Raw genomic sequence first — 55,360 nt, forward strand, 5'->3', positions numbered from 1 at the left:
CCGGAGGGCTGCTCTTCGACGGTATAGGTAACGTCGAGCTTGTCGGACTCGCCGGCCACCGGCTGGGTCTCCACCTCGACCTGGCGGAAGAAGCCCAGACGCTCCAGACGACGACGCGATTGGCTGATCGACTCGGTGGAGGCCGGCGCCCCCTCCATCTGGATCATCTCGCGGCGCAGCACCTCGTCCTCGGTGGTGGTGTTGCCGATGAAGTTGATGCGGCGTACGTAGGCGCGTCGACCCGGGTCGACGCTGAAGGTCAGATCGACGGTCTCGCCGTCGGCACGCGGCTGCGGCACACCCTCGACCCTGGCGAAGGCGAAGCCTTCGGCGCCAAGCCGCGAGCGCAGTGCCTCGGTGGACGCCGTGACGTCACTGCGCGAGAAGATGTCGCCACTCTCGACCTGCAGCAGGTTGCGTGCCTCGCGCTCGCTGACCTGCAGGTCGCCGACGAAACCGATGTCGCCCAGGCGGTACTGACCGCCCTCGTCGACGTTGACGGTGACGAAGATCTGCGACTTGTCAGGGCTGATCGAAACCTGGGTGGAGGTGATGTTGAAGTTGACGTAGCCACGATCGAGATAGAACGAGCGCAGCCGTTCCAGATCGCCGGCCAACGCTTCGCGGGAGTACTCGTCCTTGGAGAACCAGCCGAAGAAGCGCCCGGGCCGGTCGTTGAGTTCGAACACCTCGCGCAGCTCATCATCGTCGAACTGGCGGTTACCGACGATGTTGATCTGGCGGATCTTGGCCACCGCGCCTTCGTTGATGTCGATATCGACCTGGACCCGGCCCTCGTCGATCTCGCGCACGCTGGTCTCGATGCGGGCGCTGTAGCGCCCCTGGGCCTGGTAGACGCCTTCGAGCTCGCGCTGGATGTCCTCGAGCGTCGAGATCTGAAGCACCTGGCCTTCCGCCAGACCGCCTTCGCGCAGCCCGCGGCGCAGATCCTCTTCGGAGAGCTGCTTGTTGCCGCTGATGTTGAGGCGCGAGATGGTCGGTCGCTCGACGACCTGGATCACCAGCACATTGCCGTCGCGGGCAAGCTGAATGTCCTCGAACAGGCCGGTGGCGAACAGGCTGCGGGCCGCCTCGGCAAGCTCGCGATCATCCACCTGATCGCGCGCGCTGATGGGAAAGGCGTTGAAGACGGAAGCGGCGGAAACCCGCTGCAGTCCTTCCACGCGAATGTCGGAAACTTCAAAAGATTCGGCCAGCACCGTACTGGAACCGGCCAGCAGCAGTGCCGCCAGTCCGAGGGTCTTGATATTCATGCAGTCGCTTCGCTCGCGTTGATCCGCCTGCCTGTCCAGACAGGCACCATATACATATGTGCGGGTGACTGACAAGGCAGAGCGAAGCTCTGCCTCCCTGTGCCCCGGAGGGGGCGCTTGCTACCAGAGACGCATCAGATCGAAATACAGGGCCATCAGCATCAGCATGCCGACCAGCGCCAGACCGATCCTCAGCCCGAACGCCTGGGCCCGCTCCGACACCGGCCGACCGCGAACCGCCTCGACGAAATAGTAAAGCAGGTGGCCGCCATCAAGTACCGGAATCGGCAACAGATTGAGCACCGCCAGGCTGATCGAGAGGTAGGCCAGGAAACTGACGAAGCTCTCCAGTCCCGTGCGCGCCGTATCCCCCGCCATCTGGGCGATGGTGATGGGACCCGACAGATTGGTCGGCGAAATCAGCCCCACCAACATCTTGCGGATGGCATTCAGGGTCAGCAGCGTCATCTCGCCGGTACGGCTCAATGCCTGCCCCACCGCCGCCACGGGACCGTAGCGAATCTCGCGGCGAAACTCCTCGGGCCACTCCACCGGTTCGACGCCGGCACCGACATAACCGATGGCGACCCCCGTCTCGAGCTCTCGAGAGCCCGGCGTGAGCGTCAACGCAAGGTGTTCGTCGCCACGGGCCACCTCGAGTTCCAGGGGTTCGCCCGGGCTGGCCCGCACCACACTGACGAAGTCCATCCACTCTTCGATCGGGTTGCCGTTCACCGCCACTACCTCATCGCCGGCACGCAGCCCCGCCTCCGCAGCGGGCTCGCCGTCGACCACCTGGCCCAGCACGGCGGGAAAGCGCGGCTGCCACGGGGTGATACCGAGCGTGGGCAGCGGCCGGGGCGGATCCTGGCGCACCAGGTAGTCCTGCACGGGCAGGCGATACTCCCTGGGGTCGGTCGAGGCATCGTCGCGTGCCTGGATGGCCAGTTCGCCACTGAAGCCGATATCGGCGATCAGGCGCAAGTTGATCTCATCCCAGGAGCGCACCTCGTTGCCCTGCACTGCCACGATCTCCTGGCCTGGCTGCAGGCCGCCACGGGATGCCGGCGAATCGGGAGTCACCTCGCCCACCATCGGCGCCACCGTCGTGGTACCGGCCACGAACAGCGCCCAGTAGGCCACAATGGCGAGCAGGAAATTGGCCAGCGGGCCCGCCGCGACGATGGCGATGCGCTGCCATACCGACTTGCGGTTGAATGCCTCATGGAGCTGGTCGCCAGGCACCGGGGCCTCGCGCTCGTCGAGCATCTTGACGTAGCCGCCGAGCGGAATCGCCGCCAAGGCGAACTCGGTCCCATGACGATCGACGCGGGACCAGATCGGCTTGCCGAAGCCCACCGAGAAACGCAGCACCCTGACACCACAGCGGCGCGCCACCCAGTAATGGCCGAACTCGTGGAAGGTGATCAGCAGGCCCAGCACCACGATGACGGCCAGCACGTTCTGGATCAGGCCCAATACAGTCTCCTTGACCTTGAAAAATCACTCGGTTCGCTGGCGAATCGGTTCAGCGTCCTTCCAGCCTCTCGCTCGCCGCCTGGCGCGCCCGGGCGTCGGCAGCGAGGATGGTTTCCAGGTCGCCACCGGCTTCTACCGGCAATGCCTCCAGGACCTCTTCCACCAGATCGCCGATTCCGCGGAAACCCAACCGGCCCGCCAGGAAGGCATCGACGGCCACCTCGTTGGCGCCGTTGAGTACGGCCGGCGCGGTCCCTCCCGCCTGCATCGCCTCGCGGGCCAGCCGCAGGCAAGGGAAGGCAGCCTCGTCGGGTGCCTCGAAGTCGAGCCGGGCGATCCGGAACAGGTCCAGCGCCTCGACGCCGGCATCGATGCGCTCGGGCCAGGCCAGGCCATAGGCGATCGGCGTGCGCATGTCCGGGTTGCCTAACTGTGCCAGCACCGAGCCATCGCTGTAGGCGGCCATGGAGTGGATCACGCTCTGTGGGTGCACCACCACCTGCACCTGCTCGGGCCGGGCATCGAACAGCCAGCATGCCTCGATCAGCTCCAGCCCCTTGTTCATCAGTGTCGCGCTGTCCACCGAGATCTTGCGCCCCATCGACCAGTTGGGATGAGCGCAGGCCTGCACCGGCGTCACCGTAGCCAGGCGCTCCGGGGTCCAGCCACGGAACGGCCCCCCGGAGGCGGTCAACAGCAGCTGAGTCACGCCATGGCGGGACAGGCCGCCGCGATGCTCGGGTGGTAGACACTGGTAGATGGCATTATGTTCGGAATCGATCGGCAACAATGTGGCGCCATGGCGAGTGACGGCGTCCATGAACAGTGCGCCGGACATCACCAGCGCCTCCTTGTTGGCCAGCAGCACACGCTTGCCGGCGCGCACCGCGGCCAGCGTCGGCAGCAGCCCCGCAGCGCCGACGATGGCCGCCATCACCACGTCCACCTCGGTGGCGCCTGCCACCTCGATGAGCGCCTCTTCACCGGCACGCACCTCGGTGGCCAGCCCCGCCTGCGACAGCCGCTCGCGCAACCAGACGGCATCACGCTCGTCGCCAAGTACCACCACGGCGGGACGATGTTGCCGACATTGGCCCAGCAGCGTCTCGCGCGAGCGATGCGCGGTCAGCGCATGCACCCGGTAGCGCTCGGGGTGGCGCGCGATCACGTCGAGCGTACTGGTGCCGATGGAGCCGGTGGCTCCCAGCACCGTGACGCTCTGCTGCCGAAGCGGCCCGTTCATGTCACGACATCCCGTGTGAGAGCAGCGCGAACAGAGGTACCGCCGCCGTCAGGCTGTCGATGCGGTCGAGCACGCCACCGTGGCCGGGCAACAGGTTGCTGGAATCCTTGATGCCGCGAAAACGCTTGAGCATGCTTTCCAGCAGGTCGCCGAGCACCGAGACCAGGGTGACCACCGCGGTCACGATCACGAGTCCCGGCACCCCCACTCCCTGCCAGACGGCGAACGTCAGCGCCAGCATCAGCGTCACGGCCAGGCCCCCGACGACGCCCTCCCAGGACTTGCCGGGACTGACCGCGGGCGCCAGCTTGCGCCGACCCCAGGCGCGACCGCAGAAGTAGGCGCCGATATCGGCGCCCCACACCAGCAGCAGCACGTAGAGCAGCCAAACACCGCCGGTGTCGCGCAGCAAGTTGAAGCCGACCCAGGCCGGCAGCAGTACCCATAGCCCCATGGCCAGGCGCACGGCGGTCGAGCCCCATTGATCGCTCTTCGCCGGATAGCGAGTGACCCAGTAGAGATTGACGAGCCAGCCGGCCACTGCCAGCCACAGCGGCCAGATGGCCAGCGCCGCGCCCAATGTCCACAGCACGCCCATCAGCAACGCCAGGCCGGCCACCAGTGCCAGCCGCCGGTTCGTTTCGGTCACACCGGCGAGGTTGGACCACTCCCAGGCGGCCAGCAGCACGATGACACCGGTGAAGGCGGCGAAGGCGCCACCGTCAAGGCCGAACAGGCCGGCCAGCATCAGCGGCGCCAGCCACGCCGCAGTAATGATCCGCTGTCTAAGCACCTTTCGCCTCGATCTGTTCATCGGTCATGCCGAAGCGACGCTGCCGCCGGCAGAAATCGTCGATCGCCATGTCGAAGGCCTGACCGTCGAAGTCCGGCCACAGCAACGGGGTGAAATAGAGCTCGGCGTAGGCCATCTGCCACAGCAGGAAATTGGAGATGCGCTGCTCGCCGCTGGTGCGAATGCACAGGTCGATCGGCGCCTCGTCGCCCAGACACAGCCCTCTCTGGAAGGCGTGCTCGTCGATGGCATCGGGCTCGAGTTCGCGGTTTGCGACCCGCTCGGCCAGGTGTCGGGCGGCGTTGACGATGTCCCAGCGGCCGCCGTAGTTGGCGGCGACGACGAGATGCAGCCCGGCATTGTCGCGGGTGAGCTCTTCGGCCCGTACGATGTATTTCTGAATCGAGGGTGAAAAGGCGCTGCGGTCGCCGATCACCGAGAGTCGGATACCGTTGTCGTGGAGTTTTCTCACCTCGCGCTTGAGCGCGATGAGAAACAGCTCCATCAGCGCGCGGACTTCGGCCTCGGGGCGGCGCCAGTTTTCACTGGAGAAGGCGAACAGGGTGAGGGTGCGGATGCCCCGCTCGGCGGCACGGCGAATCACCGCGCGCACGGCCTCGACACCGGCACGATGACCGCGAATGCCGGAAAGCCCACGCGCACGTGCCCAGCGGTTGTTGCCATCCATGATGATCGCCACGTGTCGCGGCAGGTCGTCGCCGGGGGGCTTCGGTGGCATCTGCGATGCGGAAGTCTGCGCTGACGTCATGATGTCTCGCAATGGGGATGGAAAAACCGGGCGGCAACGCGCAGGCCGGCGCCCGGCGCTGCTCAGACCTGCATCAGGTCGTGTTCCTTCACTTCGAGCTGCTTGTCGATCTCGGCGATGTACTTGTCGGTCAGCTTCTGAATCGCTTCTTCGCCGCGGTGCTGCTCGTCCTCGGAGATCTCCTTCTCCTTGAGCAGCGCCTTGAGGTCGCTATTGGCATCGCGACGCACGTTGCGCACCGCTACACGAGCATGCTCGGCTTCGGCGCGAGCCTGCTTGATGTAACCCTTGCGAGTCTCCTCGGTGAGCATCGGCATCGGCACGCGAATCACGTTGCCGGCACTCGCGGGATTGAGACCCAGGTCGGAGGTCATGATCGCCTTCTCGATCTTGGGCACCAGGTTCTGCTCCCAGGGCACCACGGAGAGGGTACGAGCGTCTTCCACGTTGACCGAAGCGACCTGGTTGAGCGGCACCTGACTACCGTAGTAATCCACGGTAACCGAGTCGAGGATGCTGGAGTGAGCACGCCCGGTACGGATCTTGTTGAAGTTGGCATGAAGCGCCTCGAGGCTCTTCTTCATGCGACTTTCAGCATCTTTCTGGATGTCATTGATCACGATTTCAACCTCTGTCTATCAGCGTGCCTTCCTTGCCGCCCATCACCAGGTTCAGCAGGGCGCCCGGCTTGTTCATGTTGAAGACGCGGACCGGCATGTCATGGTCCCGCACCAGGCAGATAGCGGTCAAATCCATGATGCCGAGCTTCTGATCGAGCGCACTATCGTAGCTCAGATGATCGTACTTGACCGCATCGGCGTGCTTCACCGGGTCCTTGTCGTAGACCCCGTCCACCTTGGTGGCCTTGACCACCACGTCGGCGTCGATCTCGATGCCGCGCAGGCAGGCTGCGGAATCGGTGGTGAAGAAGGGGTTGCCGGTACCGGCGGAGAACAATACCACGTCTCCCGACGTCAGGTAGCGAATTGCGGTGCGGCGGTCGTAGTGCTCCACCACCCCGCTCATGGGGATGGCCGACATCACGCGCGAGCGGATATTGGAGCGTTCCAGGGCGTCGCGCATGGCCAGGGCATTCATCACCGTGGCCAGCATGCCCATATGGTCACCGGTGACCCGATCCATGCCTGCCGCGTTGAGCGCGGCACCACGGAACAGGTTGCCGCCGCCGACCACGATACCCACCTGGACGCCGATGCCGACCAGTTGCCCGATCTCCAGCGCCATGCGGTCGAGCACCTTGGGGTCGATGCCGAAGTCGTGCTCGCCCATCAGCGCCTCGCCGGAGAGCTTGAGCAGGATGCGCTTGTACTTCGACTTCTCGCTGCGGGTCTTGGCGGGATGATCGACGTGATCGGGCGTGGACATGGCAACTCTCCTGGGCGCAAGGGATGGAACGACTCTACTACAGCCGACGCGGCGGCCGGATACGAGAAGGCGTGCGCTCGCGCGCACGCCATCCTCGAGCTGGAACCTCTGACCTTAGCGACGGCCAGCCTGTTCCATGACTTCCTTGGCGAAGTCGACCTCTTCCTTCTCGATGCCCTCGCCCACTTCGAAGCGAGTGAAGCCGATCACCTCGCCACCCGCGGCCTTGGCGAACTCGGCGACGGTCTGGTTCGGGTCCTTGACGAAGGGCTGTTCGGTCAGGCTGTTCTCGGCCAGGTACTTCTTCAGGCGCCCCTCGACCATCTTCTCGGCGATCTGCTCGGGCTTGCCGGCCATGTCGGGCTGGGCCAGGATGATCGCCTTCTCCTTGTCGAGCTGCTCCTGCGGCATGTGCTCGGGGCGCGCCACGGCCGGGTTGATCGCGGCCACGTGCATGGCGATGTCCTTGGCCACCTCGGCGTTGCCACCCTTGAGCAAGGTGAGCACGCCGATACGTCCGCCGTGGACGTACTCGCCCACCAGCCCGCCTTCCGGCGCCTCGACGACGGCACAGCGACGCACGCCGATGTTCTCGCCGATCTTCTGTACCAGCTGCTCGCGGTCGCTCTCGAGGGCGCCTTCCATCACGGCGGCGACGTCTTCGCTCTTGGCGGCGAAGAAGGCGTCGGCGATCTTGTCGGCAAAGGCCTTGAAGTTGTCGTCACGAGCGACGAAGTCGGTCTCGGAATTGATCTCGACCACCACGCCGTAGCTGCCATCCTCGGCGACGCGGGTCACCACGGCGCCTTCGGCGGCGGTACGGCCGGCCTTCTTGGCGGCCTTGAGGCCAGAGCTCTTGCGCAGATTCTCGATGGCGACTTCGATGTCACCATCCGCTTCGGTGAGCGCCTTCTTGCACTCCATCATGCCGAGCCCGGTACGCTCGCGCAGTTCCTTGACCTGGGAAGCGCTGATCGCTGCCATGGTATTCACCTCTTGATAGTGGAACCCGGTTAGGTTCGACCTGGGAATAAGGGCGCCGGACCCTTGGGTCCGGTTCAATCCCGCTCCGCCACGGCGGAACGGTAGCGGGCGGCCGCCTTGGTTGGCCGCCCACCCGGGCCGGCAGCGCCGGCCCGGGCGACTCGCCGTTACTCGGCAGCGGCAGCCGCGTCGCCGCCTTCACTCTCGGTGACCTCGACGAACTCGTCGGGACGGCCTTCCTTCGCCCGCGCGCAGGCGTCGGCGATTGCCCTGACGTAGATCTGGATGGCACGGATGGAGTCATCGTTGCCGGGAATCACGTAGTCGACGCCGTCCGGGTCGGAGTTGGTATCCACCACGCCGATGACCGGGATACCGAGCTTGTTCGCCTCGTTGATCGCGATACGCTCGTGATCCACGTCGATGACGAACAGCGCATCGGGCAGGCCGCCCATCTCCTTGATGCCGCCGATGGAACGCTCGAGCTTGTCCTGCTCGCGGGTCGCCATCAGGACCTCTTTCTTGGTCAGCTTCTCGAAGGTGCCGTCCTCGCGCATGGTCTCGAGGTCGCGCAGACGCTTGATCGACTGACGGATGGTCTTGTAGTTGGTCAGCATGCCGCCGAGCCAGCGGTGGTTGACGAACGGCTGACCGACCCGGTTGGCCTCTTCCTTGATGATCTTGCTCGCGCTGCGCTTGGTGCCGACGAACAGGATCTTGTTGTTGGAAGCGGCCATCTTCTCGACCACGCCGATCACCTCGTTGAGGGCCGGCAGGGTGTGCTCGAGGTTGATGATATGGATCTTGTTACGAGCGCCGAAGATGAACTTGCCCATCTTCGGGTTCCAGTAACGGGTCTGGTGACCGAAGTGTGCGCCTGCCTTGAGCAGGTCGCGCATGTTGACGTGTGCCATGGATGACTCCTGAAAATCGGGTTAGGCCTCCACGTACCCCATGGATCCGACCGCCGGGATTGACCGCGGCAGCACCCGGGACCATGTGCCGGTACGTGTGTGTTTTCAAGGCTATTGAGTTAACGGCGCGAACCGTGACGTGTCGCAGCTCGACGCCAGCACCCTCACGCCTCGTCAGCCGACCGGGCCAAGGCCGGGGCGGCGACGATTGCAGGAAAGCGCGCGGCTTTATACCATAGTTCGCCAACGAGATGAAGTCGCCCGCCGTCCTTGGCCTACGTTGCCGGCGCTGCAACCCCTCTGAACCGAGATTCCATGAACATACCCATCAAGACGCCCGACGAGATCGAGAAGATGCGCGAGGCCGGCCGCCAGGCCGCCAGCGTGCTGGAGATGATTGCGCCCCATGTCACGGCCGGCGTGTCCACCGGCGAGCTGGACCGCCTGTGCCACGACTATATCGTCGATGAGCTGGGCTCGACGCCGGCACCGCTCAATTATCACGGCTTCCCCAAGTCGATCTGCACCTCGCTCAACCATGTGGTCTGCCACGGCATCCCCGACCCGGCGAAGAAGCTCAAGAAGGGCGACATCATGAACATCGATGTCACCGTGAAGACCGCCGACGGCTATCACGGCGACTCCAGCGCCATGTACATCGTCGGCGAGAACATCCAGGGCGAAAGGCTCTGCCGGGTGACTCAGGAGTGCCTGTACCGGAGCATTGCCCTGGTGCGCCCGGGCGTGCGCCTCTCCGAACTGGCCCGCGCCATTCAGAACCACGCCGAGGCCAACGGCTACTCGGTGGTGCGGGATTTCTGCGGCCACGGCATCGGCGCCACCTTCCACGAGGACCCGCAGGTGCTGCACTATGACGGCTACGCCCCTGAGGCCGACGCGACCCTGGCCGCCGGCATGTGTCTGACCATCGAGCCGATGATCAACGTCGGCGGGCACCAGACCAAGGTGCTGCGCGACGGCTGGACCGCCGTGACCCGGGACAAGAGCCTGTCCGCGCAATGGGAGCACACGCTGCTGGTCACCGAGACCGGCGTCGAGGTGCTCACGGCGCGCCACGAGGAAGACTTCTCCTTCCTCGACCACTGAGTCGAGCCAACATGCTCCTGCACCACTATCGCTTCGTGCCCGACGAGACGCTGTTCGACGCCGAGACCTTTCGGCGCGAACTCGCCGGTACCCGCTCGCCCATCGCCCCCTTCAAGGCGGCGCTGCGCGACATCCAGAGCCGGCTCGACGAGCGTTTCCATGCCGGCGCCGACATCCGCGACCTGGTGCACGGCCGTGCCTGGAGCCTCGATCAGTTGCTGGGCGTGGCCTGGTCGCTGCACGACTGGCCCGACGATGGCGTGGCGCTGCTCGCCGTGGGCGGCTATGGTCGCGGCGAGCTGCACCCGCACTCCGACGTCGATCTGATGCTGCTGCTGGAAAGTGACGACGACACGCCCTACCGCGAGGGCTTGACCGCCTTCATCACCCTGCTGTGGGACATCGGCCTGGAGATCGGCCACAGCGTGCGTTCGCTCTCCGATTGCGAACGCGAGGCCGAAGGCGACATCACCATCATCACCAATCTGATGGAGTCGCGCACCCTGGCCGGGCCCGAATCGCTGCGCGAAGCGATGAAGGCACGCATCGCCCCCGAGCGGATGTGGCCGTCGGACCGCTTCTTCGAGGCCAAGTGGCAGGAGCAGATCGCCCGCCACCACCGCTTCAACAACTCCGAGTATCATCTCGAACCCAATATCAAGAGCTCACCGGGCGGACTGCGCGACATCCAGATGATCGGCTGGGTGGCCAAGCGCCACTTCGGCAGCCAGCGCTACGAGGACCTGGTGGCCAACGGCTTCATGAACGATGCCGAACTGCGCATCCTGAGCCAGGGCCAGGCCTTCCTGTGGCAGGTGCGCTACGCCCTGCACATGCTCACCGGCCGCGCAGAGGATCGCCTGCTGTTCGACCACCAGCGCACCATTGCCGAGCTGTTCGGCTTCCGCGACACCCCCGAGAGGCTCGCGGTCGAGCAGTTCATGAAGCGCTACTACCGGCACGTCACGGCGTTGGCCGGGCTCAATGACATGCTGCTGCAGCACTTCGACGAAGCGATCCTGCGCGGCGGCGAACGGCTGGAAACGATTTCGCTCAACGAACGCTTCGAGATCGAGGGGGGCTACATCAAGGCACGCAACCGAGCGGTCTTCCGCGACCACCCTTACGCGCTGCTCGAGCTGTTCCTGCTGATGGCGGAGCATCCCGAGATCGAGGGCGTGCGTGCCGACACCATCCGCCTGATTCGCGACCATCGCCATCTGATCGACGACCTCTACCGCGACGACGCCCAGCATCAGCACCTGTTCATGTCGCTGCTGCGCTCCAGCGGTAACGTGGCGCGCCAGCTCAGGCGCATGAACCGCTACGGCGTGCTGGGCAAGTACCTGCCGGAGTTCGGCCAGGCGGTCGGCCTGATGCAGCACGACCTGTTCCATATCTACACCGTCGACGCGCACACCCTGCGCCTGCTCAAGTTCATCCACCAGTTCCGCAAGCCCGAGGCGCGCAACGAGTTTCCGGTGGCGGCGGCGCTGGTCCACCAGTTGCCCAAGCTGGAGCTGCTGTGGACCGCGGGGCTCTACCACGACATCGGCAAGGGCCGTGGCGGCGATCACTCGCTCCTCGGCGCCCGCGACGTGGAGCGCTTCGCCGAGCGCCACGGCCTGTCGAGCCGCGACACTCGGCTGGTCAGCTGGCTGGTGGAGAACCACCTGGTCATGTCGATGGTGGCCCAGAAGCGCGACATCACGGACCCCGACGTGATTCGCGAGTTCGCCGTCCTGGTCGGGGACGAGACCCGCCTGGACTACCTCTACGTGCTGACCGTGGCCGACATCAACGCCACCAACCCGACGCTGTGGAACGGCTGGCGTGCCTCGCTGCTGCGCCAGCTGCACGCCGAAACCAAGCGCGCCCTGCGCCGCGGCCTGGACAATCCGCTCGATCGCGAGGAGTGGGTGCGCGAGACGCGCGGCGAGGCACGCTCGCTGCTGGCCACGGTGGGCGCCGACATCGGCCGGGTCGACCGCCTGTGGGAATCGCTCGGCGAGGAGTATTTCCTGCAGTACGCGCCCAGCGAGATCGCCTGGCAGACCATGGGGATCCTGGCCCACGGCGAATCGCCACTGCCGCTGATCCTGATCAGCGCCCCCACCGACGACATGACCGACGGCGGCACCAAGGTGTTCATCCACACCCGCTCGGTGGACGACCTGTTCGCCGCCACCGCCGCCGCCATGGAGCAGCTCGGGCTTTCGATCCACGATGCCCGCATCGCCACCTCGAGCAACGACTGGACGCTGAACACCTTCATCGTGCTCGACGACCAGGGCCGCGCCATCCGCGATCCCGCCCGCATCGAGGAGATCCGCGCACACCTGGTGGAGGAGCTCGACGACCCCGATGACTATCCGCAGATCGTCACTCGCCACACCCCGCGCCAGCTGCGCCATTTCAAGGTACCGACCGAGGTACTCATCGAGCAGGACCCGGCCAACGAGCGCACCCTGCTGGAGCTGACCGCTCCCGACCGCCCCGGCCTGCTGGCCCGGGTCGGGCGCATCTTCATGGAGCAGGACATTTCGCTCTCGGCGGCCAAGATCGCCACCTTGGGGGAGCGCGTCGAGGACGTCTTCTTCATTACCGACAAGGCCGGCGCGCCGCTGACCGACCCCGAGCGCCAGCAGCGCCTGCGCGAGCGGCTGATCGAAATGCTCGACGTGGCAGGCTGACGCCTGCCACGTATGGGTTTGAGGCGAGCCGGGGGCTTCCCTATAATCGTCGGTCTGCCCGCAGCCACGACAAAGACGCCGCTCCATGGCGCTGGACACCGATGAACCCCGACCTCGACGCCTTGAAGCCCTACCCCTTCGAGAAACTCGCCGCGCTGAAGGCCGGCGTAGCGCCCCCCGAGGGGCTCGCGCACATCCCCCTGACCATCGGCGAGCCACAGCATGCGCCCTTCGCCGCGGCCCTGGAGACGCTGCAAGTCCACCAACAGGCGTTCGCTCGCTACCCGGCCACCGCCGGCATTCCCGAGCTGCGCCAGGCCATCGCCGGCTGGGCCACCCGCCGCTTCGGGCTCGAGGGCCTCGACGCCGAGCGCCAGGTGCTGCCGGTCAACGGCACCCGCGAGGCGATCTTCGCCTTCGTTCAGGCGGCGCTGGATCGCACCCGCCCGGCGCGGGTGGCGGTGCCCAATCCCTTCTATCAGATCTACGAGGGCGCCACCCTGCTCGCCGGAGGTCAGCCGCTCTACCTGGACTGCCGGGCCGAGAACGGCTTTCGACCCGACCTCGACGCCGTGCCGGCGGATACCTGGCGCGAGGTGCAGATCGTCTTCCTCTGCTCGCCGGGCAACCCCACCGGAGCGGTGACGCCGCAGGCCGAGTTCGAGAAGCTCATCGCGCTGGCCGACGAGCATGACTTCATCATCGCCTCCGATGAGTGCTACTCCGAGCTCTACCTCGACGAGGCCGCTCCACCGCCGGGGCTGCTCGAGGCGTGTGCCGCCATCGGCCGCCACGACTATCGCCGCTGCCTGGTGTTCCACTCGCTCTCCAAGCGCTCCAACCTGCCCGGGCTACGCTCGGGATTCGTCGCGGGAGACGCCGAGCTGATCGCGCCGTTCAAGCGCTATCGCACCTATCATGGCTGCGCCATGTCGTTGCCGCTGCAGCACGCCTCGATCACCGCCTGGAACGATGAGAGCCACGTACGCGCCAACCGCGACGCCTATCGCGAGAAATTTGCCGCCGTGACCGAGATTCTTGCCCCGGTGCTTGAATTTCCTGCGCCCGAGGCCAGTTTCTATCTATGGCCGGCAGTGCCGGATGGTGACGACGAGGCCTTCACCCGAGCCTTGTTCGCCGCGGAGCACGTCAGCGTACTGCCCGGCTCTTACATGGGGCGCGAAAGTGCCGGCGGTGCCAATCCCGGGCGTGGCCGGGTACGCCTGGCATTGGTGGCCGAAGTCGCTGCCACGCTCGAGGCGGCGCAACGCATTCGCCGTTTCGTCGAAAGGAGCTCATGATGGCAACTCTGTTCGTGATCAAGAACTGCGATACCTGCCGCAAGGCGCGCAAGACGCTGGACGAGAGAGGTCTACCCTATCAGGTCCACGACCTGCGCGAGGATGGCCTCTCCGCGGCGTTGCTCGAGCATATCCTCGAGCGCGTCCCGGTTCTGGAAGCCATCAATCGGCGCAGCACCACCTGGCGCAACCTCCCTGAGGAGGACAAGCAGGACATCGACGCTAACAAGGCCCGTGCGCTGATCATGGCCAACCCCACACTGCTCAAGCGACCGATGCTCGATACCGGCGACGAGATACGCGTCGGCTATCGCGACGGCGACTACGACGATCTCAAGGGCTGAGGCCCACTCCCTACAAGACGCGAGGACACCGCATGTTGAGTTTTGCCTTCGGAATCGGCACCCAGAACACCCAGGGCGACTGGCTGGAAATCTACTATCCGGCACCGCTGCTCAAGCCCGATGCCAGCCTTGTGGAAGCCGTCGGCAAGGTGCTCGACGTCCCCGCCGGCAACAGCGCCGTCAGCTTCCTGCCAGAACACTGCGCCGAGCTCGCCGAGGCGCTCGAGGCGGCGGGCCATGTCGCCCAGGCCGAGCTGGCCGAGGCCCTGGCCTCCAGCCAGCGTCCGCTGGTGGCCACCTTCCTGGAGAACGACCTGGCGCCGCAGAGCGCACCCGAGGTCTATCTCAAGTTGCACCTGCTGTCGCATCGCCTGGTCAAGCCGCACGGCGTCGACCTGACCGGCATGTTCGGCCTGCTGCGCAACGTGGCCTGGACCAGCGAAGGCCCGATCGATATCGAGGAACTGCCGGCCCGTCGCCTCAAGGCGCGCCTGGAGGGTCGCGCCCTGTCGGTGGACTGCGTCGACAAGTTCCCCAAGATGACCGACTACGTGGTACCGAGCGGCGTGCGTATCGCCGACACCGCCCGAGTGCGTCTGGGCGCCTACCTCGGCGAAGGCACCACCGTGATGCACGAGGGCTTCGTCAACTTCAATGCCGGCACCGAAGGTCCCGGCATGGTCGAGGGCCGTATTTCCGCCGGCGTGATGGTGGGCAGGGGCTCCGACCTGGGCGGCGGCTGCTCCACCATGGGTACCCTCTCCGGTGGTGGCAACATCATCATCAAGGTCGGTGAAGGCTGTCTGATCGGCGCCAACGCTGGCATCGGTATTCCGCTGGGCGACCGCTGCACCGTCGAGGCCGGGCTCTACATCACCGCCGGGGCCAAGGTGGCCCTGCTCGACGACCAGGGCCAGGAGGTCAAGGTCGTGGCGGCCCGCGAGCTGGCCGGCCAGAGCGATCTCCTGCTGCGTCGCAATTCGCAGAGCGGACGCATCGAGTGCCTGACCAACAAGAGCGCCATTGCGCTCAACGAGGCCCTGCATGCCCACAACTGAGCCACAGGGGCTCTCCCCGACCCTGCAGCTCGCCATGGAGCTGATCCGCCGCCCTTCGGTCACCCCCGACGACCTGGGCTGCCAGGCGTTGATGATCGAGCGTCTGGAGCAGCTCGGCTTTCACATCGAGAGTCTGCCCTTCGGCGACGTGGAAAACTTCTGGGCGACACACGGCCATCACGGCCCGGTACTGGCCTTCGCGGGTCACACCGACGTCGTGCCAAGCGGTCCTCACCTGCACTGGGACACGCCCCCCTTCGAGCCCTGTATCGATGACGAGGGCATGCTGCGGGGCCGTGGCGCGGCCGACATGAAGGGCAGCCTGGCGGCGATGGTCACTGCCGTGGAGCGCTTCGTCACCGCCCATCCCGACCATCACGGCCGCATCGCCTTCCTCATCACCTCCGACGAGGAAGGCCCTGCGGTGGACGGCACCCGGGCCGTGGTCGAGCACTTGCGCGAGCGCCACGAACGCCTCGACTATTGCATTGTCGGCGAGCCCTCCTCCACCGACATGCTCGGCGACGTGATCAAGAACGGTCGCCGCGGCTCGCTGGGCGGCGTGCTGCATGTCAAGGGCATCCAGGGCCATGTGGCCTACCCGCACCTGGCACGCAACCCCATTCACCAGGCGATGCCGGCGCTCGATGCCCTGATAAGCGAGCACTGGGATGGCGGCAACGACTTCTTCCCCGCGACCAGCTTTCAGATCTCCAACATCCGCGCCGGCACCGGTGCCACCAATGTCATCCCCGGCGACGTGGAAGTGGTGTTCAATTTCCGCTTCTCCACCGAGGTGACCCATGAGCAACTGCGCGAGCGCACCGAGGCGATCCTCGATGCCCATGGGCTCGAGTACCAGCTCGACTGGACGCTCAACGGCGAACCGTTCCTCACCGCCGAGGGCGAGTTGGTGGATGCCGCCCTGCACGGTGTGGAAACGGTGCTCGGCCGTCGTCCTCAGCTCTCGACCAGCGGCGGCACCTCGGATGGGCGCTTCATTGCCACGCTGGGTAGCCAGGTAGTGGAGCTGGGGCCGCGCAACGCCACCATACACCAGACCAACGAGCACGTTCGCGCCGCCGACCTCGACGACCTGAGCCTGATCTATGAAGCGATCCTGGCCAAGCTTTTCGTCAACGGCACCGCCCAGCCCTGACCGCGCCGAGAGAGTTCACCATGCCACATCAGCACGACAGCAACATGCGCTATCCGGACATCGAGATCTACCTGCGCCAGGCGCCGCTTCCCGCGATCGATGCCTGGCTGGGCGAGACGCTGGATGCCGCCCCGCTGCGCGGCGCAGGGCGCGGCAAATGGCAGACTCGCGGTCATCATGCGGGGCACGAGGTTCCGGTGCTGCTGGTGGAGAAAGCAGCCGACGGCTTCGCCAGCCTGTGGCTCGACAGCCCCCACTCCCCTTGGCCGCGCGACTGCGATTGCGCTCGTGATGCCGCCACTCGGCTCGGCTGCGAGGTGCGCTGTTCGCTGGGCGGCTGGCAACCGGGCGACGAACCCGACCGCTTCTGGCAGGTACTGCCCGACGGCAGCGAAGGCGCCATCGACTGGCCCGACTCGGGTCAGTGACCGAAACGACATCGCCCCGCCGAAGCGGGGCGATGTCGTTGGAAGCGCAGGCGCTTCGTTCAAGTGATTACAGTGACGTCGTCGGCCTGCAACCCCCTCTCGTTCTCGATCACGTGATAGCGAACCTTCTGCCCCTCGGCGAGAGTACGATGCCCGCGGCCGCGAATGGCGCGAAAATGCACGAACACGTCCTCACCGCTCTCGCGCTTGATGAAGCCGTAGCCCTTGTTGACGTTGAACCACTTGACCTCACCGATCTCGCGGTCATCGTTCTCGACGTCGGCCAGCACGGCCAGCCTGGGGCTGAAGGCATGCACCGTCAGGGTAGCGACGAGCAGCAGCAAGAAGACGGCAAGCGCCACGGTGAAATAGCCCACCACGAAGCCGTCAGGCTCCAGCAGGGTCAGGAGCTGCTGGGGCAAGCCGACGTCGGCCAAGGCCAGTGACAGAGCGATCAGCAGCGGCGCTGGCAGCGCCAGCAGCAGGCTGATCAACGAACAGCGAAAGATAACCTTGCGATTCATGGATCCGTATTGCTCACTTGTTATGTGGAATTGGCGAAACATGATGTCTGATGACGACACGACCCGAGGTCCTATCGCCCAATGAAGGTGTCACGATGAACAGCGACACGCAGCGCGACGATTCTAGCATGAGCCTTTCCCAGGCGCTCGCCACCCGGCTCGAAGCCCTGGAGAGCCGAATTGCCTACCAGGAGCACTGGCTGGATACGCTGGACGAAGCCGTCGCCAGCCAGGAACGGCGCCTGGCCCAGCTCGAACGGATCAATGCCTTGATGCAGGAAAAGCTGCGCGACCAGCAGCGAGCGCTGCAGGATTCGGAGATGGCGGCACCCAGCCCGCAGGACGAGGTACCGCCGCACTATTGATGGGTATCGATAGTGACAGGCCGCGCCGTGCCGCTCCTGAGGCTAGCTCGCGCCTTAACCGGCGCCAGGGTTACGCGGAGGCGCTGTGAACCCATCCTTGGGCGCTACTTTTGCCATCCATGGCAAAAGACCTCCGCTACACCCTGCCCCCCGGCGGCGCTCGACTCCCGCTAAGCGCCACAGCCCCCCGGGACGAGGAAACAATTAGACGAGATCGTCGAGGTAGCGCTCCGCATCCAATGCCGCCATGCAGCCGGTGCCGGCGGAGGTCACCGCCTGGCGGTAGACGTGATCCATCACGTCGCCGGCGGCGAACACGCCCGGCACGCTGGTGGCGGTGGCGTTGCCCTCGAGGCCGGACTTTACCTTGATATAGCCGTCATGCATCTCCAGTTGGCCTTCGAAGATACCGGTGTTGGGGCTGTGGCCGATGGCGATGAACACGCCGGGCACCTCGAGCTCCTTTACGCCGTCGTCGACGACGGAACGAATACGCACGCCGGTGACGCCGCTGGCATCGCCCAGCACTTCCTCGAGTACGTGGTTCCATTCGAGCACCACGTTGCCGCTCTCTGCCTTCTCACGCAGCTTGTCCTGCAGGATCTTCTCGGCGCGCAGGGTGTCGCGGCGGTGCACCAGGGTCACCTTGGAGGCGATGTTGGAGAGATAGAGCGCTTCCTCCACGGCGGTGTTGCCGCCACCCACCACCACGACCTCCTTGTTGCGATAGAAGAAACCGTCGCAGGTGGCGCAGGCCGATACCCCCTGGCCCATGAACTGCTGTTCGGAAGGCAGGCCCAGGTAGCGCGCACTGGCGCCGGTGGCGATGATCAGCGCATCGCAGGTGTAGCTGCCGCTGTCGCCCTTGAGAGTGAAGGGGCGATTACGCAGATCGACCTCATGGATGTGGTCGAACAGCACTTCGGTATCGAAGCGCTCGGCGTGCCGCTTCATGCGCTCCATCAGTTCCGGCCCCTGCACCCCGGCGTCGTCGCCGGGCCAGTTGTCCACGTCGGTGGTAGTGGTCAGTTGGCCGCCGGCCTGGATGCCAGTGATCAGTACCGGCTTGAGATTGGCACGTGCCGCGTAGACGGCGGCGGTATAGCCGGCCGGGCCTGAGCCCAGAATGATCAGGCGTTCGTGACGCGCTTCGCTCATGAAGAGATCCTCGCAGCTCGAAAACGGGATGAGGCTTGTCGTGTCTCGCCCCGGTCATGCTCGTCGCAGTCGACCGGGGCAATGGATGGCACCATTGTACCAGCCTCGGATGCCTTTCTTCACAGCACTTCATCGTCGCGCCCCAGCATCAGCGTTACCAGCTCGCCGGTGGCCGGCGACACCTCGACCCGCAACTGGATGGGTGCGCAGCAGTAGGGACAATCCTCCCAGGTCTCGTGGCTGCCCTGGGAGACATCCACCAGCAGGTCGAAAGGCATGCTGCAGTAAGGACAGTGGACCGAATGACTGTCGAGTTGCTCTTCGTGCATGACGAAACTCCCGGCGCTCCTCCCTTCCCCTACGGACGGCAGCGCCACGCAACGGGTTCTCGTTCAGCATAGAAACCCTGGGCAGTGCTTGAAAGGGGGGCCTATCATGACCATGTGTTAAGAATGAGGTCGAAGAAAAGGACCGTTCACTACCGTGACAGGAGGCCTTCATGAGCCGTGACCAGATGCCGGATACGCTGCAGACACTAGTCGCCGGTGACACCACCTACCACTACTACAGTCTGCCGCGGGCAGCCGATACCCTGGGCAACATCGACCGGCTGCCGAAGACGCTGAAAATCCTGCTGGAAAACCAGTTGCGCTTCGCCGGCGATCCCAGCGTTGCGCGCGAGGACGTGCAGGCGCTGGTCGACTGGCAGCAGGATGGGCGCTCCAGCCGCGAGATCGGCTATCGCCCGGCGCGGGTGCTGATGCAGGACTTCACCGGCGTTCCCGGCGTGGTGGACCTGGCCTCGATGCGTGCTGCGGTAGCAAAGCTCGGCGAGGATCCGTCGCGCATCAACCCCCTCTCACCGGTGGATCTCGTCATCGACCACTCGGTGATGGTCGACAAGTTCGGCAACCCCACCGCCTTCAAGGACAACGTCGCCATCGAGATGGAGCGCAACCGCGAGCGCTACGAATTCCTGCGCTGGGGCCAGGACGCCTTCGACAATTTCCGCGTGGTGCCGCCGGGTACCGGCATCTGCCACCAGGTCAACCTCGAGTATCTGGGCAAGACGGTGTGGAGCAAGGAGCAGGATGGCAAGGTCTACGCCTACCCCGACACCCTGGTGGGCACCGACTCCCACACCACCATGATCAACGGCCTAGGCGTACTCGGCTGGGGCGTCGGCGGCATCGAGGCCGAGGCCGCCATGCTGGGCCAGCCGGTGTCGATGCTGATTCCCGAGGTGGTGGGCTTCAAGCTCACCGGCAAGCTCCGGGAAGGCATCACCGCCACCGACCTGGTGCTGACGGTGACCCAGATGCTGCGCAGCCGCGGCGTGGTGGGCAAGTTCGTCGAATTCTACGGCGACGGCCTGGCCGACCTGCCGCTGGCCGATCGCGCCACCATCGCCAACATGGCCCCTGAATACGGCGCCACCTGTGGCTTCTTCCCGGTCGACGACGAGACCCTCACCTACCTGCGCCTGACCGGTCGTGAAGATGCCCAGATCGCCCTGGTGGAGTCGTACAGCAAGGTCCAGGGGCTATGGCGTGAGCCCGGCGACGAACCGATCTTCAGCGACACCCTGCACCTCGACCTGGGCGATGTCGAAGCCAGCCTGGCCGGCCCCAAGCGGCCCCAGGATCGCGTTGCACTGAAGGACATGAAGGCCACCTTCGAGAAGCTGATAGAGGGCGAGAAAAGCGACAATGGCCTGTCCAGCGAGGAGAAGGGACGCTTCCTTTCCGAGGGCGGCCAGACCGCTGTGGATGTGAAGGAAAGCTACGAGCACCATGACAGCCAGAACGTCGAGATGGACGGCGAGCAGTTCTTGCTCCATCCCGGTGCCGTGGTGATCGCTGCCATCACCTCCTGCACCAATACCTCCAACCCCAGCGTCATGATGGCCGCCGGCCTGTTGGCTCGCAATGCGCTGGCCAGGGGGCTCAAGACCAAGCCTTGGGTCAAGACCTCGCTGGCCCCTGGCTCCAAGGTGGTGACCGACTATCTCAAGGCCGGCGGTGTCAACGACGACCTCGACGCCCTGGGCTTCAACCTGGTGGGCTACGGCTGCACCACCTGCATCGGCAACTCCGGTCCGCTGCCGCCGCCCATCGAGAAGGCGGTCGAGGATGGCGACCTCACCGTGGCCTCGGTACTCTCGGGCAACCGCAACTTCGAGGGCCGCATCCACCCGCTGGTGAAGACCAACTGGCTCGCCTCGCCGCCGCTGGTGGTGGCCTATGCGCTGGCCGGCAATGTGCGCCTTGACCTCACACGTGAGCCGCTGGGCGAGGACCGGGACGGCAATCCGGTCTATCTGCAGGACATCTGGCCCTCACAGGCCGATATCGCCAGCGCGGTGGAAAAGGTCAAGACCGAGATGTACCGCAAGGAGTATGCCGAGGTATTCGAGGGCGACGAGACCTGGAAGGCACTGCAGGTGCCGCAGAGCAAGGTCTACGAGTGGTCGCCCTCCTCCACCTACATCCAGCACCCGCCCTTCTTCGAGGGCATGGGCCGCGACCCGGAGCCGATCGAGGATGTCGAGGATGCCCATATCCTTGCCCTGCTCGGCGACTCGGTGACCACCGACCACATCTCGCCGGCCGGCTCGATCAAGCCCGACAGCCCCGCCGGGCGCTATTTGCAGGAGCGCGGCATCAAGCCGGTGGACTTCAACTCCTACGGCTCGCGCCGCGGCAACCACGAGGTGATGATGCGCGGCACCTTCGCCAATGTGCGCATCAGAAACGAGATGCTCGACGGCGTGGTCGGCGGCGAGACCCGCCACGTGCCCTCGGGCGAGCAGATGGCGATCTACGACGCTGCCATGCGGTATCAGGAGAAGGGCACGCCGCTGGTGGTGGTGGCCGGCAAGGAGTACGGCACCGGCTCGTCACGCGACTGGGCGGCCAAGGGCACGCGCCTGCTCGGTGTGCGCGCCGTCATCGCCGAGTCCTACGAGCGCATCCACCGCTCCAACCTGATCGGCATGGGCGTGGTGCCGCTGCAGTTCCCCGAGGGAGAAAGCCGCAAGACGCTTGGCCTGACCGGCGACGAAACCATTTCCATCGCGGGCCTGGCCGACCTCACCCCCGGCGGCAAGGTCACGGTCACGGTGAAAAGCGACAAGGGCGAGAAGAAGCTCGAGGCGCTGTGCCGCATCGACACCGCCAACGAGCTGGAGTATTACCGTCACGGCGGTATCCTCCATTACGTGTTGCGGCGAATGATCGGCGCGGCATAAGCCCTCCTAGCGCGCTCAAGTGAAAGGCCCTGCCGGGGAAACCGGCAGGGCCTTTGTCATTGCATGGCATAGTGCTTCTGATTCATCCAACGCACTTCCCACATCCCTGTAGGTCGTCGAGCGCAGTAATGCATCAGTCCACAATCAGAACGCACGGCGCCGATAGCGACGATATTCCGGCGTCCAGCTGCTGCGCTCGATGGCTTCGCGCAGCTTGATGCCGTCGGTGCGCAACGCCACCCCTTCCTGCTGCGCCTGGGCGGCGACCTCGAAGGCGATCGCCCTGGAGAGTTCGCGGATCTGCGACAGCTGCGGCAGCAGCGCTCCCTCACCCTCCTTCACCAGTGGCGCTTCGCGGGCCAGCGCACGGGAAGCGGTCATCAGCATCGAGTCGGTGATTCTCTTGGCGCCGCTGGCGACCACGCCGAGGCCGATCCCGGGGAAGATGTAAGCGTTGTTGCACTGGGCGATGGGGTAGGTCTTGCCATCGTGCACCACCGGCGGGAACGGGCTACCGGTCGCCACCAGTGCCTGGCCGTCGGTCCACTCGATCACGTCCGCGGGTGTGGCCTCGACGCGTGAGGTGGGGTTGGAGAGCGGCATGATCACTGGCCGCTCGCAACCAGCATGCATGGTACGGATCACGTCCTCGGAGAACAGTCCCGGCTGGCCCGAGACGCCGATCAGTACCGTGGGCTTGATATGTCGCGCCACTTCGAGCAGCGACTGGTTGGCCCAGCCCTTGACGAGTTCCGGTTCATGCGCCAGGCGGCGCTGAAAATCGCGCAGCCACTCCTGGTCGGAAGTGACCAGTCCATCGCGGTCGACCATGAAGACCCGGCGGCGCGCCTCCTTCTCGGAGAGCCCCTCGGCCTGCATCGCCACCACCACCTGCTCGGCGATACCGCAGCCGGCGGAGCCGGCGCCGACGAATACCACGCGCTGGTCGGCAATGGTCTCGTCACGCGCCTGGCAGGCCGCCATCAGGGTGCCCACGGCGACCGCCGCGGTGCCCTGCACGTCGTCGTTGAAGCAACACAGCCGGTCGCGGTAGCGCTCCAGCAGGGGCACGGCGTTGGCCTGAGCAAAGTCCTCGAACTGCAGCAGCACGTTCGGCCAGCGGCGCTTCACCGCGGCGATGAAGTCTTCGAGGAAGGCATCATACTCCTCCTGGGAGATACGCGGGTGCCGCCAGCCCATGTACATGGGGTCGTCGAGCAGGATTTGATTGTTGGTGCCCACATCGAGGGTGATCGGCAGCGTATAGGCGGGGCTGATGCCGCCGCAGGCGGTGTAGAGCGCCAGCTTGCCGATGGGAATGCCCATGCCGCCGATGCCCTGGTCGCCGAGGCCGAGGATACGCTCGCCATCGGTCACCACGATCACCTTGACCCTGTCCTTGGTGGCGCTGCGCAGGATGTCGTCAATGCGCTCACGGTCCGGATAGCTGACGAACAGGCCGCGGTGGCTGCGGTAGATGTTGGAGAATTCCTCGCAGGCCTGCCCCACCGTAGGGGTGTAGATGATCGGCAGCATCTCCTCGAGATGCTCCATTACCATGTGGTAGTAGAGCGTCTCGTTGTCGTCCTGGATCGCCCGCAAGTGGATGTGTCGTTCCAGGTCGCTGTGGCACTGCTGATACTGGCGGTAGGCCCGTTCCGCCTGCTCCTCGATGGATTCCACATTCTGCGGCAGCAGACCGATCAGGTTGAACTCGAGCCGCTCCTCGCGAGAAAAGGCACTGCCCTTGTTGAGCAGCGGCATCTCGAGCAGCGAAGGACCAGCGTAGGGAATGTAGAGGGGGCGTTTGGTTTCGGTGGACATCTCTGATCTCGATACGGTGACTGGAATCCGGCCGTAGGCACTCTACTGGCACCTTGGCGCCAACTTTACCACGCCTCCGCTATCGTGGCGCCCCGACTCAACTGGTCTTGGCCCGGGTCCTGTCGCCGGGTGGACGGTCGAAGAACAGCGGGCGCAGCCGCGCGCCGAGCATATTGCCGGCGAAGCCCGCCACCCTTCCAGCTTCCAGCTTCCAAAACGACACAGGGCGCCCGAAGGCGCCCTGCAGGGTCGCGTCCGGGTCAGACGAAGCGGCCCAGTCCCACGGCATGCCTCAACCTGTCCATGAACGGCGCGGCCTCGGCGCGCGCACGTTCGGCCCCCTTCAGCAGCACGCTCTCGATATGCCCCGGGTCCTCCATCAGCGCCACGTAGCGTTCGCGGGGCTCGCGCAGCTGTTCGTTGAGGTGCTCGAACAGGCGGTTCTTGACCTCGCCCCAGCCGATGCCGTTGGCGTACTCGCCACGCATCGCCTCGCGCTCCTCGCGAGAGGCGAAGGCGGAATAGATCTGAAACAGGGTGCAGCCCTCGGGATCCTTGGGCTCGCCGGGTTCAAGAGAGTTGGTCTTGATCTTGCGCACCAGTTTGAGCAGCTTCTTCTCGGAGACGAACAGCGGGATGGTGTTGTTGTAGCTCTTGGACATCTTGCGCCCATCGAGGCCGCCCAGCACCGCCACCTCGTCGTCCACTACCGCTTCCGGCAGGGTAAAGAACTCGCCCTTGTAAAGGTGGTTGAAGCGCCCACCCATGTCGCGGGCCATCTCGATGTGCTGGATCTGGTCGCGGCCCACCGGCACCTTGTTGGCGTTGAACATGAGGATGTCGGCGGCCATCAGCACCGGGTAACCGAACAGCCCCATGGTAATGCCCTTGTCCGGGTCCTGGTTGCCGGCGGCCTCGTTCTCGGCCACCGCCGCCTTGTAGGCGTGGGCACGGTTCATCAGGCCCTTGGCGCAGACGCAGGAGAGCATCCAGGTCAGTTCGGAAATCTCGGGAATATCCGACTGGCGGTAGAAGATGGCGTTGTCGGTGTCGAGCCCCAGCGCCAGCCAGGTGGCGGCGATCTCCAGGCGCGATTCCTGTACGCGCTTGGGGTCCTGGCACTTGATCAGTGCGTGCAGATCGGCCAGGAAGTAGTAGGACTGTACGCTGGGGTCCTGGCTCGCGGCGATGGCGGGCTTGATGGCCCCGACGTAGTTGCCCAGGTGGGGCGTGCCGGTGGTGGTGATGCCGGTGAGAACGCGTGTCTTCTGGGAAGCTGCACTCATGGAAAGCGGACTCTGCTGTCGGAAATGCCCGCTATGGTAACGCGAGGGGGGCGGTCAAGGCGACCGCCCCCGGCGCCGCTCACCGTACCAGGCTGGCGGGATCGACGCTCTCCAGGCCAAAGGCCTCGGCCACGGCGCGGTAGGTGACCTGGCCGTCGTGCACGTTGAGGCCGGGCAGGAAGTGCGCATCATCGGCCAGCGCCCGCTTCCAGCCCTTGTCGGCCAAGGCAATCACGAACGGCAGGGTGGCGTTGGTCAGCGCCTGGGTCGAGGTACGTGCCACCGCGCCGGGCATGTTGGCCACGCAGTAGTGGACGATGCCATCGACCATATAGGTCGGCTCGGCATGGGTGGTCGCACGGCTGGTCTCGAAGCAACCGCCCTGATCGATGGCCACGTCGACCAGCACGCTGCCGGGCTTCATGTCAGCGAGCATGGCGCGAGTGATCAGCTTGGGCGCGGCGGCGCCGGGGATCAGCACTGCGCCAACGATCAGGTCACTCTCGCGCACCGCCTCGTCGATGGCATCGGCGGTGGAGAAGACGGTCTTCATGCGGCCCTGGTAGCGGTCGTCGAGCACCTCGAGGCGTGGAATCGACTTGTCGATCACGGTCACTTCGGCACCCAGGCCCAGCGCCATGCGCGCGGCGTTCTCGCCCACCACGCCGCCGCCGATCACGGCGACCTTGCCGGGCGCCACGCCGGGCACGCCAGGCAGCAGCACGCCGGAACCGCCCTGGGCCTTCTCCAGGCTGTGTGCGCCGGCCTGGATCGCCATGCGGCCGGCCACGGTACTCATCGGTGCCAGCAGCGGCAGGCCGCCCAGACGGTCGGTGACGGTCTCGTAAGCGATGCAGGTGGCGCCGCTTTCCATCAGGCCACGAGTCAGCTTCTCCTCGGCGGCCAGATGCAGGTAGGTGAACAGGGTCTGGCCGCGGGTGAGGCGCGCCACTTCTTCCGACTGCGGTTCCTTGACCTTGAGGATCAGCTCGGCGTCGGCCCAGAGGGTGTCCACGTTTGCCTCGATCCGGGCACCTGCGGCCTCGTAGTCGGCGTCGGAAAACCCTGCCCCTTCGCCGCCACCGGCCTGCACCGTGACCGAATGGCCGCGTGAGACCAGCTCACGAGCTCCCGTGGGCGTCAGGGCGACGCGGTATTCGTGATTCTTGATTTCCTTCGGCACGGCGATCTTCATGAGGCACCTCCTGAGCGTTCAACGCCTGTTATTAGGATAAGACAGGCGCATTACAGCACAGGCAGTCCAAACATGAAGCACCTTGGACAAAGAACGGTAAAAACCCATGCAGCGAGGCTTTCCAAAAGAAAATCAGCACCGCACAAGAAAATCTGACAAAAAAATCACAGCCTCACTCGACAACAAGCGCACCGCCGTAGATGGCCACGTACTCCTCGGGTAGGCGCCGCGGACGCCCGCCGGAAAGCTCGATGCAGGCGAAGCGGGTGCGCGCCCGCAGCAGGGTGCGGCCGTCGGCAGGTCGTATCAGTTGAAAGCGTCGAGTGAGAGTGAGGCGGCCGTCGCAGCCGACGATCCAGGTCGCCAGTTGCAGGCGTTCCCCCTCAAAGGCCGGTGCCAGGTAGTCGAGTTCGTGGCGATGCACGGCCATGGCGCGGTCCAGCTCGCGGTAGCGAGCCAGGTTCAGCCCTAGATGCTCCGAGTGAGCCCAACTCACCTGCTCGACCCAGCGCAGGTACTCGGCGTTATTGGCGTGGCCGTACTCGTCGATGGCCGAGGCGGCCACCTCGAGCTCGATGACAAAGGGATCGGGAAGGTCCCACTCCAGTGACATGATGCTCTCTCCGTGCGGGGTAATTCGTGACGGATTCAGGCTTTCGTCGTGCCGCAACGCCAGCAGGCATCGAAGACACCCTCCAGCGTTTCGCCGCAGTTCGAACAGTGCCAGCCCGGTGTTTCGCCGGGACCCGCCATGGCCGCGTGAATCAGCGCCTCGGCTCGCTCGCGGTTGTGCGGTGCCACCCATACCTCGGGTTCGCACTCCCCCAACGGTAGCTCGCCGGCGCCTCCGCCCAGCACCATGTTGCGCAACTCCACGGGAATACCCGCCGCGGCAAGCACGTTGCGCACATGGCTGACCAGCAGCGAATTGGAGTGGGCAAAAACGCGGACGTAGCCGTTCATATCAGTTCAGTCGCGGAAGACCCGGACACCCAGCGCCTTGAGATAGGCCGTCTCGGGGATCGCCGGGTGCACCGGATGATCGGCCGCCTGGTGGCCCTGGTAGACGATCTGGCCGTGGCGGTCCTGGTGGCGCACCGCGCCGCGCACCACGTCCACCAGCCGTTCCTGTGCCAGGTGCATGGAACAGGATGCCGAGAGCAGCAAGCCGTCGCGCCCGAGCAGACGCATCGCCTCTCGGTTGAGCCTGGCGTAGGCGCGCTCGCCGTTGGGAATATCCTTGCGCTTCTTGATGAAGGCCGGGGGGTCGAGGATCACCACGTCGAACTGCTCTCCGTCGGCCTTGAGCGCGGCCAGCGCCTCGAAGGCATCGGCCTCGCCCACCGCCACCCGCTCGTGCAGGCCATTCAAGGCTGCGTTTTCCGCCACCCGCTCGAGCGCCTGGGCGCTGGCATCGATGCACAGCACCTCGCTGGCCCCGTGGGCCGCCGCCTGCACGCCCCAGCCGCCGATGTAGCTGAACACGTCCAGCACTCGCTTGCCGGCCACCAGGCCATTGAGCCAGGCGCGGTTGCCGCGGTGATCGAAGAACCAGCCGGTCTTCTGGCCGTCGAGCACCGGCACGTGGAAGCGCACGCCGTTCTCCTCCAGCAGCACGGGACCATCGAGCTCGCCCTTGGCCACGGTGACCTGGCGTTCGAGCTGCTCCTGGCGACGCCCGGAGGAGTCGTTCTTGAACACGATGACCCGTGGTGAAAGCACCTTGTCCAGCGCTGCCACGACCTCCTCGGCCAGGCGCTCCATGCCCAGGGTATTGAGCTGCACCACCAGCACGTCGTCGAAGCGGTCCACTACCAGCCCCGGCAGCAGGTCGCCCTCGCCGTGCACCAGCCGGTAGAACGGCTTGGCGTAGAGGCGTTGGCGCAGTGCCAGCGCCTGGTTGAAGCGATGCACCAGCAGCGAGCGGTCGAGGCGCATTTCGGGGTCGCGCGACACCACTCGCGCGCAGATCAGCGAGTTGGGGTTGACGTAGGCCACCCCCATGGCCTTGCCGTTAGCGGCTTCGACCACCACCTGGGCACCCGGTTCGAGGCCCTTGAGCGGCGTGGCCTCGATGTCGACCTCGTTGGAGTAGAGCCATAGGTGGCCGGCCTTGAGGCGACGGTCGGCGTTCTTCTTGAGGCGCAGGGTCTGGGTCATGGTTCGTCTCTTGAATGGGAAAATCAGCGCTGGCAGGCGGGACAAAAGACACTGGCCCGCTGCCCCAGCGTCACCAGCCGCAGCTCGCCGTTGCAGCGTCGGCAGCCCTGGCCATGGCGGCCGTACACATTGAGTCGCTGCTTGAAGTATCCTGGCTCGCCGGTGCCACTGACGAAATCTCGTAGCGTGGTGCCGCCCTGGGCGATGGCCGCCGCCAACACTTCGCGAATGGCGGCGGCCAAGCGCTCGTAGCGCTCGCGGGAGATGCGACCCGCCGCCCGACGTGGGTCGATACCGGCCAGGAACAGTGCCTCGCTGGCATAGATGTTGCCGACGCCCACCACCACCGCGTTGTCCATCAGGAACGGTTTGACGGCCATACGTCGTCCGCGCGAGAGCAGGAAGAGGCGCTCGCCATCGAAGGCATCGGACAGCGGCTCGGGCCCCAGGTTGGCCAACCGCGGGTCGGATTCGGGCGTGCCGGCGAGCCAGTCGACGAAGCCGAAGCGGCGCGGATCGTGGTAGCGAAGGATGGCACCGTCATCGAACACCAGGTCGATGTGATCGTGTTTCCTGGGCAATTCGCCCAGCCGGGCGATGCGCAGGCTGCCCGACATGCCCAGGTGCCAGATCAGGCTGCCAGCGCCCTCTCTCTCACCCCCTCCCTCGACCGGCAGCAGCAGGTACTTGGCGCGCCGCGCCAGGATGCCGATGCGCGCCCCCACCAGGCGGTCGATCAAATCGTCGGGCACCGCCACGCGCAGACGCGGCTGGCGTACGATCGCCTCGACGATCTCGCGCCCCTGCACGTGGGGGGCGATACCGCGGCGGGTGGTCTCGACTTCGGGCAGCTCGGGCATGTTGTCGCTCGCTCGGCAGCCGCACTGCGGCTCGACGATAAAATGCTGTTGGGAACGCTGCGCAAATTAGCGAACGGGATGAAGCGCAAGGCGCCCGCAGCGCAGAAACCGGAGCCTATGGGGTATAGGTGAGGATTTCGAGCAGCGCGTAACGCAGCGATTCGCCTGTACAGCAATTTGCGCCGTGTTCACTAACGCCTGAACCCGGCGAGGGCGCCGGGTTCAGGAGGACAGGTTTGAACACCTGCGGAAGACGACCAAGATTTACTTGATCTTGGCTTCCTTGTACATCACGTGCTTGCGGACTACCGGATCGAATTTCTTGAATTCGAGCTTGTCCGGGGTGTTCCGCTTGTTCTTGTCGGTGGTGTAGTAGTGGCCGGTACCGGCACTGGACACCAGCTTGATCTTGTCACGCATGGCTGCTTACTCCCTGAGTGGTCGCTTAGACGGCTTCGCCGCGCTTGCGGATGTCGCTGAGCACCGCGTCGATGCCCTTCTTGTCGATGATGCGCATCCCCTTGGAAGAGATGCGCAGCTTGACGAAGCGATTCTCCGACTCCACCCAGAAACGATGGGTGTGCAGGTTCGGCAAGAAACGACGGCGGGTCTTGCGCTGGGAGTGTGATACGTTGTTACCAGTTACCGGACGCTTGCCGGTAACCTGACATACTTTGGACATGGGAGCCTCCAACCGCTTGGCCAGGTGGTCAAACCTGAGTGTTCAAAACCTGTCGGGCAAACCGGGAACGACCCCGTTCTCATTTGACCCAAGGGAATTCAAAGGCTGCACTTTATAGCAGAGTGCATCCCTACAGGCAACAAGTAGCCGCGTATTCTACACCCCTCGCCCCCTAAAGCCACCCTCTCTCCGCAAATGACACGACATCTCCGTCCCCAACGACAAAGTGATCCAGCACGCGGATCTCGAACAGACCCAGCGCCTCGCGCAGGCGATCGGTGATGCGCCGGTCGGCATCGGAGGGTTCGGCCACCCCCGAAGGATGGTTGTGAGCGAAGATGATCGCGCCGGCCCCCAACTCCAGCGCCCGGCGTGCCACCTCGCGCGGATAGACCGAGGCGCTGTCCAGTGTGCCGCGGAACAGCGACTCGAAGCGGATCACGCGATGCTGGGTATCGAGGAACAGCGCAGCGAATACCTCATGGCCCAGATGGCGCAACTGGGTGGCCAGGTAGGCCCGCACCAGGGTCGGTGAGGTCAGTGCATCGCCACGGGCGAGCTGGGCGGCCAGGTGGCGCTTGGAGAGCTCGAGGGTCGCCTGGAGCTGGACGAACTTGGCCGTGCCCAGGCCCCGCTCGGCACAGAAACGCACCTGATCGGCCTCCAGCAACTGGCGCAACCCGCCGAACGCCGTGAGCAGGTCGCGGGCCAGATCCACTGCCGAGCGGCCCGCCACCCCCACTCGCAGGAAAATCGCCAGCAGCTCGGCATCGGACAGTGCCTCGGCACCCAGCGCCAGCAGTTTCTCCCGCGGGCGCTCGCCCTCGGGCCAGTCGCGAATCGACATCCCCTGTCTCCTTGCTACGCTTTCCATCGGTTGGTAGAAGTCATGCATTGTAACCGACGCGCACGAAGGGCCGTGGCTGCGCAACTTCAACGGCAATGGTAAGGTAAGAGGTCGGGTTTTAGTTCAGGAAACTCCCATGACAATGCAGTCCGTCAATCGGCTCGCTGGCCGGCGCATCCTGCTCGGCATCAGCGCCGGTATCGCCGCCTACAAGAGCGCCCAGCTCGCCCGGCTGCTCAAGCAGGCGGGCTGCGAGGTACGCGTGGTCATGACCGAGGGCGCCCAGGCCTTCATCACCCCGCTGACGCTGCAGGCACTCACCGGCGAGGCGGTACGTACCTCGCTGCTGGACCCGGAAGCCGAGGCCGGCATGGGGCATATCGAGCTGGCGCGCTGGGCCGAGACGATCCTGATCGCCCCCGGCACCGCCGACCTGATGGCGCGCCTGGCCCAGGGCATGGCCGACGACCTGCTCACCACCCTGTGCCTGGCCAGCGAAGCCGAGAGGGTCATGGCACCGGCGATGAACCAGGCCATGTGGCGCCATGCTGCCACCCAGCGCAACGCCGCCCGCCTCGAACAGGACGGCTGGCGATTGCTGGGGCCGGCCAGCGGCGACCAGGCCTGCGGCGACGTTGGGCCGGGTCGTATGCTCGAGCCCGAAGCGATCGTGGCCGAACTCATCCAGCCGGCCAGCGAGACAGCACACGACCAAGTCGCACCAGGCGAGAAAACCCCGGCCCAGGGCCTGCATATCGTGATCACTGCCGGCCCCACGCGCGAGCCCCTCGACCCGGTGCGCTACCTTTCCAACCACAGTTCGGGAAAGATGGGCTTTGCCCTGGCCGCCGCCGCCGCCGAGCTCGGCGCTCAAGTCACCCTGATCAGCGGCCCCGTCAGCCTGCCCACGCCCGAGGGTGTAGCACGCATCGATGTGGAGACGGCACTGCAGATGCACGAGGCGAGCCGCCGCCTGGCAAGCGAGTGCGATATCTTCATCGGCTGCGCCGCCGTGGCCGACTACCGCGCCGAGGCGGCATCGGAGCACAAGATCAAGAAGCGCGAAGACGAGGATGGACTGACCCTGAGCCTGGTCAAGAACCCCGATATCATTGCCGATGTCGCCAAGCAGCGCGATGCGGCAGGCGGGCGTCCCCTGGTGGTAGGCTTCGCCGCGGAAACCCGCGACCTGGAGGCCTACGCCCGCGACAAGCTCGAACGCAAGCGGCTGGACATGATCGTCGCCAACGACGTTTCCGCTGCGGGGCTCGGCTTCGGCGCCGACGACAATGCCGCCCTGCTGCTGTGGCGAGAAGGCGACGGTGAGAGTGGCGCGAGCCTGCCGCCACAGCCCAAGACCCAGCTCGCCAGGGCAGTGATCGAGCGCGCCCTCGGCTGCGTGGCTTCGCACCCCGTGCACTGAACGCCGGCCCAAGCCCCGGCCCTTGACCCAGACCATTAGCGAAACCGACGGAACGATCATGCCCGATACCCCACAAGCCAGGCCCACTGCCAGACCGCGACTGGAAGTCAAGCTCCTCGACGAGCGGTTGCACGACTACATGCCCCGCTATGCCACACTGGGCTCGGCCGGGATGGATCTGCGGGCCCTGCTCGACGAACCACTGACCCTCGAGCCTGGCCAGTGCGAGCTGATCCGCACCGGGCTTGCCATTCATATCGGCGACCCGGGCCTTGCCGGCCTGATCCTGCCGCGCTCGGGTCTCGGCCACAAGCACGGCATCGTGCTCGGCAACCTGGTAGGGCTGATCGACTCCGACTATCAGGGCGAGTTGATGATTTCGACCTGGAATCGCGGCAACACTGCCTTCGTACTGGAGCCGTTCGAGCGCCTGGCTCAGTATGTGCTGGTACCGGTGGTCCAGGCCGAGCTCGAGGTCGTCGACAGCTTCGAGGCCAGCCTCCGCGGCGAAGGCGGCTTCGGCAGCTCGGGCCGCCACTGACGCTTGACGCACCGCTGCCTGCCGTTCCAGGGAAGGAACCGCCTGGCAGCGTTTTCGCAACCTGGCACATGAACCCACACCTGTCTGACAAGGAACCGCTATGAGCCAAGTCACGAACAGCAGCGTACCGGCCTCCATCTTCCGCGCCTACGACATCCGCGGCATCGTCGACGATACCCTGACCGAGGCAACCGTCGAGATGATCGGCCGGGCGATCGGCTCGGAAGCCGCTGCCCGCAATGAATCCACCGTGGTGGTCGCCCGCGACGGCCGCCTCTCCGGCCCCCGGCTCAGCGAAGCGCTGATGCGCGGCCTGACCGCAGCCGGGCGCGACGTGGTCGATATCGGCATGGTGCCCACCCCGGTGCTCTACTTCGCCACCCACGTGCTCGAAGGCACCGCCTCGGGCGTGATGGTAACCGGTAGCCACAACCCGCCGGACTACAACGGCTTCAAGATCGTGCTGGGCGGAGAGACCCTCTCCGGCGAGGCGATCACCGCGCTCTACCGGCGCATCGAGACCGGCGACCTGGCCGAAGGCCAGGGCAGTGTGCGCCAGGACGACCTGCGCGCCGCCTACCTCGAGCGCATCGTCGGCGACGTCAAGCTCGAGCGCCGGCTCAAGGCGGTGGTCGACTGCGGCAACGGCGTGGCCGGGGAGCTGGGGCCGAAGCTGATCGAGCAGCTCGGCGCCGAGACCGTGCCGCTGTTCGCCGAAATCGACGGCAACTTTCCCAACCATCACCCTGACCCCGGCAAGCTCGAAAACCTGCAGGACTTGATCCGCACGGTGAAGGAGACCGGCGCCGACATCGGCCTGGCCTTCGATGGCGACGGTGATCGCCTGGGCGTGGTCACGCCGAGCGGCAAGCTGATCTACCCCGACCACCTGATGATGGCCTTCGCCGAGGACATGCTGTCGCGCAACCCAGGTGCCCGGGTGATCTTCGACGTCAAGTGCACCGGCAACCTGGCAGGTGTCGTCGAGCGGGCCGGCGGCACGCCGGAGATGTGGCGCACCGGCCACTCGCTGATCAAGGCACGCATGAAGGAGACCGGGGCTCTGCTCGCCGGTGAGATGAGCGGCCATATCTTCTTCCAGGAACGCTGGTACGGCTTCGATGATGGCCTCTACGGTGCCGCCCGGCTGCTCGAGATCCTGTCCAAGCAGGATGAGGACGCCGACACCTTCTTCGCCCGCTACCCGCAGGACATCGGCACGCCCGAGATCAACGTCCACGTGACCGACGAGAACAAGTTCGACCTGGTGGAGAAGCTGGCCCGCGAGGGCGACTTCGGTGACGATGGCGTCAAGACCACCCTCGACGGCATCCGCGTCGACTACCCCGACGGCTGGGGCCTGTGCCGTGCCTCCAACACCACGCCGGTGCTGGTGCTGCGCTTCGAGGGCAAGAGCGATGCGGCCCTCGAGCGCATCCGCAATCGTTTCGCCGCCGCCCTGCAACAGGTCGACCCGGCGCTGACGCTGCCGAGCTGACGGCGGCGTTTTCGACTCCTTTAAGGAAGGACCATGACCGAAACGACTCGTGACCCGCGACTGGTAGTGGAAGTGCTCTCCGAGGCACTTCCCTACATCCAGCGCTTCTCCGGCAAGACTGTCGTCGTCAAGTACGGCGGCAACGCCATGACCGAGGACACCCTGATCGACTCCTTCGCCCGCAACATGGTGTTGATGAAGGAGGTGGGCATCAATCCGGTGGTGGTGCACGGCGGCGGGCCGCAGATCGGCGACCTGCTGGGCAAGTTGAAGATCGAGTCGCGCTTCGTCAACGGCATGCGGGTCACCGACTCGCAGACCATGGACGTGGTGGAGATGGTGCTCGGCGGGCTGGTCAACAAGGGCATCGTCAACCTGATCAACCAGTGCGGCGGCAAGGCGATCGGCCTCACCGGCAAGGACGGCGCGCAGATCCGCGCGCGGAAACTCAAGGTGGAGCACAAGACGCCCGAGATGACCGCCCCCGAGATCATCGACATTGGCCACGTAGGCGAGGTCGAGCACATCTCCACCGACCTGATCGAGATGCTCGCCGAACGCGACTTCATTCCGGTGATCGCCCCCATCGGGGTCGATGCCCAGGGCAACAGCTACAACATCAACGCCGACCTGGTGGCGGGCAAGATAGCCGAGGCGCTGGGCGCGGAGAAACTGATGCTGCTGACCAACGTGGCCGGGCTGATGAATGCCGAGGGCGAGGTGCTCACCGGCCTCACTACCGCCCAAGTGGATGCCTTGATCGCCGACGGCACCATCCATGGTGGTATGCTGCCCAAGATCCGCTGCGCACTGGACGCCGTGAAGGGCGGCGTGAGAAGTGCGCATATCATCGACGGCCGCGTGCCTCACGCCACACTGCTGGAGATCTTCACCAATGCGGGCGTCGGCACCCTGATCACCGATGCCGAACGGCAAGGGAACGACAGCGCCTGAGGCCAGCCGCCCCGGGCCATTCCAATAACCAGAAGACAAACATCGACATGACGCAGGCAACGCAACCAACCAGCCGGCGCGAGCAGATCCTGCAGTCGCTCGCCCTGATGCTGGAGGAGGATAGCGGCAAGCGCATCACCATTGCGGCGCTGGCGCGCCAGGTGGGCGTCTCCGAAGCCGCGCTATACCGCCATTTCCCGAGCAAGGCCCGCATGTTCGAGGGCCTCATCGAATTCATCGAGGAGACGCTTTTCGAGCGTATCAGCCGCATACTCGAGGACTTTCCCGACGCCGTGTCGCGCTGCGGCCAGATCCTCACCCTGCTGCTGGCCTTCGCCGAGAAGAACCCCGGGCTGTCGCGCCTTCTCGAAGGCGACGTGCTGACCGGCGAGACTGCCCGGCTCAGGCTGCGCATTCATCAGCTCTTCGAGCGCCTGGAAACCCAGCTCAAGCAGGTCCTGCGCGAAGCGGAGCTGCGTGAACGCCTACGCCCCGTGCTGACGGTCTCGGCTACCGCCAACCTGCTGGTCGCCGTGGCCGAGGGGCGCATCTCGCAGTACGTGCGCAGCGACTTCCAGCGCCGCCCCACCGAGCATTGGGACGAGCAGTGGGCGTTGCTCTCGTCGCAGCTGATGCGCCAGCCAGTCACGCAGACCGCCTGAGGCGCGCCCACAACGAGAAAGCCCCGGCCAAGGCCGGGGCTTTCTCGTTGTGGGCGGCTCACCGGTCACGCGGCCAGCGTATCGCCCAACTGATGGCGAATCTTCTTCATGGCGTTCTTCTCGAGCTGTCGGATACGCTCGGCGGAGACGCCATAGACATCGGCCAGGTCGTGCAACGTGGCCTTGTCGTCGGCCAACCAGCGACGCTGGAGTATGTCGCGGGAGCGCTCGTCCAGCGCCTCGAGGGCCATCTTCAAGCGGCGGCTGGCGTCATCCTCCCAGTCGCTATCCTCGAGCTGAACGGCAGGATCGGAGCCGTCATCGTCCAGGTAGTGGACCGGCGCCTGGTAGGCGGAGTCCTCGTCCTCGCTCGGGGAAGCGTCGAAGCCGGCATCGTGAGCCGCCAGGCGGCCTTCCATCTCGCGCACCACTTCCGGTTTGACGTCAAGGTCGCGGGCGATGGCGTCGACTTCGGCATTGTTGAGCCAGGCCAGGCGCTTCTTGGCGCTGCGCAGGTTGAAGAACAGCTTGCGCTGGGCCTTGGTGGTGGCAATCTTGACGATGCGCCAGTTGCGCAGCACGAACTCGTGGATCTCTGCCTTGATCCAATGCACGGCGAAGGAGACCAGGCGCACCCCCTGGTTGGGGTCGAAGCGCTTGACGGCCTTCATCAGGCCCACATTGCCTTCCTGGATCAGGTCTGCCTGGGGCAGACCGTAGCCGGAATAGCTGCGCGCGATATGGACGACGAAGCGCAGATGCGACAGCACCAAACGACGCGCCGCCTCCAGATCGCCCTCGTCGTGAAGGCGAAAGGCGAGTTCGCGCTCTTCCTCGGCGGTAAGCATGGGAATGCCATTGACCGCCTGGATGTACCCGTTGAGGTCATGCCCCGGCGAGAGCTGGCCCACCGGCAGAAGACTGGTGCTCATTGCAGGTTGTCTCCTTGAAAACCTAATATACTTTTCAACCGCCTGCTTAGACGGGCGATAATCGATAACGTTCCCTTCCTGCTGTCGACAGCGTGGCAGATGCCGATCGCGGTCGCTAGCGCAACAACGGCGACAGGGCGTCGCAGCGCGGCTTCTTATCGCGGCCGAACCTCCGCGAGGTGACGGCTTACGGCGATCCAAGCTCCCAGCCAGCCCAATAGTGTACTGCACAACAGCAGCGTTGCCGAGCCCTCGGGGCCTAGCTGGGGCAGCGTGAAGGAGGCGCCGTAGCTGGCGGCGAGAGCGCTGACCGGTACCGTCAGCCACTGGTTGCCGAGCCCCAGCAACCCCCAAGCGAGCAGGCCGCCACCGAGGCCGTACCAGGCGCCGCTGTAGAGAAAAGGGCGGCGCACGAAGGCGTGGGTGGCCCCGATCAACATCACCACTTCGATCTCCTGGCGGCGGCTCTCCACCGCCAGGCGTATGGTGTTGCCCACGATCAGCAGCACACCCAGGCCGAACAGTATCCCCAGCGCCAGGGCCAGGCGGCTGCCCAGCTCGGCCAGGTGGCGCAGGCGTTCGAGCCAGGCCAGGTCGAGGCGGGCCTCATCGATACCGGACACTTCCTCCAGCGAATCGGCCAGCCGTCGAACCGCCTCAGGTGACGGATCCAGGGGCACCACTACGATACTCGCCGGCAGCGGATTGTCTTCGAGCCGCCCCAGTGCATCGGCCAGGCCCAGCGCCTGCTGGAATTCCGCCATACCCTCGGCGGCACTGATCAGCCGGGTGCGCGCCACACCCTCATGTGCCGCCACCGCCTCGTCGATTCGCCCGGCCTGGGCCTCGTCGACACCGTGGGACAGATAAACGGTGAGCGTGGCACTCTCGTCGAGTTCGGCATCGAGCAGGCGCGCGCTGTCCAGCGCCAGCCACAGCGCCGCCGGCAGCACCAGGGCGATGGCGATGGCAAGCATGGTGAGCAGGCTGCCAATGGGGGCGCGCAGCAGACGGCGGGCGCTGTCGAGGCACATGGCGCGATGGTGACGCAGCCAGCCACGAAAACGGCTCGAGGAGCGGGTGCGCTGGGTGCGTGCGCCACGCGGCGGGGCAGGAGGCTGCCGGCTCATGCCGCCTCCTCGTCAGCGACCAGGCGCCCCTCGCGCAGACGCAGCACACGGTGGCGCAGGCGAGCGATCAGCGCCAGGTCGTGACTGGCGATCATCACCGTGGTACCGATGCGGTTGAAGTCCTCGAAAAGCGCCATGATGTCGGCGGAGAGCTGCGGATCGAGGTTACCGGTGGGCTCGTCGGCCAGCAGCAGCGAGGGCTTGTTGACCACCGCCCGGGCGATGCCCACGCGCTGCTGCTCACCGCCGGAGAGCTCGATGGGCAGCGCCTTCTCCCGATGCAGCAGGCCCACCTTGTCCAGCGCCGCGCGCACCCGGCGGCCGGCCTCGCGCGGATCGAATCCACGAATCTCCAGCGGTAGTGCCACGTTATGGAAGATGGAACGGTCGAACAGCAGTTGGTGATCCTGGAACACCACGCCGATCTGGCGACGGTAGAACGGCACCTGGCTGGGGTGCAGGCGCCCGATGTCGTGCCCCGCCACCAGTATGCGCCCCCGTGTCGGCCGCTCCAGCAGCATGACCAGGCGCAGCAAGGAACTCTTGCCGGCGCCGGAGTGGCCCGTGAGGAAGACCATTTCGCCACGCCGTACGCGAAAGTCGATATTGGCCAGCGCATCGAAACGCCCGCCATAGCGCTTCCCCACATGCTCGAAGAGGATCATGGCGCGGCGGCGGCTCCCTCGTCGCCCTGGTCGAAGAGCGCATCGACGAAATCGCGAGCCTCGAAGGGGCGCAGGTCGTCGAGCCCTTCGCCCACGCCGATGAAGCGGATCGGCGTGCCGAGCTGCTTGGCCAGGGCGAAGATGATGCCGCCCTTGGCGGTACCGTCGAGCTTGGTCAGGGTAATGCCGGTGACCGGTACCGCCTCGTTGAAGGTGCTGGCCTGGGACAGCGCGTTCTGGCCGGTGCCGGCGTCGAGCACCAGCATCACCTCGTGGGGCGCGCTGTCGTCGAGTTTGCCCATCACCCGGTGCACCTTCTTGAGCTCTTCCATCAGGTGCCCCTTGTTGTGCAGGCGCCCGGCAGTATCGGCAATCAGCACGTCGACCTTGCGTGCCTTGGCCGCGGCCACCGCGTCGTAGATCACCGATGCGCTATCGGCACCGGTGTGCTGTGCGATGACTGGCACGCTGTTGCGTTCGCCCCATATCTTGAGCTGCTCCACCGCGGCGGCGCGGAAGGTGTCGCCGGCGGCCAGCATCACGCTACGCCCTTCGCGCTGGAAGCGCTGAGCCAGCTTACCGATGGTGGTGGTCTTGCCCACCCCATTGACCCCCACCATCAGGATCACGAAGGGGCCATCGCCCTTGGCCGGCAGTGCCAACGGCTTGGCCACGGCGTCGAGCATCACGGCAAGCTCATCCTGCAGCGCTCGATAGAGGGCCTGGGGATCCTTGAGCTCCTTGCGTGAGACGCGCTCGGTCAGGCGGTCGATGATCTCGGTGGTCGCCTCGATGCCCACGTCAGCCATCAGCAGTTGGGTCTCGAGATCCTCGATCAGCTCATCGTCGATCTGCTTCTTGCCCAGGAACAGCCCGGCGACGCCTTCGGTGAGGTTGGCGCGGGTCTTTCCCAGCCCCGAGCGAATGCGGGCGAACCAGCCCCTCTTCTCGGCGCCAGGCTTCTCCTGCAGCGGGGTACGGGCGGGCTCAGGCTCGGGTGCAGGCGGTTCAGGCTCCGGTTCGACCTCCGACTCGGGCACCAGCGCCTCCTGGCGCAGCACCGCGTTCTCTTCCTCCTTTCCGACCTCATCGACCGCCTCGGTCCGCTCAAGCGCCTCATCCGCCGCGGGGCCGGCCATGGCGCGCTCCTCGGGTCGCGGCGCGTCGACGACATCAGGCTCGGCGGGCGCCGCTTCCTGGCGGACGGGGTCGACCGCAGTCTCTTCCGCGGGCGCATCCTCTTCAGGCGACTTCTCGCTCAAGCCCTCCTCTTCTTCGGGCCGAGTCGATTGCTCTTGCTGCTCTTCCTGTTTCTTGCGCTTGAAAAAACCGAACATGGGGGGATTCAGCCTCACGGGTGAATGATCGCTACATCCTAACACCGCGCATCATGACTGTGGACAAGCCGACAGGTACAATTCGACCGCATGACACGTCGCCGCCCCCCCTCTCGTTCGCGCTCCGGCGCTCGCTCGCCCCAAGGCAGCGGCCGCCTGCGCATCATTGGCGGCGAGTTCCGCCGCCGGCTGTTACCGGTACTCGACAGCCCCGGCCTGCGCCCCACACCCGACCGGGTTCGCGAAACGCTGTTCAACTGGCTGGCCGCAACCACGCCGGGCGCGCGGGTGCTAGACCTGTTCGCCGGCACCGGCGCCCTGGGCCTGGAGGCGCTCTCTCGCGGAGCGGCCGAGGCGCTGTTCGTCGAGCGCGATGTCCGAGTCGCCCACAGCCTTGCAGCCAACCTGGAAACCCTGGGCGCCGATGAGCGGGGCCGGGTGCATGCCGGCGATGCCCTAGTCCTCCTCGCCGCAGGCCCTGCCGACATCCCCCCCTTTTCACTGGTCTTCCTCGACCCACCATTTCGCCAAGGCCTGGCCGAGCCCTGCTGCGAACGGCTCGAGCAGGGCTGGCTGACGCCGGATGCCTGGATCTACCTGGAGACCGAAACGGCACTCGAGGTGCGAGTTCCCGCCACCTGGTCGCTGCATCGCGAAGTACGCGCCGGCGACAGCACCGGTCGGCTCTACCGCCGCTTGGCGGCATCTGGCCACTGAGCCCAGGGCGTCGCCGTTCGGCTACGCTTGCCCAGCCGCGGCCCTCGGCGTTACGCTGCGCAACGGATTTCAGCGCGGGCAGGGGCCCGCCCCGGCAGGATGTCATTTCAGGAGAACACGATGAGCACCGAACTCTTCAACCGGCTCGAACAGAAAGTGGCCAGTGCCGTCGAGGCCCTGGAGCTGCTGAAGATGGAGGCCGAGGAACTGCGCGAGGAGAACAGCCGGCTAAAGCAGGAGCGCGAGGAGTGGGAGCGCCGCCTGACCGCGCTGCTGGGCAAGTTCGATGAGGTGGAAACCGAGAGAGGCTGAGCCCTTCCGCCCTGCCTCAAGGCAGACGCGACATCAGAATGGCATCCTCCCTGCTCGCGTCGGCTACCTCATAAAGCGGCGGGTAATAGTCGCGCCGCCGCCCGTCTTCGCTGAAGCCTGCGCGGCGGTAGAGCTGGATGGCGGCCTCGTTGCCCGCCCTGACCTCGAGCAGTAGCCGCTCGCTGCCCCAGCTTCGACTCTGCTCGATCACCGCTTCAAGCAGCGCTGCAGCCAGGCCGCGCCGTCGCATGGCGGGTGTTACCAGCATGGCCTGCAGTTCGGCCTCGAAAGGCAGCCTGACGACCACGGCATGGCCTGCGAGCCCCTCCGCCACCTCGGCTCCCAGTACGCAGCAGTCGGTGTCATTCAACATGGCCTCGAGCTGGCTGCGCGTCCAAGGTCGCGGTTGGTTGCCTTCCAGCGCCGCCAGGCGCTCCAGATCGGCGGCCTCCAGCCGACGTATATCGACCTCAGCCATCGACCTTGCTCTCTTGCTGCGACCAGGCCCGCCGCCATTCCAGCAGGGTGGGCCACAGCGCGCGCTTGGCCGCGGCGCTCTGCACCAGTTCAGCCAGGGCGGGGCCCTGCCAACCGGGCAACCCAAGCAGCTCGGCCCGCCCCTCGCGCATGTCGAGCAGACGATCCAAGGTGTCGTCCCGGCCGAAGACCAACACTCTTTCCGGCGACCAGCCGCGCCTGCGCGTGCCCTCGACGAAAGCCTGGAGTCCTTCACGCGCCTCTTCCAGCGGTGCCTCGGCAGGTAGATTTTCCATCGGCGGCCAGCGATACGCCTCGAATGCCGGCGGCTGTTCGATGTCGATCGCTGCTGCCTTGAGCAGATTGTCCAGCAGTAGACTCTGAATGGCGTCCGGCGCGGTCTCCTGCGGCACGATTACCAGCCAGCGCCCACCCAGGCATCCCACCTGCAGAACGAAACGCAGCGGCTCTCGAACCGGTCTCGTTTCCGTGGGTGTCGCTTCCTCGCCTACCGGCTGCTGGGCCTCTTCGTGGGAGGGCGTGATACCCAGCAGCTGGCGGGCGCGTCCGGGTGACGTCGCCCGCGGTGGCTCCGCCGCCGATTCTGCCGGAGGCGCCTGGCGTGCCACGCTGCCGGCTTCGTCCAGCAGGGCATGCAGGCGCTCGGCAGGAGGTGGAGCGACAGGCCGCTCGGGCAACTCCCACTCGCAGGCCTCCGTCGGCCGCGCATGGGGCAGTTGGAAGCGAGCGACCCAGGCGGTCAGTCCCATCGCCTCCAGGTACTGAAGACGCTGCGGCTCGGTGGTCACGCGCCGGCGCCACGACAATTGGGGGAATCGGGCCGAGCCTCGCCGCGGGCGGCCCACTCCTGCGGTGTATAGAGGTGCAGGGCCAGGGCATGCACCGGCCCCGCCAGCTCGTCGGCGAGCAGCGCATAGAGGCGCTGATGACGCTTCACCGGCATCAGTCCCAGAAAATGTTCGGACACCACCGTGACCTTGAAATGAGTTTCGGAGTTCGCGGGCACGGCATGTCGATGGCTCTCGTTCTCCACCGCGACAAAGGTGGGTTCGAGGGCCTGCAACTTCTCTTCGATGACGGCCTGAATGCTCATTCGGGCTCCTCGATCATGGATGTGAGGTTCATTGTACTCGCTTGCTCGACGACTGCACCCGGGGCGCCTCTTCGCCATCGCCCGTCCGGGCAGCCCCGGCCAGCGACACCCGCGCCAGGCTGGCTGCCAGTGCCAGCAGGCAGGCCAGGCAGCCAGCCCACAGTGTGGCCTGAACTGGCGCGCTGGCCGCCAGGAAGGCGCCGACCAGCGCCACGCCGAGCGACTGCCCCACGGTGCGCGTGGTGCTGAGCACGCCCGAGGCGCTGGTGGTCAGCTCCCGCGGGGCGCTGGTCATCATCTCTCGGTTGTTGGGGGGTTGGAACAGCCCGAAGCCGATGCCGCACAAGGCCGTACGCCACAGGCTGTCCAGCATGCCGGCATCCTGCGGCAGCAGGGCCAGCGAAGCGAGCCCCAGCATCAGCAGCACCAGCCCCAGGCTCGCCATGACGCTGGGGTTCACGCGGTCGGCCAGGCGACCGGCAATCGGGCCGACCAGCATGATGGCGAGCGGCCAAGGCGTGAACAGCCAGGCAGTGTGCAACGGCGAGAAGCCCATCTCCTGCTGGTAGAGGAACGACAGCGCGACGAAGGCGAGCCCTTGGCCGACGAAGGCGAGCCCAGAGGCGGAGACCGCCAGGCGGAAGCGCGGCACCTGAAACAGCCTCGGCGGCAGTAGCGGATGGCTGGCCCGCCGCTGGCGGCGCAGGAACAGCCAGCCAGTGATCACGCTGAGCGCCAGCCAGGCCAGCGCCTGCCACAGCGGCGCGCCGTGCCCCAGGGTATCCATAGCCAGGAAAAAACTCCCCAGCATGACTACCGAGCCCAAGGCACCGCGACCGTCGAAGCCGCCGCGCCGCCCCCTCTCGCGAGGGAGCGCGCGCCACGCCAGCCACAGCGAAACGATCCCCAGGGGCAGATGCAGGGCGAACAGCCAGGGCCAACTGACCAATGACAGCACCACGCCTCCCAGCGCCGGGCCGGCGGCGTAACCACCCGCCACCACCATGGCGGAGAGCCCCAACGCGCTGCCCAGCAGCCGTGTGGGGAAGATCGAGCGGTAGAGCGAAGGACCGATGGAGAGGGTGGCCGCCGCGCCCAGTCCTTGCAGGGCGCGGAATACCAATAGCCATTCCAGGCTGCGGGACAGCGCCGCGCCCAGCGATGCCAGCACGAAAAGCCCGAGCCCTGTCACGTAGAGTCGCCGACGGCTGATCATCTCGCTGAAGGAGGCGCATACCAACAGAAAGGCGGCACAGACGATCTGGAAGAGGTTGGTGACCCAGACCGTCCTGGCGGCAGAGACCTCGAGATCGCGCGCGATGGAGGGCAGCGCGATGTTGATCATGGTGACGTCCACCACGGCCATCAGGGTACCGAGGATCAGCGCCAGTACCGCCAGGCGACGCTCGGGACCCGGCAGGCCGTCATCGCCGGGCCGGGTGGAGAAGAGTCGGCTCATCCTGTTTCCATCACTGCAGGGTACGTAACGAGAAAACCGGCCGCAGCCGGTTCCCGAAAATCAACGAGGGAAGCGAATCAGTCTTGATCGGTTTCCAATAGCAGCGAGTCGTCGACCTCGGAGATCTCCAGCGCCGTCTCGTCATCCAGATCGATCGCCAGGTAACTGTGCTCGACCTGCAGGAAACGCTGGAACAGCGCCCAGTCCACGGCCTCGGGCCACTGGCGCTCGTCCTCTTCCCAGGCGCGCAACTCGGTCTCGAGAATCTCGAGATAGCGCTCGCGCACGAAAGCTTCCAGCGCCTCGGGGGTGTCCATCTCGGGGATGAGGTAGACGGTGCTTTCGCGTTCGACGTCGGCCAGGGTGAGGTCGTCCTCCCCCATGGTGGGTTCCAGCGCGTTGATCCAGTCCACGAAATGCCGGGTCGGCCTGACGCTCAGGGCGGAGCGGTTGAGCAGTTTCATCGCGGTCTCCTCGACGTCGAAACGGTGATCATTATGGGCGCTAGCGCCGCCGCTTACCAATACTTCCGCCGGGTCGACACCGAGAGGCCCGGGCTTGATCCGTCAGAAGAGGTAACGCGACGGGGGAATGCCAGAGAGGAGGTCCGGCGCCATGGATGGCGCCGGTAGCTCCCAGGGATGGGCTCGGTGCGCCTCCTCGAAGGCATGCCCCGTCGCTTCAGCGGCTTGCCGGGCCGAAGCGCAGCCCCTTCAGTCCACCTCTGGGCGCATGGCCGGGAACAGCAGCACATCCCGGATCGAGGCGCTGTCGGTGAACAGCATCACCAGGCGGTCGATGCCGATTCCCTCACCGGCAGTGGGCGGCAGGCCGTACTCCAGTGCGCGCACGTAGTCGGCGTCGTAATACATCGCCTCGAGGTCGCCGGCCTCCTTCTCCGCCGCCTGGGCGCGGAAGCGCTCAGCCTGATCCTCGGCGTCGTTGAGCTCGGAGAAGCCATTGGCGATTTCGCGCCCGCCTACGAAGAACTCGAAGCGCTCGGTGACGAACGGGTCGCGGTCGTTGCGCCGCGCCAGCGGGCTCACCTCAGTGGGATAGTCGGTGATGAAGGTCGGGTCCTTGAGGCGGTGCTCGACGGTCTTCTCGAAGATCTCGATCTGGATCTTGCCCAGGCCCCAGCCATCCTTGACGTCGATGTCCAGGCGCTCGGCGATCTGGCGAGCCGCCGCCTCGTCGGCCAGGGCGTCGGCGTGGATGTCCGGGTTGTACTCGAGAATCGAGTCGAACACGCTGATACGCTTGAGCGGCTTGCCGAAATCGTACTCGTAGGTCTCGAGGATCTCGCCTTCGGCATTGCGCACGGTGTTGACCACCGTGGTAGTACCCAGCACCTTGAGCGCGATGGTGCGCAGCATCTCCTCGGTGAGATCCATCAGGTCATGATGATTGGCGTGGGCCTGGTAGAACTCGACCATGGTGAACTCGGGGTTATGGCGCGTCGAAAGCCCCTCGTTGCGGAAGTTGCGATTGATCTCGAAGACCTTCTCGAAGCCGCCCACCACCAGGCGCTTGAGGTAGAGCTCCGGCGCGATGCGCAGGTACATGTCGATGTCGAGCGCGTTGTGGTGCGTGACGAAGGGCCGCGCGGTGGCACCGCCGGGAATCGGCTGCAGCATGGGGGTCTCCACCTCCATGAAGCCACGCTCCTCGAAGAAGCGGCGCATGGCGCTGATCACGCCGGCGCGGGTCTCGAACACACGGCGCGAATCGGGGTTCATGATCAGGTCGACATAGCGCTGGCGATAGCGCGCCTCCATGTCGGTCAGACCGTGGAACTTGTCCGGCAGCGGGCGCAGGCTCTTGGTCAGCAGCTTGGCCTCTTCCATCATCACGTAGAGGTCGCCCTTGCCCGACTTGTGTACCGGGCCGCGGCCGGCCACGATGTCGCCGATATCCCAGCCCTTGATGTCTTCGAGCGTCTCTTCCGGCAGCCCCTTCTTGTCGACGTAAAGCTGGATGACCCCGCTGGGGTCCTGGATTACCAGGAATGGGCCGCGCTTGCGCATGATGCGCCCGGCCACCGCCGCCGGGCGATTCAACGCTTCGAGCTCCGCCTTGTCCTTTTCGCCCAGCTCGTCGATCAGGTCGGCCGCCAGGCTGTCGCGGCGGAAGTCGTTGGGGAAGGCGCTGCCGCCGGTCTCGGCGGCACGCTCACGCCGCGCCGCCAGCTTGGCCCGGCGCTCGGCAATCAGGCGGTTCTCGTCGATCTGGGGGCTATCCGGGGAGGAGCTCTGGTTGGCCATGTCGTTACCTGTTAAGAATTCGCTACGGGCGGGGAGCCCCGAGCCACGGGCGCAAGCGGACTGGCTACCGCTCGCGACCCGTGGCTCGAAACCCGAGGCTACAAGCCTTGTTTCAAGCTGGCTTCGATGAAGGCATCCAGGTCGCCGTCGAGCACCCGGTCGCAGTTGCTGGTCTGCACGCCGGTCCGCAGGTCCTTGATCCGTTGGTCATCGAGTACGTAGGAGCGGATCTGGCTGCCCCAGCCGATGTCGGACTTGGCATCCTCCGCCTCCTGCTTGGCGGCATTGCGCTTCTGCATCTCGTGCTCCCACAGCTTCGCCTTGAGCTGCTTCATGGCGAAGTCGCGGTTGGCGTGCTGGCTGCGCTGGCTCTGGCAAGCCACTACGATGCCGGTGGGCTCGTGGGTGATACGTACCGCCGAATCGGTAGTGTTGACGTGCTGGCCGCCCGCGCCGCTGGAGCGATAGGTGTCGGTGCGCAGGTCCGCCGGGTTGATCTCGACCTCGAAGTTGTCGTCCACCTCCGGCGACAGGAACACGGAGGCAAAGGAGGTATGGCGACGGCCGCCGGAATCGAACGGGCTCTTGCGCACCAGGCGGTGCACGCCGGTCTCGGTGCGCAGCCAGCCGAAGGCGTGATCGCCCTGTACGTGAATGGTCGCCGACTTGATGCCCGCCACTTCACCCGCAGACACCTCGACGATCTCGGCCTTGAAGCCGTGGTGCTCGCACCAGCGCAGGTACATGCGCAGCAGCATATTGGCCCAGTCCTGGGCCTCGGTGCCGCCGGAGCCGGCTTGGATGTCGAGGTAGGCGTTGTTGGCATCCATCTCGCCGGAGAACATACGCCGGAATTCGAGCTTGGCCAGGCTCTCCTGAAGCCCGTCGAGTTCCTTCTGGACCTCGGCAACGGTGTCCTCGTCCTCTTCCATCTCGGCCAGCTCGAGCAGGTCGCGGCTGTCCGCCAGGCCCTGGTCGAGCTCGTCGATGGTCTCGACCACCAGCTCCAGCGACGCACGCTCGCGGCCGAGCTTCTGGGCGTAGTCGGGGTCGTTCCAGACGTTGGGGTCCTCCAGCTCGCGGGAGACTTCCTCTAGCCGATCCTTGCGTTCGGCATAGTCAAAGATACCCCCTCAGGACGTCTGTCCGTTCGGACAGGTCCTTGATGAGGTTGTGAATGGGGTTGGTTTCCAGCATGGGCTCGCTCGCCTGATTCGCTTGGGAAAACGGCCACCACGGCACGGGCCAAGGCCCATGCACAGGCAGCACGGAAAGGCGATTATTGTAGCGAACTCGCCGCTACGGCGCATCCTCGCCAGCCGTGTCGTCGGCAAACTCCGACACGTGGGCCGCCTTTCTCGCTCAGGCGGCTTAGCGATGCCAAAACGCACAAGGCCCAGCAATTGCCGGGCCTTGTACTCAGGCTTGTTTCAGTTCAAGCGTTCGACTGGCTCAGAAGCGATAGGTCAGCTGTGCACCGAAGCCATGGGCTTCGTTCTTATAGTCGGCAGAGTAGGCCAACTCCGTTTCCGCTATCGTTCCAGCATGGTCCGTACGCGATTGATCCACTTGTGTACTACGCTCGGTCAGATAAGAGTAGGCAAAATCCAGCGTCAGGTTTTCCATGGGCGTCCAGCCGGCGCCGATGGAGAAGATGCGGCGATCGTCCGAGGGAATCCGCGCACTACGGTACTGGTCGTTGGTGGGCGTGGAATCGAGAGTGACACCGGCACGCAGGACCAACTGTGGGTTTAGCTGGTATTCACCGCCGACACCGTAAGCCCAGGCATTCGAATAATTCTGAGTCTCCCGGGTGATCGTGTCGCCCGCATCGTTCGTTACATGGATTTCATTGAAGCGACTCCAGCGAGCCCAAGAGACACCCGCCATCAGCTTCAAGCGATCGCTCATCTGCTGGGTCACGGAGAAGTTGACGGTTTCCGGCGTCACCAGGTTCAAGCGTGCGTTGTCCTCCAACGCTGCGCCTGTCAGGGGATTGGTAGCGACAGAGCCATCGGGATTGGTTGCTCTATAGGTACCCGTAAGGTCGTAATCGACCTTCGAGCGGTAAGTCAGGCCAAGAGTCGTTTCAGGAGCCGGCTGGAAGATGATGCCCAGGTTATACCCCCAAGCATCGTCATCCCCTTCCACCCGTGAGTCCAGATCCTGGTCAGGATCCGCCATGCCAAAACCGGGCTGCGGCACTTGGCGTTGGAGCTCGCCATCGACACGGTTATAAGTTATGCCAGCACCGATCGACCACTGGTCGTTGAAACGATACGAAACCGTCGGCTGGGCACTCATCACCCTTAGCTCGGTATAGTTCCCCAGGTTGCGGCCAATGAAACCGTCTTCATACTCGGTCTTGGAACCAAACGGTGCATAAACACCGAAACCAAATGCCAGTTGCTCGTTCACCGGATGAGCATAAAAGGCAAAGGGAATCAGCGTACCCGGCACCATGTCGCCTTCAGAGGAACCGTCAACCGGTTGAGCAAACCCTCCAGTAAGGAGGTTGGAGCGACTCGCTTCGGCATTGCGGATCCGGCTATTGACGTTCAGATAGGTCCCGCCCGCGGTCAGCTGCGCCCGGTCGAGGAAGGACATGCCCGCCGGGTTGCCGAAGACGATGGTGGCGTCGTTGACGTTGGAGCTCCGCCCTGCATGGCCATAGCCCTGGCCGCTGACGCTCTGCTCGTTGATCTGGTATCCGCCGGCGTTGGCCTGGCTGGCGAAGGCGGCAGCGGCGATGGCCACGGCCCAAGTGATCCTGTTGAACTTGTTCTGCATGTCTCGACGTCCTCTTCCAGATGCGAGCTGGAGCTGGTTGTTTGTTCCGCCCTAGCCGGAGCGGTGCCCTACCCAGTCAGTTTTCGCCAAACATGCGCTTGGTTCAAGGCCAAACGTTCGTTTTAATGCGAGATTTGCTAATACTTTAGTTTCAATTTTGTCTAAGTCATTGAACTTTTCCATTGTGCGCCGCAGCATCTCTGCTCATCTACAGCGCTAGCCGCATTGACCCGTCAGGCAGGTAAACAGGGAGCACCTGCTAAGCTGAAAGACATATGGCAGAGGGAGAGAAAGCCATGCCCAAGCTCAACGGCGTACTGGAGACCGCGCTCTACGTCGACGACATGGATCGGGCGCGGGTCTTCTTCGAAGGTGTGATGGGGCTCGAGCCTTTCAATGCCGACCATCGTTTCACTGCCTACGATGCCGGTGCCGGCTCGGTGTTGCTGCTGTTCCTGCAAGGCGAGACGCTGGAGACCGTGGTGCTACCTCACGACATGGGCACCATTCCACCCCACGACGGCAAGGGGCGGGTCCACCTCGCCTTCGCCATCACCAAGCGCGAGCTGGCCGCGTGGGAGCGCCAACTCGACGATCATGGCGTTGCCATCGAGGGGCGCACCCATTGGCCCCGCGGCGGCGAGAGTCTCTACTTCCGCGACCCCGACGGCCACCTCATCGAGCTGGCCACGCCGGGCGTCTGGCCCAATTATTGACAGGAACCGTGCCTGCACTACTGAAAAGCCGGCGAGCGCAGCCACTTTTCAACTCACGCCCATGTAGCGGCCGGGCTTGTGGTTAAGGGCAATGATCAAATTGAGCGCCACGGCGCCCAGCACCGAGAGTCCGACCCGATCCGGCGGCAGCACCAGGAGAGCAGCGAACATGATCAGCCCGTCGACGCCAAGCTGCACGTAGCCGGCGCGCAGGCCGTAACGGCCCTGCAGATAGAGCGCCAGGATGTTGATGCCGCCGAGGCTGGTGCGATGGCGAAACAACACCAGCATGCCGATACCGATCAGGCTACCGCCCATCAGCGAGGCGTAGAGCGGATTCAGTCTGTCGAAGGTAACCCAATCGCCGGTCAGCTCGGAGAACAGCGACACCAGGGCGATGGCGGCGAAGGTGCGCAGGGTGAACGACCAGCCCATGCGTTTCACCGCCAGGTAGTAGAACGGCAGGTTGATCAGGAAGAACCACACGCCGAAGCGCCAGCCGGTGGCGTACTGCAGCAGGAAGGCCATGCCGGCGGTACTGCCGGTAAGCAGCAGCGCCTGGGTATAGAAGCTCACCCCGAGCGCGACGAACAGCGTGCCCACCAGCATGGCCATCACATCCTCGTAGGGGCGATGGGGATCGGTGGGGAGATCTTGTGGATCCATGCGTAATACCTTGCAACAGGAAGGCGATGCTCGATTAGCCGCATTGGTCGGCTTGTATGCCGACCGCTGGGCAGGAAGCCGGATTCTACCGAGCCCGGGGGCCTGCCTCCTTGACTCAGCTCAGTCGCCGGTGTCGCGGCCGCCCCGGCGGTCAGCGGCCAATCGGCTCGGCGTATTCCACCATCAGCTGCAGCGACTCCTGGCCGCGCCAGCGGTTGCGGTTGAGCCGGTAGGCGCAGCGCAGCCGATCGCCCAGGGCGAAGGCCGGCAGTTCGCCGGGCGTGAGGGCGCGAAACCAGATCGCCTTGAGGCTCGTCGCCCCGGTGGAAAGGTGCATCGAAAGGTGGGTACCGTCGGCGCCCACGGAACGCATCGATTCGATCAGGAACTCCCCGTCGAACAGCGGCGCATCGAATTCGCGCCCATAAGGGCCCAGCGCCTCCAGCTCGAGCAGCGTGGCCAGGTGGAACTGCTCAGGCATGAGAGTCCCATCGGTCAACACGTGGGGGTACAGCTCGGCACCACCCAACTGTTCGCCCACCGCCTGAAGGAAGGCCGTCCGGAAGATTTCCAACTGGTCGACCGGTACGCCGACCCCGGCCGCGCCACGGTGACCGCCGAAGCGTGGCAGCGCCTCGGGGGCGAGTTCGAAGGTGCGCTGCAGGGCATCGCGCAGGTGCAGCGCCTCGATGGAACGCCCCGAGCCGGTGAGCATGTCCGGCGCTGCCGCTGGTGTCAGCACCAGAGCTGGGCGGCCATAGGACTGCACCAGTCGCGAGGCGACGATGCCCTGCACGCCCGGATGGCCACTGTCGAGAAACACTACCAGCGCCGGCTGGTCGGCCTCGAGCTGCGGCATGGCCAGGGCCCGGGCTTCCTCCACCATTTCCGCCTCGATCGCCTTGCGCGACTGGTTGTCGTCATCCAGTGTCTGCAGGTGACGTATCGCGGTGGCATCGTCCTCGGCCAGCATGAAGTGAAGCGCAGCGTAGGGATCGTCGAGGCGCGAGCGGGCATTGATCCGCGGCCCCATCTGGAAGGCCAGAGTCTCGGCGGAAAAAGGCACGCTATCCTCGCCCAGGCGTGTCGCCATGGCACGCCAGCAGGCAGCCTCCATGCGATTGATCAGCGCCAGGCCGTGGCTGACCACCGCGCGGTTGGCCGGGCTAGCCCCCAGCGACACGCAGTCGGCCACGGTACCCAGCGCCACGTAGGAGAGCCAGGCGGAGAGCTTGGGCGTGGCCACGGGAATCGCCCCCCATTCAATCAGTACGCTACGCGTGAGCGACATCGTAAGCCACGCCACCATGCAGCCGGCAATGGTGCGATCCGGGTATTGGCAGTCATTGCGCGTGGGATTCACCACGGCATGCGCCGAGGGTGGTGGCCCTTCCACCGGCAGGGCGTGGTGATCGCTCACCACCACGTCGATGCCCGCCGCCTTGAGCCGGGCAATGCGCGGCTCATCGGAGCTGCCGCAGTCGGCAGTGATCACCAGGCTCGGCCGCGGTTTGAGCCCCAATGTCCGCTCCACCAGCGGCAGGCTGATGCCGTAGCCGTCGTGGATGCGATGACCGATCAGGCTGTGCAGCCGCGACTCCGGCACGCCAAAAAGCTCCACCAGGGTGCGCCGGATCACCACGTGGGAAGTAATGCCGTCGACATCGTAGTCGGTGAGGATGCCGATATGCTCGCCATCCACTACGGCCTGGGCGATACGCTCTGCGGCGCGACGGCCGTCGGCCAGGCGCTCCGGATGTTCGAGGTAACGCAGGCTGGGCTGGGTGAGCGGCGCAAGCTCCCCGTCGTAATCGGGCAGGCGGCCGGCAAGCACGCGAGCCTGAAGTTCGCTCAGCCCTTCCGCGCGAGCGCGGGTATAGAGCGCGTCATTGCGTGGTCGCAGCAGCAGTCGAGGCTTGAGCCGGGCGTGCAGGTCGGGCGGCGCGGTCGCGTCCAAGCGTGGCTCCTTTTACATGACGGATTTTGCGGCCGACTTATGGAAATCGCGGTGCGGCTTCTCGGGATAGCCTTACACAAGGGCGCCGAACCTACCTTCGCACGATACTGTCGTCGCTGACACTCGCTCGGACTGGTCTCGATGCGAGGGGCGCCGGGGACAGGTCGTAGCGGGGGTCCGATTCCAGGGATGGAATCGGTAGCGCCCAGGGATGGGTTCACAGCGCCCCCGCATAGACCTGTCGCCGGATCAGCCCCGAGCCGACCGGCGACGGTTAGCGTATGCCTACCGCCGGTTCTCGGCAACGAACGCCTGTACCTTCGCCAGCTCCGCCGGCAGCACGGTGTAGCGCTCCTCCCGCTCCAGCAGGTCGTCCATGTGCGGCGGCAGCGGCACGCCAGGGAAGCCCGCCTTGACCACCGCCTCGGCAAACTTGGCCGGGTGGGCCGTGGCCAACGTGATCATCGGCGTTTCGGCATCGATCCGGGCACGCTCGGCGGCACGGTAGCCGGTGGCGGTGTGCGGATCGAGCAGTTCCTTGGTGCGATGGTGCGCCTCTCGGATCACCTCGAGGATGGTGGTGTCATCGACGCTGTAGCTGGCGAACAGCTTGCGCAGCCTGGCCAGCGGCGCCTCGGCCAGCGCCGTTGGCTCGGACTGGAAGCGCTCGAGCAGCGCCGCCACGGCGTGGCCGTCGCGCTCGTAGGCCTCGAACAGCAGGCGCTCGAAGTTGGACGACACCACGATATCCATCGAGGGCGCCAGGGTCGCCTTGAGTTCCTGCTTGGAGAAATCGTTTTCGGAAATCGTGCGATGCAGGATGTCGTTGGCGTTGGTGGCAATGATGAACTGCTTGACCGGCAGGCCCATGCGGTAGGCCATGTAGCCGGCGAAGACGTTGCCGAAGTTGGCCGAAGGCACGCAGAAGCTGACTTGGCGATGGGGCGCACCCAGCGCCACGCCGGCGGCCACGTAGTAGACGATCTGGGCCATGATGCGCGCCCAGTTGATCGAGTTCACGGCCACCAGGCGGGTGCCATTCAGGAAGCCCTGGTCGGCGAAGCTCGCCTTGACCATGGCCTGGGCGTCGTCGAAGTTGCCCTCGATGGCGATGTTGAACACGTTGTCGGCCAGCACCGAGGTCATCTGGCGGCGCTGTACCTCGGAGACGCGGTTGTGCGGATGCAGGATGAAGATGTCGAGATTGTCGCAGTGGCGGCAGCCCTCGATCGCCGCCGAGCCGGTATCGCCCGAGGTGGCACCCATGATCACTGCGCGCTCACCGCGCTTGGCCAGGAAGTGGTCGAGGATGCGGCCGAGCAGCTGCAGGGCGACGTCCTTGAACGCCAGCGTCGGGCCGTGGAACAGCTCGAGCAGGAAATGGTTGGCGTCGAGCTGGTTGAGCGGCACCACGGCATCGTGGCTGAAAGTGGCGTAGGCGTCGCGCACGATGCCGCGGAACGTCTCGTCGTCGATCTCGCCGTTGACGAACGGCTTCATCACGCGGAAGGCGATCTCGGCGTAGGAGAGCCCGGCCATTGCCGTGAGATCTTCATTCGTGAGCTGGGGAATCTGCTCCGGCACGTAGAGCCCGCCGTCACTGGCCATGCCGGTCAGCACGACCTCTTCGAAGGAGAGCGCAGGCGCCTGCCCGCGAGTACTGATGTAGCGCATGCCTTTACTCCTGCTCGTCCAGCGACTCGACGCGAATCCGTGTGACCGGTCCGGCGATGTCGGCCATCGACTCGATATGGCGGATCGCCTCGTTCATCTGCTTTTCGCGACAGCTATGGGTCAGCAGGATGATCGGCACCAGCTCGCCCTCGGTGGCCTCCTTCTGCACCAGCGCCTCGATGGAGATGCCCTGCTCGGAGAGGATGGTCGCCACTCGTGCCAGCACCCCGGGGCGGTCCACTGCCAACAGTCGCAGGTAGTAGGCGGTGACGATGTCCTCCATGGGCAGGATCGGCATGCCGCCGTCTCCCTCGCCGATGCCGCTGAAGGCCAGGTAGGGCACGCGGTAATGGTGATCGGTGGTGATGTCGCGGGCCACGTCGAGCAGATCGGCGACCACCGCCGAGGCGGTCGGCTCGGAGCCGGCACCGGCGCCGTAGTAGAGCGTCGGGCCCACGGCATCGCCCATGATGGCAATGGCGTTCTTGACGCCGTGCACATTGGCCAGCAGGCGCTCCTTGGGAATCAGCGTCGGGTGCACGCGCAGCTCCAGCCCATGCTCGGTGCGCTTGGAGATGCCCAGGTGCTTGATGGTATAGCCCAGGTTGTCGGCCTGCTCGACGTCCTCGGCCGTCACCCGGGAAATGCCCTCGGTGTAGGCCTTATCGAACTGCAGCGGCACGCCATAGGCAATCGAGGCCAGGATGGTGAGCTTGTGAGCGGCGTCGATACCCTCGACATCGAAGGTGGGGTCGGCCTCGGCGTAGCCCAGCGCCTGGGCTTCGGCGAGCACGTCCTCGAAGGCACGCCCCTCGCTGCGCATGTGGGTGAGGATATAGTTGCCGGTGCCATTGATGATGCCGGCCAGCCACTCGATACGATTGGCGCCGAGCCCTTCGCGCAGCGACTTGATCACCGGGATGCCGCCTGCCACGGCAGCTTCGAAGGCGACGATCACGCCCTGCTCGTGGGCCGCCTTGAAGATCTCG

General features: G+C 65.5%; 56 protein-coding genes (2 of these 56 running past the window's edge). 17 read left to right on the plus strand and 39 right to left on the minus strand.

Features of this window, described 5'->3' with window-relative positions; all coding sequences use genetic code 11:
• The 9 genes from bamA to rpsB form a co-directional block, all read right to left on the minus strand.
• On the minus strand, positions 1–1,274 hold the 5' portion of the coding sequence (gene bamA / locus ACRWQA_RS18930) for an outer membrane protein assembly factor BamA (RefSeq protein WP_263582364.1). It extends 1,069 nt beyond the left edge of the window; only the first 1,274 of its 2,343 coding nucleotides appear in the window; its start codon is at positions 1,272–1,274; its stop codon lies beyond the left edge, outside the window.
• A gap of 120 nt (positions 1,275–1,394) precedes the next feature.
• The gene (gene rseP, locus ACRWQA_RS18935; protein WP_263582363.1) at positions 1,395–2,753 is read right to left on the minus strand and encodes a sigma E protease regulator RseP; all 1,359 of its coding nucleotides are present in this window, start codon (positions 2,751–2,753) and stop codon (positions 1,395–1,397) included.
• 49 nt (positions 2,754–2,802) lie between these two features.
• Entirely contained in the window at positions 2,803–3,996 is a 1,194-nt protein-coding gene (ispC, locus tag ACRWQA_RS18940) for a 1-deoxy-D-xylulose-5-phosphate reductoisomerase (RefSeq protein ID WP_434231579.1), read from the minus strand.
• A 1-nt stretch (position 3,997) separates the two neighbouring features.
• Entirely contained in the window at positions 3,998–4,789 is a 792-nt protein-coding gene (locus ACRWQA_RS18945) for a phosphatidate cytidylyltransferase (RefSeq protein WP_263582361.1), read from the minus strand.
• Positions 4,782–5,558 (minus strand): polyprenyl diphosphate synthase, encoded by a 777-nt coding sequence (gene uppS, locus ACRWQA_RS18950; RefSeq protein ID WP_412031189.1) that lies wholly within the window; start codon positions 5,556–5,558, stop codon positions 4,782–4,784. Before uppS ends, ACRWQA_RS18945 begins: the two co-directional genes overlap by 8 nt.
• A gap of 62 nt (positions 5,559–5,620) precedes the next feature.
• Positions 5,621–6,178, minus strand: a complete 558-nt coding sequence (gene frr, locus ACRWQA_RS18955) for a ribosome recycling factor (protein ID WP_434231453.1) — start codon at positions 6,176–6,178, stop codon at positions 5,621–5,623.
• 4 nt (positions 6,179–6,182) lie between these two features.
• A complete protein-coding gene (gene pyrH / locus ACRWQA_RS18960) occupies positions 6,183–6,944 on the minus strand; it encodes a UMP kinase (RefSeq protein WP_263582359.1) in 762 nt (253 codons plus the stop codon).
• Between the two features lie 114 nt (positions 6,945–7,058).
• Entirely contained in the window at positions 7,059–7,928 is an 870-nt protein-coding gene (gene tsf, locus ACRWQA_RS18965) for a translation elongation factor Ts (protein WP_434231457.1), read from the minus strand.
• 167 nt (positions 7,929–8,095) lie between these two features.
• The gene (gene rpsB / locus ACRWQA_RS18970; RefSeq protein WP_263582357.1) at positions 8,096–8,842 is read right to left on the minus strand and encodes a 30S ribosomal protein S2; all 747 of its coding nucleotides are present in this window, start codon (positions 8,840–8,842) and stop codon (positions 8,096–8,098) included.
• 315 nt (positions 8,843–9,157) lie between these two features.
• Here rpsB and map point away from each other — a divergent pair, with 315 nt between their 5' ends.
• From map to ACRWQA_RS19005, 7 genes are all read left to right on the plus strand, one after another.
• Complete coding sequence (map, locus tag ACRWQA_RS18975) at positions 9,158–9,949, plus strand: type I methionyl aminopeptidase (RefSeq protein WP_434231460.1); 792 nt, start codon at positions 9,158–9,160, stop codon at positions 9,947–9,949.
• An 11-nt stretch (positions 9,950–9,960) separates the two neighbouring features.
• Complete coding sequence (locus ACRWQA_RS18980) at positions 9,961–12,642, plus strand: [protein-PII] uridylyltransferase (RefSeq protein WP_263582355.1); 2,682 nt, start codon at positions 9,961–9,963, stop codon at positions 12,640–12,642.
• 101 nt (positions 12,643–12,743) lie between these two features.
• Complete coding sequence (dapC, locus tag ACRWQA_RS18985) at positions 12,744–13,943, plus strand: succinyldiaminopimelate transaminase (protein WP_434231463.1); 1,200 nt, start codon at positions 12,744–12,746, stop codon at positions 13,941–13,943.
• Positions 13,943–14,287 carry a Spx/MgsR family RNA polymerase-binding regulatory protein gene (locus tag ACRWQA_RS18990; RefSeq protein WP_263582353.1) on the plus strand — a complete coding sequence of 115 codons (345 nt, stop codon included), beginning with the start codon at positions 13,943–13,945 and terminating at the stop codon, positions 14,285–14,287. Before dapC ends, ACRWQA_RS18990 begins: the two co-directional genes overlap by 1 nt.
• Positions 14,288–14,319: 32 nt before the next feature.
• Positions 14,320–15,345: a 2,3,4,5-tetrahydropyridine-2,6-dicarboxylate N-succinyltransferase gene (dapD, locus tag ACRWQA_RS18995; RefSeq protein ID WP_263582352.1), complete on the plus strand. Its 1,026-nt coding sequence runs from the start codon at positions 14,320–14,322 to the stop codon at positions 15,343–15,345.
• Positions 15,332–16,504 carry a succinyl-diaminopimelate desuccinylase gene (gene dapE / locus ACRWQA_RS19000; RefSeq protein WP_434231468.1) on the plus strand — a complete coding sequence of 391 codons (1,173 nt, stop codon included), beginning with the start codon at positions 15,332–15,334 and terminating at the stop codon, positions 16,502–16,504. Before dapD ends, dapE begins: the two co-directional genes overlap by 14 nt.
• A 20-nt stretch (positions 16,505–16,524) precedes the next feature.
• Positions 16,525–16,932, plus strand: a complete 408-nt coding sequence (locus ACRWQA_RS19005) for a hypothetical protein (RefSeq protein WP_263582350.1) — start codon at positions 16,525–16,527, stop codon at positions 16,930–16,932.
• A gap of 59 nt (positions 16,933–16,991) precedes the next feature.
• On the opposite strand, the gene ACRWQA_RS19010 is transcribed toward ACRWQA_RS19005, so the two are convergent.
• Positions 16,992–17,456, minus strand: a complete 465-nt coding sequence (locus tag ACRWQA_RS19010) for a cold-shock protein (protein WP_318153168.1) — start codon at positions 17,454–17,456, stop codon at positions 16,992–16,994.
• A 128-nt stretch (positions 17,457–17,584) separates the two neighbouring features.
• Between ACRWQA_RS19010 and ACRWQA_RS19015 the strand changes: the two genes are divergently transcribed.
• Positions 17,585–17,821: a SlyX family protein gene (locus ACRWQA_RS19015; protein WP_167114127.1), complete on the plus strand. Its 237-nt coding sequence runs from the start codon at positions 17,585–17,587 to the stop codon at positions 17,819–17,821.
• Positions 17,822–18,025: 204 nt separating this feature from the next.
• On the opposite strand, the gene trxB is transcribed toward ACRWQA_RS19015, so the two are convergent.
• Positions 18,026–18,979: a thioredoxin-disulfide reductase gene (trxB, locus tag ACRWQA_RS19020; RefSeq protein WP_263582348.1), complete on the minus strand. Its 954-nt coding sequence runs from the start codon at positions 18,977–18,979 to the stop codon at positions 18,026–18,028.
• 119 nt (positions 18,980–19,098) lie between these two features.
• Entirely contained in the window at positions 19,099–19,308 is a 210-nt protein-coding gene (locus ACRWQA_RS19025) for a CPXCG motif-containing cysteine-rich protein (protein ID WP_263582347.1), read from the minus strand.
• Between the two features lie 170 nt (positions 19,309–19,478).
• On the opposite strand from ACRWQA_RS19025, the gene acnA reads away from it, so the two are divergent.
• A complete protein-coding gene (gene acnA / locus ACRWQA_RS19030) occupies positions 19,479–22,229 on the plus strand; it encodes an aconitate hydratase AcnA (RefSeq protein ID WP_434231473.1) in 2,751 nt (916 codons plus the stop codon).
• 144 nt (positions 22,230–22,373) lie between these two features.
• Here acnA and ACRWQA_RS19035 read toward each other — a convergent pair whose 3' ends face one another.
• The 11 genes from ACRWQA_RS19035 to radC form a co-directional block, all read right to left on the minus strand.
• Positions 22,374–24,053: an NAD-dependent malic enzyme gene (locus ACRWQA_RS19035; protein WP_434231476.1), complete on the minus strand. Its 1,680-nt coding sequence runs from the start codon at positions 24,051–24,053 to the stop codon at positions 22,374–22,376.
• Positions 24,054–24,150: 97 nt separating this feature from the next.
• Positions 24,151–24,276 carry a hypothetical protein gene (locus ACRWQA_RS19040; RefSeq protein WP_446326213.1) on the minus strand — a complete coding sequence of 42 codons (126 nt, stop codon included), beginning with the start codon at positions 24,274–24,276 and terminating at the stop codon, positions 24,151–24,153.
• A 37-nt stretch (positions 24,277–24,313) separates the two neighbouring features.
• The gene (locus ACRWQA_RS19045; RefSeq protein WP_434231478.1) at positions 24,314–25,339 is read right to left on the minus strand and encodes a tryptophan--tRNA ligase; all 1,026 of its coding nucleotides are present in this window, start codon (positions 25,337–25,339) and stop codon (positions 24,314–24,316) included.
• 79 nt (positions 25,340–25,418) lie between these two features.
• Complete coding sequence (ald, locus tag ACRWQA_RS19050) at positions 25,419–26,534, minus strand: alanine dehydrogenase (RefSeq protein ID WP_263582342.1); 1,116 nt, start codon at positions 26,532–26,534, stop codon at positions 25,419–25,421.
• Positions 26,535–26,706: 172 nt separating this feature from the next.
• Entirely contained in the window at positions 26,707–27,141 is a 435-nt protein-coding gene (locus tag ACRWQA_RS19055; protein WP_263583907.1) for an acyl-CoA thioesterase, read from the minus strand.
• Positions 27,142–27,182: 41 nt separating this feature from the next.
• The gene (locus ACRWQA_RS19060; RefSeq protein WP_263582341.1) at positions 27,183–27,497 is read right to left on the minus strand and encodes a putative signal transducing protein; all 315 of its coding nucleotides are present in this window, start codon (positions 27,495–27,497) and stop codon (positions 27,183–27,185) included.
• 6 nt (positions 27,498–27,503) lie between these two features.
• Positions 27,504–28,694 (minus strand): class I SAM-dependent rRNA methyltransferase, encoded by a 1,191-nt coding sequence (locus ACRWQA_RS19065; RefSeq protein ID WP_263582340.1) that lies wholly within the window; start codon positions 28,692–28,694, stop codon positions 27,504–27,506.
• 23 nt (positions 28,695–28,717) lie between these two features.
• Positions 28,718–29,554, minus strand: coding sequence for a bifunctional DNA-formamidopyrimidine glycosylase/DNA-(apurinic or apyrimidinic site) lyase (gene mutM / locus ACRWQA_RS19070; RefSeq protein ID WP_263582339.1), 837 nt, complete (start codon positions 29,552–29,554; stop codon positions 28,718–28,720).
• Positions 29,555–29,818: 264 nt separating this feature from the next.
• A complete protein-coding gene (rpmG, locus tag ACRWQA_RS19075; RefSeq protein ID WP_263582338.1) occupies positions 29,819–29,974 on the minus strand; it encodes a 50S ribosomal protein L33 in 156 nt (51 codons plus the stop codon).
• A gap of 25 nt (positions 29,975–29,999) precedes the next feature.
• Positions 30,000–30,236, minus strand: coding sequence for a 50S ribosomal protein L28 (rpmB, locus tag ACRWQA_RS19080; RefSeq protein ID WP_149328717.1), 237 nt, complete (start codon positions 30,234–30,236; stop codon positions 30,000–30,002).
• A 172-nt stretch (positions 30,237–30,408) separates the two neighbouring features.
• Positions 30,409–31,083 carry a RadC family protein gene (gene radC / locus ACRWQA_RS19085; protein ID WP_263582337.1) on the minus strand — a complete coding sequence of 225 codons (675 nt, stop codon included), beginning with the start codon at positions 31,081–31,083 and terminating at the stop codon, positions 30,409–30,411.
• A 136-nt stretch (positions 31,084–31,219) separates the two neighbouring features.
• On the opposite strand from radC, the gene coaBC reads away from it, so the two are divergent.
• From coaBC to slmA, 5 genes are all read left to right on the plus strand, one after another.
• Positions 31,220–32,506 (plus strand): bifunctional phosphopantothenoylcysteine decarboxylase/phosphopantothenate--cysteine ligase CoaBC, encoded by a 1,287-nt coding sequence (coaBC, locus tag ACRWQA_RS19090; protein WP_263582336.1) that lies wholly within the window; start codon positions 31,220–31,222, stop codon positions 32,504–32,506.
• A 58-nt stretch (positions 32,507–32,564) separates the two neighbouring features.
• Entirely contained in the window at positions 32,565–33,047 is a 483-nt protein-coding gene (dut, locus tag ACRWQA_RS19095; protein ID WP_263582335.1) for a dUTP diphosphatase, read from the plus strand.
• A 100-nt stretch (positions 33,048–33,147) separates the two neighbouring features.
• Positions 33,148–34,545 (plus strand): phosphomannomutase/phosphoglucomutase, encoded by a 1,398-nt coding sequence (locus tag ACRWQA_RS19100; RefSeq protein ID WP_263582334.1) that lies wholly within the window; start codon positions 33,148–33,150, stop codon positions 34,543–34,545.
• A gap of 33 nt (positions 34,546–34,578) precedes the next feature.
• The gene (argB, locus tag ACRWQA_RS19105) at positions 34,579–35,499 is read left to right on the plus strand and encodes an acetylglutamate kinase (RefSeq protein WP_263582333.1); all 921 of its coding nucleotides are present in this window, start codon (positions 34,579–34,581) and stop codon (positions 35,497–35,499) included.
• A 47-nt stretch (positions 35,500–35,546) separates the two neighbouring features.
• Positions 35,547–36,161, plus strand: coding sequence for a nucleoid occlusion factor SlmA (slmA, locus tag ACRWQA_RS19110; RefSeq protein ID WP_434231485.1), 615 nt, complete (start codon positions 35,547–35,549; stop codon positions 36,159–36,161).
• 65 nt (positions 36,162–36,226) lie between these two features.
• Here the strand turns inward: slmA and rpoH are convergent, their stop codons facing one another.
• From rpoH to ftsY, 4 genes are all read right to left on the minus strand, one after another.
• On the minus strand, positions 36,227–37,093 hold the full coding sequence (gene rpoH, locus ACRWQA_RS19115) for an RNA polymerase sigma factor RpoH (RefSeq protein ID WP_263582331.1): 867 nt from the start codon (positions 37,091–37,093) through the stop codon (positions 36,227–36,229).
• A gap of 155 nt (positions 37,094–37,248) precedes the next feature.
• Positions 37,249–38,223: a permease-like cell division protein FtsX gene (gene ftsX, locus ACRWQA_RS19120; protein ID WP_263582330.1), complete on the minus strand. Its 975-nt coding sequence runs from the start codon at positions 38,221–38,223 to the stop codon at positions 37,249–37,251.
• Complete coding sequence (gene ftsE, locus ACRWQA_RS19125; protein WP_263582329.1) at positions 38,220–38,888, minus strand: cell division ATP-binding protein FtsE; 669 nt, start codon at positions 38,886–38,888, stop codon at positions 38,220–38,222. Before ftsE ends, ftsX begins: the two co-directional genes overlap by 4 nt.
• Positions 38,885–40,225 (minus strand): signal recognition particle-docking protein FtsY, encoded by a 1,341-nt coding sequence (gene ftsY, locus ACRWQA_RS19130; RefSeq protein ID WP_263582328.1) that lies wholly within the window; start codon positions 40,223–40,225, stop codon positions 38,885–38,887. Before ftsY ends, ftsE begins: the two co-directional genes overlap by 4 nt.
• 90 nt (positions 40,226–40,315) lie before the next feature.
• On the opposite strand from ftsY, the gene rsmD reads away from it, so the two are divergent.
• Together rsmD and ACRWQA_RS19140 are read left to right on the plus strand one after the other, a co-directional pair.
• Positions 40,316–40,942, plus strand: a complete 627-nt coding sequence (gene rsmD / locus ACRWQA_RS19135; protein WP_263582327.1) for a 16S rRNA (guanine(966)-N(2))-methyltransferase RsmD — start codon at positions 40,316–40,318, stop codon at positions 40,940–40,942.
• A gap of 120 nt (positions 40,943–41,062) precedes the next feature.
• Complete coding sequence (locus ACRWQA_RS19140; protein ID WP_103970057.1) at positions 41,063–41,254, plus strand: cell division protein ZapB; 192 nt, start codon at positions 41,063–41,065, stop codon at positions 41,252–41,254.
• Between the two features lie 16 nt (positions 41,255–41,270).
• On the opposite strand, the gene rimI is transcribed toward ACRWQA_RS19140, so the two are convergent.
• The 8 genes from rimI to ACRWQA_RS19180 all read right to left on the minus strand — a co-directional run bounded on the left by rimI (position 41,271) and on the right by ACRWQA_RS19180 (position 49,358).
• Positions 41,271–41,732 (minus strand): ribosomal protein S18-alanine N-acetyltransferase, encoded by a 462-nt coding sequence (rimI, locus tag ACRWQA_RS19145; protein WP_263582326.1) that lies wholly within the window; start codon positions 41,730–41,732, stop codon positions 41,271–41,273.
• The gene (locus tag ACRWQA_RS19150) at positions 41,725–42,540 is read right to left on the minus strand and encodes a hypothetical protein (RefSeq protein ID WP_263582325.1); all 816 of its coding nucleotides are present in this window, start codon (positions 42,538–42,540) and stop codon (positions 41,725–41,727) included. The genes rimI and ACRWQA_RS19150 overlap by 8 nt, the downstream gene beginning before the upstream one ends.
• Complete coding sequence (locus tag ACRWQA_RS19155; RefSeq protein ID WP_263582324.1) at positions 42,537–42,845, minus strand: BolA family protein; 309 nt, start codon at positions 42,843–42,845, stop codon at positions 42,537–42,539. The genes ACRWQA_RS19150 and ACRWQA_RS19155 overlap by 4 nt, the downstream gene beginning before the upstream one ends.
• A 28-nt stretch (positions 42,846–42,873) precedes the next feature.
• Entirely contained in the window at positions 42,874–44,304 is a 1,431-nt protein-coding gene (locus tag ACRWQA_RS19160; protein ID WP_434230362.1) for an MFS transporter, read from the minus strand.
• 77 nt (positions 44,305–44,381) lie between these two features.
• On the minus strand, positions 44,382–44,768 hold the full coding sequence (locus ACRWQA_RS19165; RefSeq protein WP_263582323.1) for a hypothetical protein: 387 nt from the start codon (positions 44,766–44,768) through the stop codon (positions 44,382–44,384).
• 249 nt (positions 44,769–45,017) lie between these two features.
• On the minus strand, positions 45,018–46,568 hold the full coding sequence (gene lysS / locus ACRWQA_RS19170; protein ID WP_434230364.1) for a lysine--tRNA ligase: 1,551 nt from the start codon (positions 46,566–46,568) through the stop codon (positions 45,018–45,020).
• A gap of 98 nt (positions 46,569–46,666) precedes the next feature.
• A protein-coding gene (gene prfB / locus ACRWQA_RS19175) for a peptide chain release factor 2 (RefSeq protein WP_434230366.1) occupies positions 46,667–47,765 on the minus strand; the annotation gives its coding sequence in 2 pieces (ribosomal slippage) (positions 46,667–47,689 and positions 47,691–47,765; 1,098 coding nt in all).
• Between the two features lie 255 nt (positions 47,766–48,020).
• Positions 48,021–49,358 carry an OmpP1/FadL family transporter gene (locus tag ACRWQA_RS19180; RefSeq protein WP_263582321.1) on the minus strand — a complete coding sequence of 446 codons (1,338 nt, stop codon included), beginning with the start codon at positions 49,356–49,358 and terminating at the stop codon, positions 48,021–48,023.
• Positions 49,359–49,654: 296 nt separating this feature from the next.
• On the opposite strand from ACRWQA_RS19180, the gene ACRWQA_RS19185 reads away from it, so the two are divergent.
• On the plus strand, positions 49,655–50,074 hold the full coding sequence (locus ACRWQA_RS19185; RefSeq protein WP_263582320.1) for a VOC family protein: 420 nt from the start codon (positions 49,655–49,657) through the stop codon (positions 50,072–50,074).
• A 48-nt stretch (positions 50,075–50,122) separates the two neighbouring features.
• Here the strand turns inward: ACRWQA_RS19185 and ACRWQA_RS19190 are convergent, their stop codons facing one another.
• The 4 genes from ACRWQA_RS19190 to ACRWQA_RS19205 all read right to left on the minus strand — a co-directional run.
• Positions 50,123–50,740, minus strand: coding sequence for a YitT family protein (locus ACRWQA_RS19190; protein ID WP_434230370.1), 618 nt, complete (start codon positions 50,738–50,740; stop codon positions 50,123–50,125).
• Positions 50,741–50,891: 151 nt separating this feature from the next.
• Positions 50,892–52,697, minus strand: coding sequence for a single-stranded-DNA-specific exonuclease RecJ (locus tag ACRWQA_RS19195; RefSeq protein WP_434230372.1), 1,806 nt, complete (start codon positions 52,695–52,697; stop codon positions 50,892–50,894).
• Between the two features lie 285 nt (positions 52,698–52,982).
• A complete protein-coding gene (thrC, locus tag ACRWQA_RS19200) occupies positions 52,983–54,371 on the minus strand; it encodes a threonine synthase (protein ID WP_434230375.1) in 1,389 nt (462 codons plus the stop codon).
• Positions 54,372–54,375: 4 nt separating this feature from the next.
• On the minus strand, positions 54,376–55,360 hold the 3' portion of the coding sequence (locus ACRWQA_RS19205; protein WP_263582317.1) for a homoserine dehydrogenase. The gene runs 332 nt beyond the window's last position; only the last 985 of its 1,317 coding nucleotides appear in the window; its start codon lies off the right edge, out of view; the stop codon is at positions 54,376–54,378.

The sequence above is a fragment of the Billgrantia sp. C5P2 genome (assembly GCF_051062895.2).

What these genes read in the sequence shown, in the direction of transcription:
- ispC (WP_434231579.1), bottom strand. Translation starts at nt 3,996, where the DNA reads ATGAACGGGCCGCTTCGGCAGCAGAGCGTCACGGTGCTGGGAGCCACC.
- uppS (WP_412031189.1), bottom strand. Translation starts at nt 5,558, where the DNA reads ATGACGTCAGCGCAGACTTCCGCATCGCAGATGCCACCGAAGCCCCCC.
- pyrH (WP_263582359.1), bottom strand. Translation starts at nt 6,944, where the DNA reads ATGTCCACGCCCGATCACGTCGATCATCCCGCCAAGACCCGCAGCGAG.
- tsf (WP_434231457.1), bottom strand. Translation starts at nt 7,928, where the DNA reads ATGGCAGCGATCAGCGCTTCCCAGGTCAAGGAACTGCGCGAGCGTACC.
- rpsB (WP_263582357.1), bottom strand. Translation starts at nt 8,842, where the DNA reads ATGGCACACGTCAACATGCGCGACCTGCTCAAGGCAGGCGCACACTTC.
- map (WP_434231460.1), top strand. Translation starts at nt 9,158, where the DNA reads ATGAACATACCCATCAAGACGCCCGACGAGATCGAGAAGATGCGCGAG.
- ACRWQA_RS18980 (WP_263582355.1), top strand. Translation starts at nt 9,961, where the DNA reads ATGCTCCTGCACCACTATCGCTTCGTGCCCGACGAGACGCTGTTCGAC.
- dapC (WP_434231463.1), top strand. Translation starts at nt 12,744, where the DNA reads ATGAACCCCGACCTCGACGCCTTGAAGCCCTACCCCTTCGAGAAACTC.
- ACRWQA_RS18990 (WP_263582353.1), top strand. Translation starts at nt 13,943, where the DNA reads ATGGCAACTCTGTTCGTGATCAAGAACTGCGATACCTGCCGCAAGGCG.
- dapD (WP_263582352.1), top strand. Translation starts at nt 14,320, where the DNA reads ATGTTGAGTTTTGCCTTCGGAATCGGCACCCAGAACACCCAGGGCGAC.
- dapE (WP_434231468.1), top strand. Translation starts at nt 15,332, where the DNA reads ATGCCCACAACTGAGCCACAGGGGCTCTCCCCGACCCTGCAGCTCGCC.
- ACRWQA_RS19005 (WP_263582350.1), top strand. Translation starts at nt 16,525, where the DNA reads ATGCCACATCAGCACGACAGCAACATGCGCTATCCGGACATCGAGATC.
- ACRWQA_RS19010 (WP_318153168.1), bottom strand. Translation starts at nt 17,456, where the DNA reads ATGAATCGCAAGGTTATCTTTCGCTGTTCGTTGATCAGCCTGCTGCTG.
- ACRWQA_RS19015 (WP_167114127.1), top strand. Translation starts at nt 17,585, where the DNA reads ATGAGCCTTTCCCAGGCGCTCGCCACCCGGCTCGAAGCCCTGGAGAGC.
- trxB (WP_263582348.1), bottom strand. Translation starts at nt 18,979, where the DNA reads ATGAGCGAAGCGCGTCACGAACGCCTGATCATTCTGGGCTCAGGCCCG.
- ACRWQA_RS19025 (WP_263582347.1), bottom strand. Translation starts at nt 19,308, where the DNA reads ATGCACGAAGAGCAACTCGACAGTCATTCGGTCCACTGTCCTTACTGC.
- acnA (WP_434231473.1), top strand. Translation starts at nt 19,479, where the DNA reads ATGAGCCGTGACCAGATGCCGGATACGCTGCAGACACTAGTCGCCGGT.
- ACRWQA_RS19035 (WP_434231476.1), bottom strand. Translation starts at nt 24,053, where the DNA reads ATGTCCACCGAAACCAAACGCCCCCTCTACATTCCCTACGCTGGTCCT.
- ACRWQA_RS19045 (WP_434231478.1), bottom strand. Translation starts at nt 25,339, where the DNA reads ATGAGTGCAGCTTCCCAGAAGACACGCGTTCTCACCGGCATCACCACC.
- ald (WP_263582342.1), bottom strand. Translation starts at nt 26,534, where the DNA reads ATGAAGATCGCCGTGCCGAAGGAAATCAAGAATCACGAATACCGCGTC.
- ACRWQA_RS19060 (WP_263582341.1), bottom strand. Translation starts at nt 27,497, where the DNA reads ATGAACGGCTACGTCCGCGTTTTTGCCCACTCCAATTCGCTGCTGGTC.
- ACRWQA_RS19065 (WP_263582340.1), bottom strand. Translation starts at nt 28,694, where the DNA reads ATGACCCAGACCCTGCGCCTCAAGAAGAACGCCGACCGTCGCCTCAAG.
- mutM (WP_263582339.1), bottom strand. Translation starts at nt 29,554, where the DNA reads ATGCCCGAGCTGCCCGAAGTCGAGACCACCCGCCGCGGTATCGCCCCC.
- rpmG (WP_263582338.1), bottom strand. Translation starts at nt 29,974, where the DNA reads ATGCGTGACAAGATCAAGCTGGTGTCCAGTGCCGGTACCGGCCACTAC.
- rpmB (WP_149328717.1), bottom strand. Translation starts at nt 30,236, where the DNA reads ATGTCCAAAGTATGTCAGGTTACCGGCAAGCGTCCGGTAACTGGTAAC.
- radC (WP_263582337.1), bottom strand. Translation starts at nt 31,083, where the DNA reads ATGTCGATTCGCGACTGGCCCGAGGGCGAGCGCCCGCGGGAGAAACTG.
- coaBC (WP_263582336.1), top strand. Translation starts at nt 31,220, where the DNA reads ATGACAATGCAGTCCGTCAATCGGCTCGCTGGCCGGCGCATCCTGCTC.
- dut (WP_263582335.1), top strand. Translation starts at nt 32,565, where the DNA reads ATGCCCGATACCCCACAAGCCAGGCCCACTGCCAGACCGCGACTGGAA.
- ACRWQA_RS19100 (WP_263582334.1), top strand. Translation starts at nt 33,148, where the DNA reads ATGAGCCAAGTCACGAACAGCAGCGTACCGGCCTCCATCTTCCGCGCC.
- argB (WP_263582333.1), top strand. Translation starts at nt 34,579, where the DNA reads ATGACCGAAACGACTCGTGACCCGCGACTGGTAGTGGAAGTGCTCTCC.
- slmA (WP_434231485.1), top strand. Translation starts at nt 35,547, where the DNA reads ATGACGCAGGCAACGCAACCAACCAGCCGGCGCGAGCAGATCCTGCAG.
- rpoH (WP_263582331.1), bottom strand. Translation starts at nt 37,093, where the DNA reads ATGAGCACCAGTCTTCTGCCGGTGGGCCAGCTCTCGCCGGGGCATGAC.
- ftsX (WP_263582330.1), bottom strand. Translation starts at nt 38,223, where the DNA reads ATGAGCCGGCAGCCTCCTGCCCCGCCGCGTGGCGCACGCACCCAGCGC.
- ftsE (WP_263582329.1), bottom strand. Translation starts at nt 38,888, where the DNA reads ATGATCCTCTTCGAGCATGTGGGGAAGCGCTATGGCGGGCGTTTCGAT.
- ftsY (WP_263582328.1), bottom strand. Translation starts at nt 40,225, where the DNA reads ATGTTCGGTTTTTTCAAGCGCAAGAAACAGGAAGAGCAGCAAGAGCAA.
- rsmD (WP_263582327.1), top strand. Translation starts at nt 40,316, where the DNA reads ATGACACGTCGCCGCCCCCCCTCTCGTTCGCGCTCCGGCGCTCGCTCG.
- ACRWQA_RS19140 (WP_103970057.1), top strand. Translation starts at nt 41,063, where the DNA reads ATGAGCACCGAACTCTTCAACCGGCTCGAACAGAAAGTGGCCAGTGCC.
- rimI (WP_263582326.1), bottom strand. Translation starts at nt 41,732, where the DNA reads ATGGCTGAGGTCGATATACGTCGGCTGGAGGCCGCCGATCTGGAGCGC.
- ACRWQA_RS19155 (WP_263582324.1), bottom strand. Translation starts at nt 42,845, where the DNA reads ATGAGCATTCAGGCCGTCATCGAAGAGAAGTTGCAGGCCCTCGAACCC.
- ACRWQA_RS19160 (WP_434230362.1), bottom strand. Translation starts at nt 44,304, where the DNA reads ATGAGCCGACTCTTCTCCACCCGGCCCGGCGATGACGGCCTGCCGGGT.
- ACRWQA_RS19165 (WP_263582323.1), bottom strand. Translation starts at nt 44,768, where the DNA reads ATGAAACTGCTCAACCGCTCCGCCCTGAGCGTCAGGCCGACCCGGCAT.
- lysS (WP_434230364.1), bottom strand. Translation starts at nt 46,568, where the DNA reads ATGGCCAACCAGAGCTCCTCCCCGGATAGCCCCCAGATCGACGAGAAC.
- ACRWQA_RS19180 (WP_263582321.1), bottom strand. Translation starts at nt 49,358, where the DNA reads ATGCAGAACAAGTTCAACAGGATCACTTGGGCCGTGGCCATCGCCGCT.
- ACRWQA_RS19185 (WP_263582320.1), top strand. Translation starts at nt 49,655, where the DNA reads ATGCCCAAGCTCAACGGCGTACTGGAGACCGCGCTCTACGTCGACGAC.
- ACRWQA_RS19190 (WP_434230370.1), bottom strand. Translation starts at nt 50,740, where the DNA reads ATGGATCCACAAGATCTCCCCACCGATCCCCATCGCCCCTACGAGGAT.
- thrC (WP_434230375.1), bottom strand. Translation starts at nt 54,371, where the DNA reads ATGCGCTACATCAGTACTCGCGGGCAGGCGCCTGCGCTCTCCTTCGAA.